The 56,295-nt window shown below is 51.1% G+C and carries 55 protein-coding genes (2 of these 55 running past the window's edge); 19 read left to right on the forward strand and 36 right to left on the reverse strand.

Translation table 11 applies throughout. The features are described 5' to 3' along the window. From CFERDRAFT_RS02830 to CFERDRAFT_RS02870, 7 genes are all read right to left on the reverse strand, one after another. Nucleotides 1-361, reverse strand: partial view of a hypothetical protein gene (locus tag CFERDRAFT_RS02830; RefSeq protein WP_006365695.1) — the 5' portion only. The gene continues 290 nt to the left of window position 1, outside the view; only the first 361 of its 651 coding nucleotides appear in the window; the start codon lies at nt 359-361; its stop codon lies beyond the left edge, outside the window. Nucleotides 362-388: 27 nt separating this feature from the next. Continuing rightward, complete coding sequence (locus CFERDRAFT_RS02835) at nt 389-1,057, reverse strand: hypothetical protein (protein WP_006365696.1); 669 nt, start codon at nt 1,055-1,057, stop codon at nt 389-391. A gap of 989 nt (nt 1,058-2,046) precedes the next feature. Further along, the gene (locus CFERDRAFT_RS02850) at nt 2,047-2,844 is read right to left on the reverse strand and encodes a cytochrome c biogenesis protein (RefSeq protein WP_006365697.1); all 798 of its coding nucleotides are present in this window, start codon (nt 2,842-2,844) and stop codon (nt 2,047-2,049) included. Next, entirely contained in the window at nt 2,844-4,079 is a 1,236-nt protein-coding gene (locus tag CFERDRAFT_RS02855; RefSeq protein WP_006365698.1) for a cytochrome c biogenesis protein ResB, read from the reverse strand. The genes CFERDRAFT_RS02850 and CFERDRAFT_RS02855 overlap by 1 nt, the downstream gene beginning before the upstream one ends. A 309-nt stretch (nt 4,080-4,388) precedes the next feature. Next, a complete protein-coding gene (locus tag CFERDRAFT_RS02860) occupies nt 4,389-5,027 on the reverse strand; it encodes an alpha/beta hydrolase (protein ID WP_006365699.1) in 639 nt (212 codons plus the stop codon). Nucleotides 5,028-5,102: 75 nt separating this feature from the next. Further along, entirely contained in the window at nt 5,103-8,405 is a 3,303-nt protein-coding gene (gene treS, locus CFERDRAFT_RS02865) for a maltose alpha-D-glucosyltransferase (protein ID WP_006365700.1), read from the reverse strand. Nucleotides 8,406-8,467: 62 nt separating this feature from the next. Next, the gene (locus tag CFERDRAFT_RS02870) at nt 8,468-10,480 is read right to left on the reverse strand and encodes an alpha-1,4-glucan--maltose-1-phosphate maltosyltransferase (protein WP_006365701.1); all 2,013 of its coding nucleotides are present in this window, start codon (nt 10,478-10,480) and stop codon (nt 8,468-8,470) included. Between the two features lie 384 nt (nt 10,481-10,864). Between CFERDRAFT_RS02870 and prfB the strand changes: the two genes are divergently transcribed. From prfB to CFERDRAFT_RS02885, 3 genes are all read left to right on the forward strand, one after another. Then, a protein-coding gene (gene prfB, locus CFERDRAFT_RS02875) for a peptide chain release factor 2 (protein WP_198002385.1) occupies nt 10,865-11,960 on the forward strand; the annotation gives its coding sequence in 2 pieces (ribosomal slippage) (nt 10,865-10,933 and nt 10,935-11,960; 1,095 coding nt in all). Nucleotides 11,961-11,994: 34 nt separating this feature from the next. Next, complete coding sequence (locus CFERDRAFT_RS02880; protein ID WP_006365703.1) at nt 11,995-12,837, forward strand: metallophosphoesterase; 843 nt, start codon at nt 11,995-11,997, stop codon at nt 12,835-12,837. Nucleotides 12,838-12,860: 23 nt separating this feature from the next. Beyond that, entirely contained in the window at nt 12,861-13,706 is an 846-nt protein-coding gene (locus CFERDRAFT_RS02885; protein WP_006365704.1) for a M23 family metallopeptidase, read from the forward strand. A 32-nt stretch (nt 13,707-13,738) separates the two neighbouring features. Here CFERDRAFT_RS02885 and CFERDRAFT_RS02890 read toward each other — a convergent pair whose 3' ends face one another. The 8 genes from CFERDRAFT_RS02890 to CFERDRAFT_RS02925 form a co-directional block, all read right to left on the reverse strand. Next, nucleotides 13,739-14,563: an FkbM family methyltransferase gene (locus CFERDRAFT_RS02890; protein ID WP_040432984.1), complete on the reverse strand. Its 825-nt coding sequence runs from the start codon at nt 14,561-14,563 to the stop codon at nt 13,739-13,741. 90 nt (nt 14,564-14,653) lie between these two features. Continuing rightward, nucleotides 14,654-14,941, reverse strand: coding sequence for a hypothetical protein (locus CFERDRAFT_RS02895; RefSeq protein ID WP_006365790.1), 288 nt, complete (start codon nt 14,939-14,941; stop codon nt 14,654-14,656). A gap of 25 nt (nt 14,942-14,966) precedes the next feature. After that, a complete protein-coding gene (locus tag CFERDRAFT_RS02900) occupies nt 14,967-15,650 on the reverse strand; it encodes a YkgJ family cysteine cluster protein (RefSeq protein ID WP_006365706.1) in 684 nt (227 codons plus the stop codon). 333 nt (nt 15,651-15,983) lie between these two features. Next, entirely contained in the window at nt 15,984-16,442 is a 459-nt protein-coding gene (locus CFERDRAFT_RS02905; protein ID WP_040432987.1) for a DUF7689 domain-containing protein, read from the reverse strand. Further along, nucleotides 16,423-16,959, reverse strand: coding sequence for a hypothetical protein (locus tag CFERDRAFT_RS02910; protein ID WP_156777979.1), 537 nt, complete (start codon nt 16,957-16,959; stop codon nt 16,423-16,425). The genes CFERDRAFT_RS02905 and CFERDRAFT_RS02910 overlap by 20 nt, the downstream gene beginning before the upstream one ends. Nucleotides 16,960-17,024: 65 nt before the next feature. Further along, on the reverse strand, nt 17,025-17,717 hold the full coding sequence (locus CFERDRAFT_RS02915; protein ID WP_040432991.1) for a hypothetical protein: 693 nt from the start codon (nt 17,715-17,717) through the stop codon (nt 17,025-17,027). Nucleotides 17,718-18,149: 432 nt separating this feature from the next. Beyond that, nucleotides 18,150-21,788 (reverse strand): ATP-binding protein, encoded by a 3,639-nt coding sequence (locus CFERDRAFT_RS02920; protein ID WP_006365791.1) that lies wholly within the window; start codon nt 21,786-21,788, stop codon nt 18,150-18,152. A 446-nt stretch (nt 21,789-22,234) separates the two neighbouring features. After that, a complete protein-coding gene (locus CFERDRAFT_RS02925) occupies nt 22,235-23,344 on the reverse strand; it encodes a UDP-N-acetyl glucosamine 2-epimerase (protein WP_006365707.1) in 1,110 nt (369 codons plus the stop codon). A gap of 59 nt (nt 23,345-23,403) precedes the next feature. On the opposite strand from CFERDRAFT_RS02925, the gene CFERDRAFT_RS02930 reads away from it, so the two are divergent. Beyond that, nucleotides 23,404-24,357 (forward strand): OstA-like protein, encoded by a 954-nt coding sequence (locus tag CFERDRAFT_RS02930; protein WP_006365708.1) that lies wholly within the window; start codon nt 23,404-23,406, stop codon nt 24,355-24,357. A gap of 33 nt (nt 24,358-24,390) precedes the next feature. Here the strand turns inward: CFERDRAFT_RS02930 and CFERDRAFT_RS02935 are convergent, their stop codons facing one another. Then, nucleotides 24,391-24,648 (reverse strand): FmdB family zinc ribbon protein, encoded by a 258-nt coding sequence (locus CFERDRAFT_RS02935; protein WP_006365709.1) that lies wholly within the window; start codon nt 24,646-24,648, stop codon nt 24,391-24,393. Nucleotides 24,649-24,807: 159 nt separating this feature from the next. Here CFERDRAFT_RS02935 and recO point away from each other — a divergent pair, with 159 nt between their 5' ends. Continuing rightward, complete coding sequence (recO, locus tag CFERDRAFT_RS02940) at nt 24,808-25,593, forward strand: DNA repair protein RecO (protein ID WP_040433015.1); 786 nt, start codon at nt 24,808-24,810, stop codon at nt 25,591-25,593. Between the two features lie 119 nt (nt 25,594-25,712). Next, nucleotides 25,713-27,008 carry a glutamate-1-semialdehyde 2,1-aminomutase gene (hemL, locus tag CFERDRAFT_RS02945; RefSeq protein WP_006365711.1) on the forward strand — a complete coding sequence of 432 codons (1,296 nt, stop codon included), beginning with the start codon at nt 25,713-25,715 and terminating at the stop codon, nt 27,006-27,008. Between the two features lie 99 nt (nt 27,009-27,107). Here hemL and CFERDRAFT_RS02950 read toward each other — a convergent pair whose 3' ends face one another. The 4 genes from CFERDRAFT_RS02950 to CFERDRAFT_RS02965 form a co-directional block, all read right to left on the reverse strand. Continuing rightward, entirely contained in the window at nt 27,108-27,443 is a 336-nt protein-coding gene (locus tag CFERDRAFT_RS02950; protein ID WP_006365712.1) for a DUF190 domain-containing protein, read from the reverse strand. An 11-nt stretch (nt 27,444-27,454) separates the two neighbouring features. Then, nucleotides 27,455-27,838: a fluoride efflux transporter CrcB gene (crcB, locus tag CFERDRAFT_RS02955; protein ID WP_006365713.1), complete on the reverse strand. Its 384-nt coding sequence runs from the start codon at nt 27,836-27,838 to the stop codon at nt 27,455-27,457. A gap of 78 nt (nt 27,839-27,916) precedes the next feature. Then, entirely contained in the window at nt 27,917-28,144 is a 228-nt protein-coding gene (locus tag CFERDRAFT_RS02960) for a hypothetical protein (protein ID WP_006365714.1), read from the reverse strand. 83 nt (nt 28,145-28,227) lie between these two features. Continuing rightward, complete coding sequence (locus CFERDRAFT_RS02965; protein WP_006365715.1) at nt 28,228-28,848, reverse strand: SOUL family heme-binding protein; 621 nt, start codon at nt 28,846-28,848, stop codon at nt 28,228-28,230. A gap of 188 nt (nt 28,849-29,036) precedes the next feature. Here CFERDRAFT_RS02965 and ruvX point away from each other — a divergent pair, with 188 nt between their 5' ends. From ruvX to CFERDRAFT_RS02990, 5 genes are all read left to right on the forward strand, one after another. Continuing rightward, nucleotides 29,037-29,468, forward strand: a complete 432-nt coding sequence (ruvX, locus tag CFERDRAFT_RS02970) for a Holliday junction resolvase RuvX (RefSeq protein WP_006365716.1) — start codon at nt 29,037-29,039, stop codon at nt 29,466-29,468. 124 nt (nt 29,469-29,592) lie between these two features. Beyond that, on the forward strand, nt 29,593-30,174 hold the full coding sequence (gene pyrE, locus CFERDRAFT_RS02975; protein WP_006365717.1) for an orotate phosphoribosyltransferase: 582 nt from the start codon (nt 29,593-29,595) through the stop codon (nt 30,172-30,174). A 4-nt stretch (nt 30,175-30,178) separates the two neighbouring features. Further along, on the forward strand, nt 30,179-31,048 hold the full coding sequence (locus CFERDRAFT_RS02980; protein ID WP_040432994.1) for a prephenate dehydrogenase: 870 nt from the start codon (nt 30,179-30,181) through the stop codon (nt 31,046-31,048). Then, entirely contained in the window at nt 31,045-31,902 is an 858-nt protein-coding gene (locus CFERDRAFT_RS02985) for an NAD(+)/NADH kinase (protein WP_006365720.1), read from the forward strand. Before CFERDRAFT_RS02980 ends, CFERDRAFT_RS02985 begins: the two co-directional genes overlap by 4 nt. Before the next feature lie 44 nt (nt 31,903-31,946). Then, nucleotides 31,947-33,404, forward strand: coding sequence for a hypothetical protein (locus CFERDRAFT_RS02990; protein ID WP_006365722.1), 1,458 nt, complete (start codon nt 31,947-31,949; stop codon nt 33,402-33,404). A 154-nt stretch (nt 33,405-33,558) separates the two neighbouring features. Here CFERDRAFT_RS02990 and CFERDRAFT_RS02995 read toward each other — a convergent pair whose 3' ends face one another. After that, nucleotides 33,559-34,122: a KdsC family phosphatase gene (locus tag CFERDRAFT_RS02995; RefSeq protein WP_006365724.1), complete on the reverse strand. Its 564-nt coding sequence runs from the start codon at nt 34,120-34,122 to the stop codon at nt 33,559-33,561. Between the two features lie 36 nt (nt 34,123-34,158). Beyond that, nucleotides 34,159-34,989: a 3-deoxy-8-phosphooctulonate synthase gene (kdsA, locus tag CFERDRAFT_RS03000; protein WP_006365725.1), complete on the reverse strand. Its 831-nt coding sequence runs from the start codon at nt 34,987-34,989 to the stop codon at nt 34,159-34,161. 121 nt (nt 34,990-35,110) lie between these two features. On the opposite strand from kdsA, the gene CFERDRAFT_RS03005 reads away from it, so the two are divergent. The 3 genes from CFERDRAFT_RS03005 to CFERDRAFT_RS03015 are packed head-to-tail and all read left to right on the forward strand — an operon-like array spanning nt 35,111 to nt 38,155. After that, complete coding sequence (locus CFERDRAFT_RS03005) at nt 35,111-36,436, forward strand: AAA family ATPase (protein WP_006365726.1); 1,326 nt, start codon at nt 35,111-35,113, stop codon at nt 36,434-36,436. Between the two features lie 55 nt (nt 36,437-36,491). Then, nucleotides 36,492-37,661, forward strand: a complete 1,170-nt coding sequence (locus CFERDRAFT_RS03010; RefSeq protein WP_006365728.1) for a glycoside hydrolase family 3 N-terminal domain-containing protein — start codon at nt 36,492-36,494, stop codon at nt 37,659-37,661. Further along, a complete protein-coding gene (locus CFERDRAFT_RS03015) occupies nt 37,658-38,155 on the forward strand; it encodes a SixA phosphatase family protein (protein WP_006365730.1) in 498 nt (165 codons plus the stop codon). Before CFERDRAFT_RS03010 ends, CFERDRAFT_RS03015 begins: the two co-directional genes overlap by 4 nt. On the opposite strand, the gene CFERDRAFT_RS03020 is transcribed toward CFERDRAFT_RS03015, so the two are convergent. Genes CFERDRAFT_RS03020 through lysC form a run of 4 tightly spaced genes read right to left on the reverse strand, consistent with a single transcriptional unit; the run spans nt 38,152 to nt 42,376 of the window. Further along, nucleotides 38,152-39,153 carry an NAD(P)H-dependent glycerol-3-phosphate dehydrogenase gene (locus CFERDRAFT_RS03020; RefSeq protein ID WP_006365729.1) on the reverse strand — a complete coding sequence of 334 codons (1,002 nt, stop codon included), beginning with the start codon at nt 39,151-39,153 and terminating at the stop codon, nt 38,152-38,154. The two genes, CFERDRAFT_RS03015 and CFERDRAFT_RS03020, sit on opposite strands and share 4 nt — an antisense overlap. A 15-nt stretch (nt 39,154-39,168) precedes the next feature. After that, nucleotides 39,169-39,876: a glycerol-3-phosphate 1-O-acyltransferase PlsY gene (gene plsY / locus CFERDRAFT_RS03025; RefSeq protein ID WP_006365731.1), complete on the reverse strand. Its 708-nt coding sequence runs from the start codon at nt 39,874-39,876 to the stop codon at nt 39,169-39,171. A 51-nt stretch (nt 39,877-39,927) separates the two neighbouring features. Then, nucleotides 39,928-40,917 (reverse strand): phosphoribosylformylglycinamidine cyclo-ligase, encoded by a 990-nt coding sequence (purM, locus tag CFERDRAFT_RS03030; protein WP_006365732.1) that lies wholly within the window; start codon nt 40,915-40,917, stop codon nt 39,928-39,930. A gap of 43 nt (nt 40,918-40,960) precedes the next feature. Next, entirely contained in the window at nt 40,961-42,376 is a 1,416-nt protein-coding gene (gene lysC / locus CFERDRAFT_RS03035; RefSeq protein ID WP_006365733.1) for a lysine-sensitive aspartokinase 3, read from the reverse strand. A gap of 285 nt (nt 42,377-42,661) precedes the next feature. Here lysC and CFERDRAFT_RS03040 point away from each other — a divergent pair, with 285 nt between their 5' ends. From CFERDRAFT_RS03040 to CFERDRAFT_RS03050, 3 genes are all read left to right on the forward strand, one after another. Next, nucleotides 42,662-43,093, forward strand: a complete 432-nt coding sequence (locus CFERDRAFT_RS03040; protein ID WP_232209745.1) for a C40 family peptidase — start codon at nt 42,662-42,664, stop codon at nt 43,091-43,093. Nucleotides 43,094-43,192: 99 nt separating this feature from the next. After that, complete coding sequence (prmA, locus tag CFERDRAFT_RS03045) at nt 43,193-44,074, forward strand: 50S ribosomal protein L11 methyltransferase (RefSeq protein ID WP_006365735.1); 882 nt, start codon at nt 43,193-43,195, stop codon at nt 44,072-44,074. A 15-nt stretch (nt 44,075-44,089) separates the two neighbouring features. Beyond that, entirely contained in the window at nt 44,090-45,025 is a 936-nt protein-coding gene (locus CFERDRAFT_RS03050; RefSeq protein ID WP_006365737.1) for a Ppx/GppA phosphatase family protein, read from the forward strand. Here the strand turns inward: CFERDRAFT_RS03050 and CFERDRAFT_RS03055 are convergent. Both CFERDRAFT_RS03055 and CFERDRAFT_RS03060 read right to left on the reverse strand, forming a co-directional pair. Continuing rightward, complete coding sequence (locus CFERDRAFT_RS03055) at nt 44,958-46,214, reverse strand: class I SAM-dependent methyltransferase (RefSeq protein ID WP_006365736.1); 1,257 nt, start codon at nt 46,212-46,214, stop codon at nt 44,958-44,960. The genes CFERDRAFT_RS03050 and CFERDRAFT_RS03055 overlap by 68 nt on opposite strands. 157 nt (nt 46,215-46,371) lie before the next feature. Further along, entirely contained in the window at nt 46,372-46,950 is a 579-nt protein-coding gene (locus tag CFERDRAFT_RS03060; protein ID WP_006365738.1) for a four helix bundle suffix domain-containing protein, read from the reverse strand. Between the two features lie 283 nt (nt 46,951-47,233). Between CFERDRAFT_RS03060 and CFERDRAFT_RS03065 the strand changes: the two genes are divergently transcribed. Next, nucleotides 47,234-47,476: a ribbon-helix-helix domain-containing protein gene (locus CFERDRAFT_RS03065; RefSeq protein ID WP_006365739.1), complete on the forward strand. Its 243-nt coding sequence runs from the start codon at nt 47,234-47,236 to the stop codon at nt 47,474-47,476. Beyond that, nucleotides 47,461-47,799: a type II toxin-antitoxin system PemK/MazF family toxin gene (locus CFERDRAFT_RS03070; RefSeq protein WP_006365740.1), complete on the forward strand. Its 339-nt coding sequence runs from the start codon at nt 47,461-47,463 to the stop codon at nt 47,797-47,799. The genes CFERDRAFT_RS03065 and CFERDRAFT_RS03070 overlap by 16 nt, the downstream gene beginning before the upstream one ends. 124 nt (nt 47,800-47,923) lie before the next feature. Here CFERDRAFT_RS03070 and CFERDRAFT_RS03075 read toward each other — a convergent pair whose 3' ends face one another. From CFERDRAFT_RS03075 to CFERDRAFT_RS03110, 8 genes are all read right to left on the reverse strand, one after another. After that, on the reverse strand, nt 47,924-49,609 hold the full coding sequence (locus tag CFERDRAFT_RS03075; protein ID WP_006365741.1) for an AMP-binding protein: 1,686 nt from the start codon (nt 49,607-49,609) through the stop codon (nt 47,924-47,926). A gap of 75 nt (nt 49,610-49,684) precedes the next feature. After that, nucleotides 49,685-50,977 carry an adenosylmethionine--8-amino-7-oxononanoate transaminase gene (bioA, locus tag CFERDRAFT_RS03080; protein WP_006365742.1) on the reverse strand — a complete coding sequence of 431 codons (1,293 nt, stop codon included), beginning with the start codon at nt 50,975-50,977 and terminating at the stop codon, nt 49,685-49,687. 41 nt (nt 50,978-51,018) lie between these two features. Further along, entirely contained in the window at nt 51,019-51,693 is a 675-nt protein-coding gene (gene bioD / locus CFERDRAFT_RS03085; protein ID WP_040433019.1) for a dethiobiotin synthase, read from the reverse strand. Further along, nucleotides 51,690-52,472 carry a malonyl-ACP O-methyltransferase BioC gene (gene bioC, locus CFERDRAFT_RS03090; RefSeq protein WP_006365744.1) on the reverse strand — a complete coding sequence of 261 codons (783 nt, stop codon included), beginning with the start codon at nt 52,470-52,472 and terminating at the stop codon, nt 51,690-51,692. The genes bioD and bioC overlap by 4 nt, the downstream gene beginning before the upstream one ends. After that, nucleotides 52,457-53,161: a DUF452 family protein gene (locus CFERDRAFT_RS03095; RefSeq protein WP_006365745.1), complete on the reverse strand. Its 705-nt coding sequence runs from the start codon at nt 53,159-53,161 to the stop codon at nt 52,457-52,459. The genes bioC and CFERDRAFT_RS03095 overlap by 16 nt, the downstream gene beginning before the upstream one ends. After that, nucleotides 53,151-54,323: an aminotransferase class I/II-fold pyridoxal phosphate-dependent enzyme gene (locus CFERDRAFT_RS03100; RefSeq protein ID WP_006365746.1), complete on the reverse strand. Its 1,173-nt coding sequence runs from the start codon at nt 54,321-54,323 to the stop codon at nt 53,151-53,153. Before CFERDRAFT_RS03100 ends, CFERDRAFT_RS03095 begins: the two co-directional genes overlap by 11 nt. 11 nt (nt 54,324-54,334) lie before the next feature. Then, nucleotides 54,335-55,339, reverse strand: coding sequence for a biotin synthase BioB (bioB, locus tag CFERDRAFT_RS03105; RefSeq protein WP_006365747.1), 1,005 nt, complete (start codon nt 55,337-55,339; stop codon nt 54,335-54,337). A 20-nt stretch (nt 55,340-55,359) separates the two neighbouring features. Then, on the reverse strand, nt 55,360-56,295 hold the 3' portion of the coding sequence (locus CFERDRAFT_RS03110; RefSeq protein ID WP_006365748.1) for a biotin--[acetyl-CoA-carboxylase] ligase. Its footprint extends 48 nt past the window's final position; the window shows 936 of its 984 coding nt (coding positions 49-984); its start codon lies off the right edge, out of view — the gene reads right to left on this strand; the stop codon is at nt 55,360-55,362.

The raw sequence follows: 56,295 nt of genomic DNA on the forward strand, positions 1-56,295 counted from the left end.
GGGGATTAATGGTTCGAGTCTGGGGTTGCTGCGAAGCATAGGTGTTGCCGGCAGAGAGTGTCGATTCAGCCGCCGGGTTTATCCAGTCGAGCTGAACCTGTGCCGTGGCATAGGCGGTGGTATTGCCAAGTCCAAGCTCTGTCGCGGGTTTTATATTTGACAGAACAATCGGCGCCGATGTCATGGTAAAAACCGAAGTGCCGGAAACTATGCTGGCCGGGGCGGCAACTGCCGGGGTGGCAAGAACACTCTCCACCAGGAGAGGCATGATGATCAATGCCAGGGTTTTCAGCAGATGAAGAACTGCAATGCGCTCTTTTTTAAACCCCGGCGTTTCGTTTTTCTGCACTTTTGTAAGCATAACTGAACAGGGTTTACGACCTGACCGTTAAATGGTTTGTGCTGTAATCGTGAACGATCCTACATGGTCACCGGATTCCGTTGTATCCATAAAATTAAGATTCATCCGTACATCACCAACACTCGAAGTCTGGCCGGTAACTCCACGCAACTTCATGGTGATGGTGCTGCCTGAAACCGCTCCGCTCACACCATTGGTTGAAGAGAGTGTGTAGCCGGTAACACCGATTTTTGAGGTTGAGCCTGTTCTTGTTGCAGAAAAATCCGTTCCGGTAATCGAGACCGTCGCCGTTCCGCTTTTGGAGAGACCGGCAATTGCCCATGCGTTCTTCAGCGTGACATTAACCGATAACGGGCCAACCTCTGTTGCTGATGCGGCAAGTATCTGCGAGGTATCGCCGAGTGTTGTCCAGGTTGCCGATAACACTGACCCTGACTGAGACACGCCTGACGATGTAGCCGAGAGATTCAGGGCAACTGCGCTGTAGTAATGCAGAACCAGATACTCGGGCATCCCGACCGTAACGGTGGATCTTCCCGATCTGGAAATTGAATCCGAATGGTGGTCATCATCGGCTCGTGCTGACGAAGGCACTCCCCACACTCCGAAAAGTGCTGCTATGAGAGCCGTAATCCTGATTGCTTTAAGCTGTTTCATGATATCTATTCCTCTTCCCTTGTTTACAATATAGTCCATGATTCATGTTTATTCAGGGCTTTGCCCTTTTACTCATAATCATCAACTATCGGGCCAAAGAGATCAGAATTACTGTTTTCTCAACTCTTTTTTCAAAGAACAACAGAATAAAAGCCTACAATAAAAGGGTTTATGTTCATATCACGAATCCCGAATATTTTCTTGCCGTAGAAACGACAACAGAGCGCATGAGACAGTTCAGCGGTGACAATCCGTCTCATTTTCATGAAATCGTATCGTTTTATAAGACATATACTGAGTATAGATACATAAAATTTTCCGGTTTTATGGCCACTTTTTCCCCGAAAATCGTGATAATAATAGAGTGAAAACCGCTTTGCAAGCCAAAAACCTCCATCTATTACGAGACCCATTACGAGATGAAATATAACGCAATCCCGGCGCAGGCAATAGTTATGAAGTGTCTCAAAATGTGCTGTATCGGCAATCAAACGGCATGGGGAGTTATCCGAGAGGGCTGAAAAGTAATAGCGGGTGACTAAAGGAAAGCAGGAAAAGTTGCCAGTCTCCCGGACGGGGTAGCGGAGGAGTCCTGTACTGCGGGAAGAGGAGCGGTCATGTCAGGCGTTGCTTTAACTGACGCCATTCGCTGCTTTTTAAAATACTGAATCGCAGATTCCGAAATAGAGATCGTAACTTTTGTGCTTACTGCAACCTGTTGTTCGGCAAGCGCATTGCTGAACAGGGAGATGAAAAACAGGATAACAATCCCGCATTTTAGGGTAAACAGCATCGCGTTCTGATTTAGAGCAAACAAAGATCGCCTCTACGGGATTTTCTTCAGCAGTAGAAAATCATCAAAGCCGTACTCCTACGCAAAAACTATAATACACAATATCTATCAGCTTAAAAAAACCAAGGCAAACAAAGGGATAAAAAAAAGTGCTGATAGTGGCCGGTAAAAGCTTTGCCCAGCTCTTACCGGCACCGCGTTCTCTGAACACTAACAGTATTGGTAATCTACCTGATCAGCTTTGCGTATAGGTATGAACGCTGTTCTGTGCCGAAGGCAGATAGTTTACACCGAACCAGCAGACCAGAAGCACAATAAAAGAGAGTGCAAGGTACCACTGGAGTTTTCCTCGGTCAATCTTGTATCGGAATGCATGAAGATAACCCAGATAGGCGAGCCAGGAGAGAAACGCCCATGTCTCTTTCGGATCCCATGTCCAGTAGTGGCCCCATGCCTCCTTGGCCCAGAGCGCACCGAAAATGAGGCCGAAGGTCAGTAGCACAAAGCCGAGCAGAGCCAGATAGTGCGCAGCCGTTTCGCCGGCATCATTTTTTTTGGAGCGCAACTGAAGCGAGACATTGTGCAGTGCGGCCACCGAAGATGCGGCAAGCAGCACATAGCCGACAAGATAGACCACAACATGGGGAATAAACCAGGGGCTCTGGAGCGCCGGCATGAGTGTCTTGTCAAACACTTCGGGATGAAGCAGATTAATGACCAGAAAAAATCCCGCAAGCGCCATACAGTAGTACTTCAGCCAGGAAATTTTCCAGCGGTACTCAACCAGAAATCCTGCAAGAGGAATCAGGGCTGCATACCAGAGCCTGGTTTCACCAAGAGTTCTGAGGGGAGGGCGACCGAGAAAACTCCAGTAGATGGCAATGTATGCCACCATGACCATCGTCCCCCCGAATGCGATCAGAAAAGCCGGAAGCTTCAGGGCTGCGCTTTTGCGCGACAAGAGATCAAGCAGTGAACCGATTGTCCAGCAGACCATGGCCAGAATGGCCGCAGTATTAAAATCAATTACCATTATGCAACCTCTGAATGTTTAATGCCATTCCAGAAAAACAGAATATTTCCCGCCATGATCATAAATAAACCAAGATAAACCGCCGGAAGCCATGGATCACGGATGACTTCGATCAGACTGAGCTGGGACCACTTGCCCATTTTCTCATCATAGCCCATCTGATAGAGCTTCCAGCCACTAAACGATAACGGCTGGTTAACTCCGAGCGTTGCGGTTTTCTGCTCACCGTTTTCGCCCTGAATGGATACCGCAGAGTTGAAGGACTTCGGCGATCCGGGAACCATAATGAGCAGAATCCCGCCAAGATCAGCGGCCTCAGGCTTCAGCATCGGACTGCCGGTACTGATCCATGCCTCAAAAGGAGCCCCGCCGGAGCTGATCCTGACCTTGGCAAACGGCATGCCCGCCTTTCGGTCAGCAGCCTGAGGTTCGCCGTCACTGCCGCGAAGTGCATAGGACAGATAATCGACAACCTCAACCTCCACACCCTTCCATGATGCCGTTACACCCTTGCGAACCTGAATAATTGCCTGTGAGCGCTCAACGAGAAGTTTGTCGTTTTGCGGATCATAGAGCAGAAGCTGGGGAGGATACTCTTCAAGGGAGAAGTTCTGAAGAAAAATGGAAAAAGGTAGCTGCTGCGGGGTATCACTGTTCATGGAATAACCGAGGTTATTGGCCTTTCCTATCTCAATCGGTACAACAAAGCGCTGAAGATCGGTGCTGCCGAAAATACCGCAGGAGAGTGCCAGCCAGAAACCGGCATGAAAAAGAATAAACTGAAGATTCTTCATACTGAACGGAAAGAGCTTCCAGGAGAGACCGAGGCCGAGATTGGCAAGAAAAAAGAGCACCGTCAGAAAAAAAGGCCAGCTTGAAAAAATCTGGTTTATCCGCAGCATGGCTGAGAGTGAACCGGCAACAGCATCTCCCTGAGGCACAATACCTCCGATCAGGGAGAGCACGGCAATTGCAAAAATAAGAGCAAGCCCGAGGGGGATACCGCCCAGCCACTGGACAACAGCGCTGTTCCTGAACGCCAGGCCTGCACCGAGTACCATAAGAGCGAAAATCACAAGGGCTATGGCGTTAACCGGCAGATGGAGCAGAGGAATACCTCCCCCTGCGCCCAGATACTCAACAAAAAAACCCGCAACAATGACCATTGCGGTAACAAGAAATGCCTCCCTGAACTCCCAGGGGGCCTGAAACCAGCGACGCCGGACAACAACCATAAGGATACAGCTCTAGATCTTTTTAGGTAACTATCTTTTTTTTCTCAACACAGGAGGCAAAGAGTAAAAATATGCACGAATAAACCGGAACAACTCAACATATATCCAGACGCAACGCTGAAACCGTTCAGTGCAGCCGAGCTCTTTACCCCTCTCTTATCCGCCGTTACATGATCATTCAAGGGCAGGATGCAACCGGTTCCTTGCGGGAGTGTGGTGAATGCTGATTGATCGTACGCTAATATAGTATTGAAAACAGATGAGTTCAACAGTTCTCAGAATGGGTAACTGTTTTTTTCCCTCCGGCGTTCACTCCGCTGAAAGAAACTCCGATACCTCGGAAAAATACTCCCCCTCTGCTTTGTGGCCTCCGCTGAACAGCATTGCCGAAAAAGGGATCGAAGCATGCTGAAGTCTTGCCTTATCATGCTCAAACTGCTCCTGTGAGTAGATCCTGTCGCGGTTTCCTCTCGCCAGATGCACCCGCATCGTGCAGCCATGAAGGTCAAGCTCCGGGGGGATGTCGCCACCGAGCAGCATGAGAGCTGATGCCCGGTGCCTGCCAAGCAGCGCCGCACGCCAGGCCATGCCGACCCCCTGGGAAAAGCCGAGAAAAACGAGCCGGTTCTGCACAGCAATTTGCTCTTTTATACGGTCGATAACCCCGTCAACATAGCGAACATTCTCGGCAATACGCTCTTCACGGTTTCTGGCGGTCATCCAGCTTGCTCCCGCACTCCCGTCGGGAAGATAAAAGGAGTGAAGGGCTTCAACTGCGCAGCAGAGCCATCCGGAGGAACCGGGAATGGATGAGAGCAGGGCAAGTGCATTTTCAGCCCGTTCTCCGTAGCCGTGAAACCCCACAAGAAGTGGAACCGGGCCTGAGGCTGAGGGCGTTTGGAGAAGATATCTTGCGCTGATTGTTGTCTGAAAGGAGTACTCCTGCATAGCGCGCACCTGAAAAAAAAGTGAAACAGCCGGGAGAGCCGTTATGGCTCTCTCCCGGCCTTCATCGCAACGGGGTTAGAGCTCCAGAAGTTTCAAAATACCCTTGAGCGGGATAGCTGCCCATTCAGGGCGGTTGTTCAGCTCATAATTCAGCTCATAAACCGCCTTGTTCATCAGATAGGCTCGCATAAGATGCTCACGCTGTTTAGGCTCCTGCGGGACAATTTCGCTTCCTCTGGTTTTTTCGAAATAGGTGTCAATAAAGTGCTGCCCGACATAGAAACTCCAGCGGTCGGCCCAGGGCTCAAGAGCCTGACGGTCTTCGGAACGGATAGCCGACTGACTCTCCATCAGCACATTGCTTGCGGCATAATCGAAAGAGCGAAGCATGCCTGAAATATCGCGGAAAACCGAACGCTTGATTTTACGCTCAGAGACCGGACGGGCAGGCTCCCCTTCAAAGTCGATGATAACAAAGTCCTTGCCGGTAAAGAGCACCTGGCCGAGATGGTAGTCACCATGAATCCTGATTTTCAGGGTATCAATCTTCTCCAGGCGGACAGGATCAAACTGTCGGATAATCTCGTCCTGCTTCTGTACATAGAGTGCCGCCAGCTCCTGCTGTGGCTGAGGCAGGCGGTGTATAATCTCACGGATCAGAATCACGGAGCGTTTTACCTGCTCGCACATAGCCTGATAAATGGAACGCTGGTAGAGTGTGGTAAAGGCTTCGGGAGCAAATGCCGGATCACTCTCAAGCGATGCCAGTGAGAGGTGCATCTCTGCTGTCCGTTCAGCAAGCTTTTCAATCATGCGGAGATATGCCTCTCCAATCAGCTCGTGCATAAGCGGCGGAATCTTCACCGGTTCACCGCTCAGAGCCGGCAGTGGCGGCAGAGCAACACCGGAACTTCTTTTGGCAAGAACATCGTCATAATAGCGGTGGAGATGGGCGAGCGACAACTGCCATGCATCCCCTTCATTCTGGACAAAGCACTGCAGAATGCCCAGTGAGTAGCGGCGGCTGCGGCTCTGCTCATAGTTCAGCGAACCGAGATACTGAGGAAGGTTGGCAAAGGCTGTCCTGTCGCTGAGCGCACTGCACATTTCAACTTCCGGTGAGACCCCGTTTTCAATGCGGCGATAGAGTTTGAAGGAGAGCTCATTATGAAACCTGATCGAGGTGTTCGTCTGCTCGACACCCATCAGTGTCGGCTCCGGCTCCTGACCGGATATTTTATCGAAAAAGAGATCCGCTTTTACCGCTTTTGTTCCTGATACCCGGCCTGACTTTCCGGTCCAGCCCTCCCTGCCGGTCACCAGATGGAAAAGGCAGTTGAGGAAGCGGTTATCGAAAGTGGCATCACACAGGTAGCCCTCGGCATCACCGACCACAACTCGTGCAATAACCCTTCTGTGGAAGTTGTCGTCAGATTGATTGAGCGCAGAGAGCGGAGTAAAACAGACCGGAAGCTGATAGAGATCGTTCTCACCGCTGGAGTAGCGGACTTCTGTCATGAGCAGTTTGGCCTGCGCCATCCCTTCCACCGGAATGGTATCGACAATGCTGATGCGCATGACGTTGCGAGCCTTCCCTCCAAACCAGCGGCTCGCATTATAGAATTGCGGCAGCAGCTCGGTTTCAAGGAGTTCGCGGCTCTTTCCCGAAAAGAGAACCGGCCAGCGCGAAACGGAAGCAAAGGGTTTTTCAAGGAAAGGCCGCCCTGCAACTTTTTCGGTATCCTCAACAAGCTTCAGCCAGAAGTAGCCATAGGAGCCGAGTGCCACCATGTAAGGCGTCTTGCGGATTTTCGGAAAGCGGTTCAGGCTGAACACCTCTTCGGGAATGTAGCCCTCAAACCGGGAGAGGTCTATCATGACCGCCTGGGCGTTGCGCGAAAGGTTGATGACCGAAAGCATGGTCTCATCCTCAAAACGGCGGATAAAGATCAATACCTTGGGGTTGTTGACCTGCAGAAACTCGATGGTACCGCGGCTGAGCGACTTGTAGCGGCGGGCAGTGGCAATAGCGTGACGCATCCACCAGAGCAGGGAGTTGACATTGCTCTCCTGCACTTCAACGTTTACCGCTTCGTAATGGTATTCCGGATCAATAATGACCGGCAGGAGAAGCTGCTGGGGATTGGCTCGCGAGAATCCTGCATTCCGGTCGGAGTTCCACTGCATGGGGGTTCGTACACCGTCACGGTCGCCAAGATAGAAGTTGTCGCCCATACCGATTTCATCACCGTAGTAGAGCACAGGAGTACCGGGAAGAGAGAGGAGCATGATGTTCATCAGCTCGATCTTGCGGCGGTCGTTGGTCATCAGCGGGGCAAGACGGCGGCGGATGCCGAGATTGATGCGCGCCTTGGGATCATTGGCATAGACGCGGCGCATGTAGTCGCGCTCCTCGTCGGTCACCATCTCAAGGGTCAGTTCGTCATGGTTACGGAGGAAAGACGCCCACTGGCAGTTTTCCGGAATTTCCGGTGTCTGGTCGAGAATATCGATGATCGGGAAGCGATCCTCCGTAGCCAGAGACATATACATTCTCGGCATCAGGGGGAAGTGGAAGTTCATGTGACAGAGATCACCCTCGCCCAGATAGGCGGCGGAGTCCTCCGGCCACTGATTGGCTTCGGCAAGCAGCATGCGGTTCGGGTAGTGCTCATCAACATAGGCGCGAAGCTTGCGCAGGTAGTCGTAGGTGCGCGGAAGGTTTTCACAGTTGCTCCCCTCCTCTTCATAAAGATAGGGCACGGCATCGAGACGGAGTCCGTCAACACCCATACCGAGCCAGAAATCAAGCACATCATAGAGCGCCTGATGCACTGCGGGGTTCTCAAAGTTCAGGTCCGGCTGATGGTGGAAGAAGCGGTGCCAGAAATACTGGCCGGCAACAGGATCCCAGGTCCAGTTGGAAGCCTCGAAATCCTGAAAGATAATGCGGGTCCCGGAATACTTGTTCGGATCATCGCTCCAGACATAGTAATCTCTCTCCGGAGAGCCTGCCGGTGCTTTTCTTGCACGCTGGAACCACGCATGCTGATCGGAGGTGTGGTTCACCACCAGCTCGGTAATAACCTTCAGACCGCGGCTGTGCGCTTCATCAAGAAACTCCCTGAAATCCTCCATCGTACCGTAGTCGGGATTGACCGACATGTAATCAGCAATATCGTAGCCATCATCGCGAAGCGGAGAGGGGTAAAACGGAAGCAGCCAGATGGCGGTTACGCCAAGGCTTTCCAGATAACCGAGCTTCTGTCGCAATCCCTGAAAATCTCCAATGCCGTCATTGTTGCTGTCAAAAAAGGTTTTGACATGTGCCTCGTAAATAATTGCGTCCTTGTACCAAAGGAATTCGGGTTGATACATGATGATGGTGTGCTATACAGTGATAATTGATAAAAAAATGTTCTGCTCTAAAAAATACGGAATCAGCCGAGCGTTAACCTGAAAATATGCGCCGGCATGTTCCCGGGGTTCACCTCCACATAGTTCCACTCACCATTCCAGTCGTAGCTCATGCCGCTCAAGAGATCTTCGACCCTGAACGGGTGATCGTGCGAGAGCGCAAAGCGCTCAAGCGGAAAGCGCAGCCATCCGCCTCGGGTATTTGAGTGATCGAGATTGACCACAACAAGAATGATATTGCTGTTGTCTTCCGTCCGTTTGACATAACCCATGAGATAGTCATCCTCGCGCCCTGCCGAAGCCTCTATCTGCACAAAGGTAATATCAGCGGTCTGCTGCAGGGCTGCATTATCCTTCCGGATCCTGTTGACCCTGGTGATCTCCGCCCGGATATTGCCCGGACGGTCAAGATCCCACTGTTTGATCTCATACTTTTCCGAATCGAGATAATCCTCCTTGCCCTCGGCAACAGGCAGATACTCGCAAAGCTCATAGGCCGGCCCGTACATCCCGTAGTTGGAGGAGAGGGTTGCGGCAAGCACCATCCGGATAATAAATTTTATGCGATCTCCGCTCTGCAGCTCATCGGGCAGAATATCGGGCGTGTTCGGCCAGAAGTTCGGGCGCATGAAATGCTCCAGCCCGGAGGTTGTCAGCTCATTGAGATAACCCTGAAGATCATGCTTGGTATTGCGCCAGGTAAAGTAGCTGTAGGACTGGCTGTATCCGGCTTTGGCAAGACGGGCCATCAGTTTCGGTCGGGTGAATGCCTCGGCAAGAAATACCGTATCGGGATGCTCCTCCCTGATTGAGGCGATAGCCCACTCCCAGAACAGAAAAGCCTTGGTATGGGGATTATCGACACGGAAGATCTTTACACCCCGCTCTATCCAGAAGAGAAAGATGCTTTTCAGCTCAACCCAGAGGTTCTGCCAGTCAGCACTCTCAAAATCGATGGGGAGAATATCCTCATACTTTTTTGGGGGATTTTCGGCAAACTGCACCGTTCCGTCAGGACGCCAGCGGAACCAGGTCGGGTGCTCCTTCACCCATGGGTGATCGGGCGAGCACTGAAAGGCAATATCGAGAGCCACGGAAATACCGTGCGTTTCCGCTTCAGCTACAAACTCCGTAAACTCCTCAAGGGTGCCGAGCTCCGGATGAACAGCCTTGTGACCACCATCACTGTTGCCGATTGCCCAGCAGCTTCCCGGCTCTCCGGGAGCGGCAACAAGGGCATTGTTCCTGCCTTTGCGCTTGGCGTAGCCAATCGGATGAATCGGGGGGAGATAGAGTACATCAAACCCCATTCCGGCTATCATCGGCAGCATCCGGCTGCACTCCCTGAAGGTACCGTGCCGGCCCGGCTCTGAAGCCCATGATCGGGGGAAGAGTTCGTACCATGAGCTGAATCCTGCTTTTTTCTGCTCAACAGTGAGAAGGAGTACTTTTTCGTAAAGCGTAGCACAGCTCTTGTCGGGAGCGCGCGCCATAAGCTCTGCAAGCCGGGTGTCAAGCACCGCCTTGACGGACTCTGCGGGTTCACCGGAGCGAACGGCAGCTGCATAGCGCTTGAGCTCTTCTGCATCGGCAGCGGTCGATCTGGCGACCCCTGCATCAATCAGGAGTGCGCCGATCCGGAGGTCGAGAGATACCTCCTGATTGGCCTCTGTTTTTTTAATCAATCCTTTTTGCCACGTAAGGAAATGGTCAACCCACGCCTCAATGGTATACTCATAACTGCCGGGGCTGCCGACGTCAAGGCTCCCTGACCAGCGGTCATTGCCAATCGGGTGCATCGGTGATCGATGCCAGTCAGAGGTGCCGGATGGCCGCGCACAGAGCTCCGCAGAGATCGTATCGGCTCCATCGACAAAGATATCGGCCTCAACAACAATAAACCCTCCCTCAACAGCTTTTGCCGGGTATTTGCCCCCGTCAAGTTCGGGTGAGAGATTTTCTATGATCACCCTTTGGCGACCGTCAAACTCCAGCTTGACAGCGTTGAGTACAGTCCGGCGGAATGCTTTGCTCATCTTCAGAATTTCTGGTTGGAAACCGGGGGAATCCCGGACATAAAGCAGTTGTTCAGGAAACTTGACCTTCTGAAAAAAAGTACTAAGCGTTCCGATGCTGCCCCCTGTTATTCAACAGAATGGAAAATAGGAAAACTCCCTTACTTTTTTGCGCAGATACTCTGCTAATTTCAAAGAGTATGGTAAATGATCAACCTTGGGGCTGCCTTGATTTCTCAAAAAAAATGTTGTTCCTTTAGGGTAGCCGCAGGATCAACGGTCACAAAACCATCTTCATGATCGTTTTACCCCGAAGCTTACGGAACACTTCACAGCAACGGCCGGTAAGGTTTGACCGGTTTTCTGAGGGTGATTTATTATACAATCCAACATTACAGAGCCATCATGTTTGAACCACAAAAAGAACGACTGCAGGAGATACACCGCCGCCTGGAACAGTTACGGGGGTATCTTTGACGTCGATCAGCGCAAAGAGAAAGTAGAGGATCTTGAAAAAATAACCGCTGACCCGGCCTTCTGGAATGACCAGAAAGAGGCCCACAAGATATTGAAGGAGCTGAACGAGCATAAAACCTGGACCGAAGGGTACGAGAAGCTCGCAGCAAAAGAGAAGGTATGCCTCGATGAGCTGGAAATTGCATCCGAGCTTGAGGATGAATCATTCTCCGATGAGCTTTCGACCGCCATTGCTGAAATCGAGCAGGAGATTGCGGCCATTGAGTTTAAAAACATGCTTTCAGGCAAGGATGATGCGGGGAATGCGCTCATCACCATTCATGCCGGAGCCGGAGGCACCGAGGCCCAGGACTGGGCGGAAATGCTCTATCGGATGTATATGCGGTGGGCGGAACGCAAAGGGTTTAAAATCTATACCGACGACTATCAGGAGGGTGACGGAGCGGGCATCAAAACGGCTACGCTTGAAATCCAGGGCGCCTATGCCTACGGCTACCTGAAAGCCGAAAACGGTGTGCACCGGCTGGTTCGGGTTTCGCCCTACGACTCCAACGCCCGGCGGCACACCTCCTTTGCCAGTGTCTACACCTATCCTGAAGCACCTCCTGATGTTGAGATCGAGGTCCGCAAGGAGGATCTGGAGCTCTCGACCTTCCGCAGCGGCGGCAAGGGCGGCCAGAACGTCAACAAGGTTGAGACCGCTGTTCGCATCAAGCATCTTCCGACCGGAATTGTGGTCGGGTGCCAGGAGGAGCGTTCACAGTTCCAGAACAGGGAGCGCGCCATGAAAATGCTTATGGCACAGCTCTATCAGCGGCAGCGGGAGGAAGAGGATGCCAAAAAGCGGGAGATAGAGGGTAAAAAGAAAAAAATCGAGTGGGGAAGCCAGATCCGCAGCTATGTTCTTGACGACCGGCGCATCAAGGATCACCGCACCAACTACGAGCGCTTTGACGTTGAAACCGTGCTTGATGGTGATCTTGATGAGTTTATGGAGCACTACCTCTCTGAATTCAGCGACTGATGAGCATCGACAGTAATGCAAAAAGGAGGCTCTGATGCCCTCCTCCGGGAGTGAGCCGCTTGTCCGGTTTGGAGTTGTAACCGACATACACTACGCTGCCGGGAGCAATGCCGGAGAGGCCGAAGGGCTTCGAAAGTGGATCGAGAGCAGCAGAAATAATAATGTTGATTTTCTGCTGCAGCTCGGCGATAGCATAAGGGGAAGTGAAGAGCACTGTGAGGATGAGCTAAGTCAGGTTCTGGCCATCATGCAGGAGTTTCCGGGCACCATCCGCCATGTTATCGGCAACCACTGCCTTGCCATAGCCGAAAACAGGCTGCTCGCAGCACTCGGAATGAGCAGACCATACTACTCATTTACGGCAAAAGGGTTCCGGTTTATCGTGCTTCATGGCATGGAGGTTTCGGTCCTCAACACCCCTGAAACTCCGGAAGACCGGGAGAGTCTCGATTTTTACCGTGACCGCCTTGACGTTGACCCCTGGTTACACGACTACTGCGGCGCTATCGGCTTCCGGCAGAAAGCGTGGCTGAAAAACGAGCTTGCTACCGCTGAACTGGCCGGTGAGCAGGCCATCGCCCTCTGCCACTTTCCGCTCTTTCGGGAAACAACCGACAAGAAGCACGGACTCCTCTGGAACTACAGCGAAATTGCCGCTTTGCTTGCCGCCTCGCCCGCTATTAAAGCCTGCATCAGCGGACACTATCATTACGGTGGTTACCTGCAGAAGAACGGCAAACACTTTATTGTGCTTCCCGCCTTTGTAAACCGGAAGGAGCATCCCGAATTCAGCTTTGGTACCGTGGAGCTCTACCGCGAAAGGATGGTGATCTTTAATCAGCAAGGAAGAGCACGTTACGACCTTACCCTGCTCTAAACGCCGAGCTGAACCCGCATACCATGATGAAGCTTTTCACTCTCCTCATTCTCTTCGCAACCGTCACCATTCCTTCAACAGGAAACGGTGAAGAGCCATTTCAACTGGGTGTTGCGCAAAGCGAAAGAGCTCAGGGCCAGTTTTTTGTCGTCAAGGTAACAGGATCTCACACCGAACCTGAACTCCGCTTTATGGATCGCAGCTTCCGGATGTTCCACCAGCCGAACGGCTCCTGGAGAGCACTCCTTCCGGTCGAAAACCTCGCCCAGCCGGGCAGCTGGAAGCTTCTGGTGCGTCAGGGGGTGTATGAAAAGAGCCTGACGCTAAGGGTAATACCGAATAACCGACCGCTCCAGCAGATCACGCTTGACACCACAAAACGAGCACTCAAGGCAACGGAAACTGAATTAACAAAAGTCAAGGCTGCGCTGCATACCGAAACACCCGAACAGCTCTTTGCCGGAAGGTTCATGCGCCCCGCAGCAGGAGAGACAAGCAGCCTTTTCGGACTTAAACGCTCCTACAACGGCGGACCGGTCGAGAGCTACCACAAGGGTATTGATATTTCAGCACCAAAGGGAACACCGGTAATAAGCACCGCAAAAGGAAGAGTCGTGCTCACCGGACGGGTCGAAGAGGGATTTCAGGTGCACGGCAACACGGTCATCATCGACCATGGCCAGGGAGTTACCTCCATCTACATGCACCTCTCCGCCATTACCGTTTCCGAAGGGGAGCTTGTCGAAGCCGGAACCGTTATCGGCAAAGTCGGCCACACCGGCATCTCAACCGCACCGCACCTGCACTGGGGCACCTACCTCTACGGCACCAGCGTTGACCCGGAGCTTTTTGAAGGAAAATCCCTGTAGGCAACTTTACTGCACAAAATCAGGAGAGTTTGTCAATTACGGGAAAAAGGATGTTCGGCCGCATTGCTTATCGGCAAATCAGTTATCTGAATCCTTTGATTCCCGGGATGCATACAAAGCATGTTAACAGCAACCTGATCCGGATAGAGGTTCTCCTGTAACCCGAAATGATTGTCAGCATTGAAATAAGCCGCAATATGCCACCAGCATTGATAACCAAATGACCAGAGCAGTTCGACAAGATGCTGTGACTTTTCCGGGCGATCGTTCTCAACATAGAGAACCGGTTTTGCTGAATTGATCATCTCAGACATCCCTCGTAAAACCCCGGCCTCCATCCCCTCCACATCTATCTTCACAAAATCAGGCTTCGGAAGAAATCCAGAGAGATCATCCCCTCTTCGGCACTCAACACGTTCTCCGCCGCCGGAAGAATCCATCAGACTGATCCCGCCGAAATTCCCGGGACGGTCATAAAAGACCCTGGGCAGGGTTACTATTCCCGGCCTCTCCCCAAGAGCAAACGGAAGCGCACGAGCCCAACCCAGGCAATTGAGGGCAAAATTTGCGGCAAGATTATTGAACACTTCCGGCTGAGGCTCAAAAGCGACAAGGCAGCCGTTGTTGCCCACCATGCCGGCCAGCGGAACGGCAAGTGCTCCGATATTGGCTCCGATTTCCCATACGGTGTCACCCTTCTGTACGATTTTGCTGAATAACTGAACCTCATGCTCACAGTATTCACCATACAACTCCAGCGCACGACCGCAATAAAAGCAGTGGAGGTTATAGACAAACACCCCGTGTTTTCCGCTTACAAGGCGTTGATGTCCGGCCAACTGGGAGATGGTTTTCATAAAACGTAAAATTTTAGCTTCAAGAGGCACCCTGACATTCCTAACGGGAACCGGCTTCACTCCGGTTCCCGCTGCATCAGGGACTCTGACTTATTTTGGTTTTTCCCACTTGATCTGGTTGGATATTTTTCCTGCAGCAGGCGTTTTTTTCTGATTGGATGCTTTGCTCTGCGGCGAGAGTTCAATCTTGACAGACGGTTTGTCACCACCAACAGTCTGAGAGTTGTTTTCACCACTGCGACCATTCTGGATGATCAAACCGTTCGTCTCAACCTTGTCCTCAGCCGCCTGCGATACCTCAGTTGCAACCCCGAGCGAAGCACCAAGAGCGGTTACTGTTGCCGTGAGTGCAATAGCCTTTTTAGTTTTTTTGAGCATGTTCGTCCTCCATTGTTAAGAGTTATCAGAGTGAACCATGTATCCAGAGATGCAAAGCCTGATGATGAATACACATTTTTTCATCCACCGGATCGGGAATCGGGATCTCTCTCTCCCGGCAATACCTTTTGACCGACTTATCCATATCAAGCCATCCGCCACTTGCAAAAAAAGCCTCAGTATCCCGATTGTCACTCTCCGCTGATTCATCACTGTCATCATCGGGAGCACTGATGTCAAGAGCGTTCATCATCGTCCACAGTATGGCGAAATAGCTGTCCGCCGCCCTCATGTAATCCGCGGCGCCCTGATCTTCAAGATAGTCGGCAATAGCACTCCCGGTACCGAACGCTCCCCGGCATTCCGCTTCCGGTTCAAGCTCCGAAAACCACTCCTCACCTTGCTCATTCACATGCCTGCCGAGCGGGTAGAGCCGGCAGACCAGAGGTCGGTCAGCATGAACAGAGCACCCTTCAGGGCCAAGAAAAACACAGATGTTATTATCATCAAATCGCAGGCAGGAGCCGTTCTCAACCGTATAACGGGCAATAAACTCCGTCGTGGAAACTCCCAGATTCCTTGCAAGACGAGCTGTCTCATAAGGATTAACCTGTATTTTTTTCGCCCGGCAGCACTGCCCGCAGCACCTGCATGCAAAGCTGAAAGGGTGCTCACGATCAAGCGATGTCCGGCGTATTGGTATCGTCACGCAACAATCTGACCTGTTTTTATAATATCGGCAATCTCCTCGTAGAGTTTCGGAATTGGATTTTTTGGGCGAGAATCGAAACAGCGGAATTTATTAACAACAACGAGATATTTCTATATTTTCAAGTGAAATGACCAACAAAACCAAAAATACCGGAAGATACGTTTATTTCTATAAGTATTATTTTAACGATTGGAACAATACGTTTACAGCCATTTTCCACATCATTCATTCTATCAAAACAACTAAGAATAATCTGTAATTAGTTTTCACTACACTATTACCTTTGATCATCGCCGGATCAATCCTAATGACTTTGAATAACTTTTGCGATCAGCAAGACTTCCTTTTTAAAACCAAAACGACTTTACCATATTCTATCCCTTCTAAACCTGATAACGTATGCTCAATATCGTGATCCTTGCCTAGCTTACTAGTCCAATAGCCTGTTTTTTCTTGCCTTGCAACGTGAGTGTAATAGACATGGTCTATTGAATAGATGGCAACCTTTTCATAATCACATTCAAATAAGTCATTACGAGCTTCCTCAAAATAACCGAGATCATAAAATATTTTCCTTATAGTTTCAAGCCTATAATTTTTCTGAGCTGTCCTCGGCCAATAAACTATATTCTTGTGCAGAGAAACGTAATCCCAAATTTTATTATTAACACCAGCAGCCCAAGCAAGACAGTTGTATTTATAAGTAGGTGTACTAGTTATCTCATAGTGCGTGTCCTTCAAATTCGGGAATCTTATTTCGATATCGCAACTATTTAACACAGTACCCATACGCATCTCCCCATTCTATCCATATATCAGCCAATTGATCTATATCATCAACCTGGCGTCCTTTCGTCGGATCAGTAGCAGAAATATACTTAAGCGCATCAAACCAATAATTCCGGTTACGCTGTAATCGCTGAAGAATCATAGGTATAACGCCCTTTCCAAGCATCTTTATCTTTACATATGAGGGGTTATTTATTATATCTCTCATTTTCGAAGAATACCTTGTTTCTTCCTCCCATTGATCAGCTAATTCCGCGAATCTTTTTTCCAGCTTATCTTTATCGATCAACATCACAGAAACATTACTCCTAATAATTTTATCAATATTATCCACCCTTAAATTTGAGTCAATTTGCTCTCTAAGAAAAAGATTATCACGACCAACGGTTGCGATTGCCATCCTGCGATGAGCATCTTTAAATTCTTTGTGATATTGAGTAATAAAAACAGTACCCTCCGGAACTATAGGGGTTTTTATTTCAAGACAATACCATGAATTACGCCTTTTAACTGGCATCCTGTCGTATGGAGCATAACAGTCTTGATACATCTTTATTTTCTCGCTTTTAATTCAGTAAATGACTAAATACCACTATCTTCCCCACAAATAAAGCTTTTACTTATCTTATTGTTTTGCATAAACTTTTTAGCAGTCTTTGCCTTTTTTAATGCCCTCACACAGGTAGCTTTAAGACTTTTTATGTCATCAACATCCAATGCTATACTTATATTCTTACTCCCCTCAAGATTATCAAAGTACAATCTAAACGTAAATGAAATAACTGACCCTTGTATTTCCGTTGCCGAATCGTCAAATATTGGCCTTATATCTGTCAATATTTTCGCACTCTGATATAAGTTCGCATAATCGTATGAAAGATCTAAAGCTTTTACTATAGACTTTACGTTATTGATCGTAAACAGTCTCTCTATGTGTGGCTGCAAATCTTTCCAATCAGAAATCTGTTTTTCCGTCCAGCCTGATTCCGTTGATTCTATCCCAGATAGTAATCCCTCAAGAAGGATTTTTATTTCCAAGTTTCTTTGACGGCAAAGCGTATAAATAGAAATAAGTAAACGACTTATAGCCTTCGCCTCATACGTTTTCCTGTGAAACACCTTGAGAAGTAATTGATCTAACTGGATCGGCTTGATAAGAAGAACTTCAGGAGCAGATAATTTTTCAACCAATAGCAGGATTACACTTGGTCCGAGGTCTCTAAGTACAGCCAAATCACTTAGCTGCTCAACCCGAGGAACAATTTTTAGCGCCATTTAAGTATTTTTTTTACCTGACACTTTCGAAAGGACTTTCCCTTTATTCCCTGTTTAATGCGTATGAGCGGTATTAAGTTCACTTAGCTGTTTAAGCGGCGTTAAAAGTAGCTTACTTGTAATTTAAAACAAATCCTAAAAACCCAATAATCTAAACGCAAAAAATATCACGAAACAACTTACTCACACATAAGACGTAATCTATTGCTGTAAAATGCTCAACTAGAACCTCGTACTTAAAGAAAAAGATACTGAATCCCTTAAACTACTTTTTTGGAATCAGATAGCAAATAACAGTTCGCACATCACACAGTTACAGCAAGCAATCTAAAATAGAGTTTTTCGGCATTGATGACCTTGAAACAATCAAGGAATCATTGCCATGAAAAGGACAAAATTCCCCGATGGGTAGTTTGCTTTTGCTCATAGTCTTTAAGCATCAATTCGCTGAACACCCCATGCACGAGGACCATCATAACTAAAACCAAGAAAACAAGTTATTGGAACGTTTTCGTCTTTTCCAAATAGAACACCAGCACGAGCTGGAACAAAAAAAGCAAAAACACCACCGTCTAGCTCTATTAGGCCTTTCTGCGGACCGTCAATCGAAGCGATACGACCATTAATTCTATCTAACGAGTTAGTTAGTTCCCAAAAATCCCCATCCCATTCTCCGAGTTGACTTTGGTGAATCAATGTTGCTACCCCATCACCTCTACCCACCCATTCGAAGCTGCGCGTTCGATCTCTTCTGAATCGAGCAAGCATACGGCATTCTTCTAATGCACGCTCAGCATCAGCCGCACCCTGATTAGATCCTTTAAGTGCTCGCAATGTGTGCAAGACATATAAGTAATATGCTGCATCAAGAGCTCCAGTGTTAACCTTCCAGTAGCTAACCTTCTCAATAATTGAATCAAGTGAAGGGGGCGTATGTGATTGTCGAATAACACGTAACCACAATCGCAAACTAGTCGTATCGTAGACATCTTCCTCTAAATTATCCTCAAGCAGTGTTCGAATGCGATCAGTCTCCTTGTCAGTTAACTTTTCCCAAACACCATCACGTCTTCGAAGGATGGTCCAGACAAGCTGTCTCCTTACTGCCGACTTGGCAACTTCTGGTCGGGATAATAAACTATCCCATGCCTGAAGAGCAGTCTGGTAGTTACCATAAATACGTTGAAGTCTGGCACGACATTCAAGAACATACTTGCTAGGATCTTCACCTGCGAACAGATGCTGTACCTGATCTAGCAGATCCTCTGCTCGTTCCAATGCCTGTTTCAAAAAAGGATTAGTTTCAGGTCGAGCCAGCACTTCACGGATAACATCTTGTCTATGATTCCCTGCACGATCTACAAGATCAATCAACATCTGAACCTCGCTTATGTAGCCGTGTTCCATATCAGAACGCAAATTACGAGCAATCTCAAAACTCTCACTTGCATCTTTTGCTGTTTCAACAATCTGAGCGACAGTTGCTCCTGCATCCCAATCCGCTTTCAACTTCTGCCGTAGAACCATTCCTCGCATATGATGAAGTATGTGGTCGCTTGACTGCAATGAAATCGCAAAATCAATACACTTCAGCGCTTCGTCGTACTCCCCATTTAGTCCTAAAAATCGTCCGAGATGTGCATGAAAATGAGCTTCGAGCGGAAAACATGTGGTAAGATGACGAAGAAGATCAATCTTTCCATTGGATGAGGGAATATCTTCAACCAGCTGAGCAAATCTACGCTGAGCCGCCCTCTCAGTACCCAATACTTCAATATTATCGCGATAAACAAAAACTCTTCGAACTAACTCAAGCAACCGGTCGCTCGACGTACGTTCATCCCCCCGACAAAAGTCAGCAAAGTCCTTACCACGAGTCGAAAGTGCTTGTCGCCAGACGGCATCACGCTGTTGATTATCTATCGGCACCATTACCTGTTGCATTATCTCAAGAGCTATCAGGTGATGGGCTGTTCGCCACTCTCCCGGCTCCATTTCAACCAGAAGATCCAGTGCTGGTGATTTGTTGTCAGCAAACGCAGCATGGAAATCGATTGTCTTCGATTGAGGTAAGCCCAAAAGCCTCGCAAATGCTTGAACAGGCACCGACTGTTGCCCGTAATAATGAGCCATTGCAATATAAACAAGAATACGTTGTTGCTTTTCTGTGAGACTACCAATCCTTCTGTCCACGTACAGCTCAAGACCTCGAAAATCCTTTCCGAAAGCTGTGAGCCCAAAAAAGAATGCATTTCGTTGAGGGTTGTTGCGATGCCGAGCCAATTCATTGAGCTGTACCTTCTTAAATGGAACCTCTTTGCCATAAGCATCCCTGAAACGATCTGCCTCAGCATCAGTAAGTTGTGAATCGAGCCAAAACTGACGATTCCCTGGCTTTTGAGATTGGAAGCGGCGCAGGACTTGCAGCAAAACCACAGGAGTATGATTTGCCTTTAGAAATTCGTATAGATCATCTATTTCACGCTCTGAATGCTGACCACCATCGACAATGACTAAAATGCTACTCTCCGTTAGCGCAGCGATCTTACTAATCCTTTCGGCGGTATCTTGGGGTGAGCAACTTTTTAATATGCAGACAGGTATACTACCATGTAGATCCCAAGCAACTCTTCGGCCAACTGTTGATCCGCCACTACCTGGTAAATGGTAAAGATTGATCCGAATCGTCTGTCGTCTCTGTAGATCAGCTTCTATTTGACGACGCAACAACTGTGTACAGTCCCTGTCGCAGTCATGCCTCAGATGTAAGTTTCTCCATGAAACCTCTGCACCCCTTCGGAAATTGGCGGGATCATCATTACCTTTCAACCCTGAATTTCGATGTACAAGTTCTAGGTCCTCGCTCAACCACAAAAAATCGCTCGCATCAACCTCTATCGGAGCTCCAGACAAACTCGGGAGAACACAACGATCATCATTTGCATTCTGCTGATCTGCATAGTGGACTGCAATGCCATTGCAAAGGCAACGAAAACTCATCTTAACAAACGTTGCTCCGGCGTCCTCAGCAATTGACTCAAAAGATGGTGCATCTATAGAAACAACAACAACTTCCACAGTATCACCAAAAGCGCCATAGAGTTCCTCAATCAAAGTCCTTAGATGGTTACTCAAAGTGGGGTTCGACCAGAGTAACATCGCTACCACCGGCGAAGGACTGATGTCACGAGCAAGCCGATCTAATTGAATTGATATTTCTCGTTTGTAAGACTTCAGCCAATCTCTGTGATTACCAACTGCCAAAGTTTCACTACGTCCGTATAAACCACGAGCAAAAAACCAGTGTGTACCTGGTTCCGGTTGCACACGATATTCTCCGCGAACGACTCGATGAATAACTCGATGCCGACTAATAGAGCCACCTATACAACTCAGAAATCCAGATATGTCGCTTTTTGGGTCGAAGTCAATAACTGCTCGCCAAGGTGGAATACCCAACGCATGAACTGGTGCCGATGCAATTGACGAAACGTAATCTAAAGCCAATAAATATTTTGTCCCATATTCAAAATGATGTACTGCATCGAAAAACCGAAGCCAAGTGTCCTCACTCTGTCCCTCTGGTATTCCCACATCCCCATTCTGAAACCAAGTCCAAATCCGCCTAAGTTCCGAACCAACGGCTCTATCATTCTGAGTACCTCTGCGGTAATAAACCACTCCCGCTTGCAATCCATCGTAGTCTTTAACTGGAGTATACGGCCCATCCTTTTCAACCGGTATCTCAAGTATGCCAATCTGCTTCCCATCAAACTCAATAGGAGTGTAAACAAATCGCGGATTTGGTTGTACTCGACCATTACCAAACGCATCTTGCAGCTCAACATCATCAAGCTGACAACTCATTCCAACAACAGTAGATCCTGACTCTGGTGTCCAACGTACCCCAAAAACGATATAAGCAGTAACATCTCGAGGTGTATTCGCCATCGCCAGGACGTCTTTAACAAATGCATTACGAGAACCCTTAAGATCATACCCTTCTGCTTTAAAGTCCAATGACTCACTTTCAGCGCGGGAGATAATTTGTCTTAATTCAAATTCTTTCATCTAAGTTTATTTTTATCCTAAACATTAGCCGTATGCTAAGATGATTATACTCGATAGAAAAGCCATGATTAAATACGAGCTCATCTGAAAGGAATAAAGATCAGAATACTTTATCTCGAAATTTAACTATTAGATGTGACAAGATTAATGAATCCTATCTAGGGCTGAATGTGCAACGCCTAATGACATTCAATAAAAACTTATCGAGATGCCAGTGTAAAGCTCAATAAAAAAATATACTTCAAAAAGCCCTTATCAACACACGAAAAAATATGGATTTCACAAAAGTCATACGTCGAACCATCGATTAAAACTTAAGGCGATGTAATGCAAAAAGATGGAGTTCTCACCCGACAGGTCGGGTTCGAAATGACATGAAGTGGGAATAATTACGGTAGAAGCGATGAAGGTGCAGGCAAGTCCTGCACCAGCTCAATAAAAGCAGTTCAGAGCAGCCGGTCGAGGACGGCGACGATGCGGGGGGCGGAGGCACCATCCCATTTTTCGGGGATTTTGGAGCGGCTGGTGATGTGCTGGTGCGAGCCGGGATGGAGAATGTCGTGGATGCGGCTCTTGATATCCTCTTCGTCGAGGCCGACAAGCACGTTGGTACCGATTTCAATGGTGGATGGGCGCGCTGAAGTATCCATCATGGTAAGACAGGGCACATTCATCACCGTCGCTTCGGCCTGAAGCTCTTCAGTGTCGGTAAGCAGAAGCATCGAGTCGCGAAGCAGGGTAAGGAGCCCGGCATGAGAGGGGGGCTCAATCAGCTTCAGATTCTCTATAGCGATGAATTCCGCATCAAGCAGATTCTCTTTAAGCAGGGCGTCAAATCCGGCAATACGCGGCATGACCACTGTTATGTTGGTGGCAAGTTCCGTCAGCACCCGAAGCAGCATCCCGATATGCTCTTTACCAGCGGAGAAAACGCCCTGTCCGAGGAGCATCAGTGCATATTTCTTCGGTTTTATCCCTTTAACCGGAACAGCGCTCTCCTTGTTTGCCTGCTCCATAAGGCGGACAAGGGAGTCGATTGAAAGGTTGCCTGAATAGAAGACCTTTTCATCGGCAACGCCCTCATTGATGAGATTGTACTCACCGCTGTGTTCGCTGACAAAGTGGAACTCGGCCATGGCGTCAATAACAACCCGGTTGACCTCTTCGGCATCAGAGCGTTCATAGCTTCGCAGCCCCGCATCGACTGCGGCTACCTGCATGCCGAGCTTGGCTGCGGTCACCGCAGCACCAAGAGCAACATTATCGCTGCCGCAGACCAGCACGAGATCGGGTTTTTCACTGAGAAGAATGGCCTCCATTCCGGTCATAACGGAGGCAAGCTGATGAACCGCAGAACCTTCGGGAAGGTAAATGGTCCGGACGTCGTCACCGATCCCAAAACATGCCGCCAGGTCACTGCTGAGCGGCCTGGCACCTTTTGCAGAAACAAGAAGGGCTACCGGCTGGTAGGCTCCGTTTTTTTTCAGGGCATCATAGAGCGGTGCAAGCGAAAGTATGCCGGGCCTGCTTCCGGCGGCAAGGAGTAATTTTTTCACAGTAAAAACAAAGCTTTGTTACATTAGAGAGCAAGGCACAACATAACCATCAGATCTCCATGCGAAAATTTATTCCGGTCAGCATATTGTTCGCCTGCATCATGCTTGCGCAAACAGTAGTGCTTCCGGTTCTGCACCATAATACACTCAGGGCGGAAAAAAAGAAAATTATTCTCGAGCATGCCGATACCATTGAGGGCGGAGAGAGTGAAGTGGGCAGCTTCCGTTCGGTCATTGGCAATGTACGCTTCCTGCACGACAACATAACCCTCAAATGCGACCGGGCCACCAATTACGAAGCAGAAAACAGGATCGTTCTTACCGGCAACGTCTACATTACCGACAACGCTTACGAGATTTACAGCGACAGCGGTGTCTACTGGCCTGACAGAGAGACCGGCGAACTGAGCGGCAACGTCCGGAGCCGGATGCTCAACAGCTCACTTGCAGCCAAAGCCCGTAAAGCAGTGCTCAACAAAGGCACCAGCCAGATCTGGCTTTACGATGACGCCATAGCCTGGCATGATCGCAAGCAGATCAGTGGCGACATTATCCTATTGCATCTCAAGGAGGCAACGTCAAGTGCAAAGCGTCGTCATATTGATGAGATGCAGGTGCAGGGAAGTGCCTTTTTTGCATCCCTTGACACCCTCTCCCTTTCTCCACAGGTTTATGACCAGCTTGGAAGCAGAAAAATGGTTATCCGGCTGAACGACAACTCAAAAATAACCGGCATAACCGCCACCACCGAAGCCGAAAGTCTCTATCATCTCTATGACGAAACGCGCAAACCCTACGGAATCCACTACTCAAGCGGCAATGTGATACGGATGCTCTTCACTGACGGCATACTGAAGCAGGTCCGGGTAATCGGCAATGTTGAAGGGAAGCAATACCCCGAGCGGCTCCGGGGTGACAAAAGCATCAACCTCTCAAAGTTTGTCTGGCGGGAGAGTGAAAATCCGTTTACATCAGGAAAAGAGAAAAGCCTTCCGGGGAAGGCTTTTCAATAATCTGATCTTCAGGGAATAAGGCGGCCATGAATGCTATTTTGCCAATGGGCAGGAGCCGGATGAACAGGAGCCGGTCGAGCAGGGTGATGGAGCCGGAGCTGGCTTGCTGGCGTTATAGTCGGTTTTGTAAAAGCCGGAACCCTTGAGCACAAATCCGCCATCGGCGCTGATAACGCGCTCAAAGGTCTCCTTTTCGCATTTCGGGCAAATGGTCAGCGAGGCATCACTCATTTTCTGGACTATTTCAAGTTCATTGCCGCAGCTTGAACAGCGATATTGATAGGTTGGCATAAGATAATTTCACTCCTTGATTTATTCGTGTTCTGACTATTATGAGATAGGTAAGTCCCCGTTTTTTTCGGGGTAGATCCATGTAAAAAAGTGCTTCCGCCCTATTCAGGCAGGGCTAATGTATATACTGATAATTGCGAAAATAAAAAAGCTGAAGCCGTGATCGTCAAAACCAGAGCCGTGATTCTTCGGGAGGTCAAATACCGCGACCAGTCGAAGATCTGCGCCCTCTATACCCGCGAATTCGGTAAAATTTCCGTCATCATCAAAGGGGCACGCAATCCTAAAAACAAACTCTCGGGGCTCTTCAGTGCCGGAAATGTGGTTGACGTGGTACTCTATAAAAAACAGAGCCGGGATATTCAGCTTGTCAGTGATGGTAACCTTGTTTTAAGTCCGATGGTTCCCGATCCGGATATGGAGCGCTTTGCCGTGCTCTACCAGATTATTGATCTTATCCGCACAGGCACGGAGAGCGACGAGAAAAACCTCCCCCTCTTCACCCTGCTTGCCGGAACCCTCCAGCAGCTCTACCGAAGCGGTGTCAATTTCCGTCAGCTCCATGCATGGTTCCTGCTCCGGCTTGTCTCTCTGATGGGATTTCAGCCCTTGTTGAGTAACTGTGTCTTCAGCGGAGAGGATCTCACGACGGCAATCAGGGAGATGAAGCTGACGGAGCTCTATTTTGTCATGAACCCCGGCGGGCTTGCCCTGCCTGCAGCCGCCATCCAGAGCAGCATAAAAAAGCGGCTTATCCCGGTGCGCCTCGCCGAACAACTGGCGGCCCTTGCCTCCGCCCGCCATCCCGCAGGTGACACCTTCATCTCTTCACCGGAAGATATCGATACCCTCTGCTCGCTGCTGCAGGAGTATTGCGCGCTGCATATGGAGCACTCCCGGTCGCGCAAAAACATCTCAATCGTTGAACAAATCCTTGTTAAATAGTGCATCCCGAGCCGGTATCCGTGGTTTTGGGGTTTTATATCTGCCGGACTATTTCTATCTTAAGATTCATTTTATTACTCTCATAACCTCTTGTTCAATCCTAAACAGATCTGTCCAACATGCCTCAACTAACCAAATCAGCTGAACTCTTTGAAAAAGCAAAGAAGTTTATTCCCGGCGGCGTAAACTCTCCGGTACGGGCATTCAAATCCGTTGGCGGAACACCGATCTACATGGCTAAAGGCTCAGGCGCATACCTGACCGATGTTGACGGTAACACCTATCTTGACTATGTCGGATCGTGGGGCCCCTTCATTCTCGGCAGCATGCACCCGAGAATCACGGCCGCACTTGAATATACCCTGAAAAACATCGGCACCAGCTTCGGCACACCGATCGAGATGGAGATTGAAATTGCCGAGCTCCTCTGCAAAATTGTCCCGTCACTTGAAATGGTCCGTATGGTCAACAGCGGAACCGAAGCCACCATGTCCGCCGTACGCCTTGCAAGAGGCTACACCGGCCGCGATAAAATCATCAAATTTGAAGGGTGTTACCACGGTCACGGCGACAGCTTCCTCATCAAGGCAGGTTCAGGTGCCCTTACGCTCGGCGCGCCCGACAGCCCGGGTGTCACCAAAGGCACGGCACAGGATACCCTTAATGCAACCTACAACGATATCGAGTCGGTAAAACTGCTCGTTAACGAGAACAAGGGTAATATTGCCGCCATCATCATTGAGCCTGTGGCAGGCAACACCGGTGTTATTCCGGCAAAACCCGGCTTCCTTGCTGATCTTCGCACGCTCTGCGACCAGGAAGGGATCGTACTGATTTTCGACGAAGTGATGTGCGGTTTCCGCGTAGCACTCGGCGGTGCTCAAAGCCTCTACGGCGTTACCCCTGATCTCACCACCATGGGCAAGATCATCGGCGGAGGCCTTCCTGTCGGCGCATTCGGCGGCAAGCGCAAGCTTATGGAGCGTATTGCTCCCCTCGGCGACGTCTATCAGGCAGGTACCCTTTCAGGCAACCCGCTGGCACTGACTGCAGGTCTTGAAACCCTGAAAATCCTTATGGAAGAGAACCCCTATCCGGAACTCGAAAGAAAGGCGCAGATCATTGAAGCCGGCTTCAGCGACAACCTGAAGAAACTCGGTCTGAACTATGTGCAGAACCGTGTAGGCTCGATGTCCTGCCTCTTCTTTACCGAAACACCGGTAGTCAGCTATGCAAGTGCCATCACGGCCGACACCAAAAAGCACGGCAAGTACTTCCACTCCCTGCTTGATCAGGGCATCTACACCGCGCCTTCACAGTTTGAGGCGATGTTCATCAGCTCGGTTCACACCGATGCCGATCTGGAAAAGACCATCAAGGCAAACTACAATGCGCTTGTCGAGTCCCAGAAGTAACCCGTTCCGTCAACAGAAAGAACAAAAAAAGGGAGGCCTCACGGCTTCCCTTTTTTTGTTACAGACAATTCAGTCTCTCCCGGCAGTTACTGCACCTCGTTATTCAATAATCCCGGATTGCACCTGCTCGCGGGTAACCATGACCCTTCCTGAGGCATCGCGCACCATCTGTTCGACCTTCGGCAGAAAGCTCTCTATCTTTTCCGGAAAGTCAACAATTTCGATGACCATGGGCAGGTTGGTACCGAACTCCATGATTTTGGAGGTTTTAATCAGCATGTCGTGACCGTAGGAGAGCACTCCTTTCAACGCCGTTGCTCCGGCAAGACCATGCAGACGGGCTTCGCGCACAATCTCTTCATAGAGCGGATTGTGACCGAAACGAACCTGTTCACCGACAAAGATGCGCAGCAGTTCTGAACTGTGAAATTCCATAATTGACTCCTTTATGACCAGATTTTTGCAAAAAGCATTCCCGAGTAAAGTGCAATGAGACCTCCGGCGATACTGCCGAAAAGGTAGAGCCCGGCGTAGAAGAGCTGACCATCCTTCATCAGCGATGCATGCTCATACATATAGGCGGAAAAGGTGGTAAAGCCTCCGCAGAAGCCGGTCACCATAAAGAGCCGTGCTTCAGGAGAGACCAGGGTGGTCGAAACTGCAAGCTCGCTCAATAATCCGATAAGAAAACTGCCGAGCATGTTGACCGCAAAGGTTGAAAAGGGAAAGCCCGGAGCAAGCGGAAGAAAGAGCAGCGCCACCCCGTAGCGGGCCACAGAGCCGAGAAACCCGCCCGCACCAACCAGTGCAACTGCTCCAAGATGCTTCATCACGCTTCTATTCGATTCCGACCACCGCCCAACACAGCAATCAACGCTCGCAGCAGATTTTTAACGGGGTCCATAATGTTAGCGGTCATCGCCTGTCTGCCTCCCCTCAATCCTCTTGTGCGCACAGCACATCTCATCAAGAATGCCGAGCAGGGTGTTGAAAATACCGAGAGCGATGATCGTCGGTGCCCAGAGTCCGATAAATATAGCAATCAGCTCATGGTTAACCCCTGTGCCGAAAATAAAGATGTAGATCGAGAGCAGTATCGAAAGCGTTGCAGTCAGAAAATAGTAGAGCGGCTTCATACTGATGGTTTGATTAAGTGAGCGGTAGTTTATAAAAGGTAATAATAATCAGACGAGGAAAAAACCTCAAGGCGGCATCGGCCTTACTCAACATCAATCTGCACCTCGTTGCGGCGAAGGAACGGAATGGTCCATGGAGGATCGTAGCTTGCCGCCCTGGGAGCAGAAAGTGACCGGAACCCTCTCTTCCCGAGCCATACCGTCAGCTTTTCGGCATAACTCCGGAGATTGCTTTCGGAATGGAGTCCTGAATAACTGATGACCGCAACCTTTTTTGCTCCGACCTCACGAAAGGTTACGGACGGGTCAAGAGGCTCGGGAAGTGAAGCAAGGGTTGATCCTTCAGGCATCACGAACGACATCACCCAGGAGTTCCCCTGCTTCTGCTGCAGCACCGGAGCGGTCATGGAGAGTTTCTCCGAAGCAGGCTCCTGAAGCACGGGAGCAGTCATGGAAAACTTCTGTTTTGAGCGGTTCTTGCCGAAAATATAGCCCGCAAGCCGGCTGAAGGCCTGACCGCTTGACTGGCCGTACCCTCCATCAACAACCGTTTCAGCCAGAACCATCCCGCCATACTGCCTGATTTCGATCTCCCCCTCTTTCTCCAGCACCGTAAACGGTGGCTCGGCTGATTCCCGCTTGCCCAGTACCGAACAGCCTGCAAGCAGCAGACTGGTCATCAGCAATAGTGACCATGCACCCATAAGTGCCTCCCTTCTGTTGAATTGTTGAACAAAACGATCTTATGAATGGAACACCCGCAAGAGCAAAAAGGTTTAGCTGTCAGGAGTATGCCTGCTAATAACCGGGTACGCCCGCTATGAAAAAATAGCCGTCATAGTTATATCTTTGATTGATACATCACCATTATGCAATCCTTCTAACTCTGCTCATGAGCTTTACTCTTAAAAAAAGAGTGATCGCCATCGATTACGGTACCAAGCGAATCGGTGTGGCAAAAAGCGACCCGCTCCAGCTCTTCGCCCAGCCTGTCGGCACCGTCGATCGGGCCGGACTTTCCGGAATGCTTGAAGAGATGCTCCGCAGTGACGAGATCGGCAGGGTAATCATCGGTTACCCACTGGGCGGAAACGGCGAAACAAACGCCATGACCGGCGTTATTGACCGCTTTATAGAAGATCTGCTCGTGGAGTTCCCCCAACTGATGATTGAACGGGTCGATGAACACCACTCATCAAAAGATGCCCGCAAGATCCTTGCAGCTTCCGGTAAATCAAGAAAAGTGCGACAGGAAAAGGGGAGAATCGACAGTGCCGCCGCATGTGTACTGCTTACCGAGTATCTGGAGTCCCGCAACCGGTAGAGATTCTGCTCCAATCCTGACGAAAGGATCGGAAAAGCAGGAGTTTTTCATTTAGCTTTTCGGCACTGCTTCTTTATCTTTAGGGCATAGAACTCTTGTTGACACTCTTAGCCCATTACCATTCATGAGTACTTCTGCACTGCTTGACACCTTCAAATCTACCGGAGCTCTGCTTGACGGTCATTTCAGGCTCACTTCAGGACGGCACAGCAATACCTATTTTCAGTGCGCAAAGGTACTGCAGCATCCGGAACACCTCGAAGCGGTCTGCAGCCTTATCGCCGGGCATTTCAGCGGTAAGGGAGTCGAAACCGTCATATCCCCGGCTATTGGAGGAATCGTGGTCGGAACAGAGGTGGGACGCCAGCTCGGTGTAAAAACCATTTTCGCTGAACGCAAGGAGGGCGTGATGACCATTCGACGCGGGTTCACGCTTGAACCGGATGAACGGGTGGTGGTGATTGAGGATGTTATCACCACAGGGGGGTCGGTCGCCGAGGTTATTGCGCTTGTCAAGGCGGCCGGAGCAACACTGGTCGGAGTCGGATCGGTGGTTGACCGCAGCAATGGCCGCGTAAGGCTTGCTGACGACCAGTTTTCAGTGCTTTCGATGGAAGTGATCAGCTACACCCCTGAGGAGTGCCCTCTCTGCAGACAGAATGTGCCGATTGATGCCCCCGGAAGCCGGGCAAACAAGCAAAACTAACGGCATGACCGAGCAGCCACCTATCAGAAATATCTCGTTTATCGGTCTCGGGTTGATCGGCATGTCGCTCTTGCGGGCAATAAAGCTTTCGCCGCTTTCCCGTGAGAGTAAAATCTTTTTTCAGGGATTTGACCCATGCTTCACCGATAGTGACCGCACCACGGTTGAAGCACTCGGTCTTGACCGGTTTACCGCAGAGAAGTCTCTGCTCTACAGCGCCGACCTGATAATCCTTTCGGCTCCGGTCGAAATCAACATCGCCCTGCTTGAGGAGATCAAACAGTTTGCGCCTCCCTCAACACTGGTCAGCGATGTATCAAGCACAAAGTCGCTGATCGCCCGTAAAGCACGGGAGCTTGAGCTGAACTTTATAGGCATGCACCCGATGGCCGGCAAGGAGCAGCAGGGATATCGTGAAAGCCACGAGGAGTTGCTGCATGGCCGGCGCGTGATCCTTTGTGACGACAAGGGCGTGCTCGAAGAGCCGAAAGGGCGATTCCTCATTGCACTGCTTGAGTCGGCAGGATGCACAACACTCTCGATGAACGCCGAAGAACATGATCTCGTGGTTGCAAAAACAAGCCATCTGCCCCAACTGCTCTCGACCCTCCTGATGAATCACTGCGGCGATTCGATCAGCAAAACCGGACCGGGCTTTGCGACTCTGGCCCGGCTTGCAGGAAGCCCATGGCAGATCTGGCGGGACATTATTGCAACCAACAGTGACAACATTGCAGCGGAGCTTGACCGGTTTGCCGTCGAACTTACGGCCCTGTCAGAGGAAGTACGCTCTCTCAACCTTGAACAGCTTGAATCGCGCTTCGATGAAGCCAACCGGCTTTATCAAACCCTTAAAGAGATGAACCGCTCATGAAATTTGCGATTGTTGTCAATGTTTCAAGGGAGAACGCACTTGATCTCGCCAGGGAGCTTGCCCTCTGGCTCGATAAACGGGGTGTCGAGTATGTTTTCGAAACCCTTTCAGCCGAAAAGCTGCATATAGCACGATCAGCGCCGATTGAGGAGCTGAACCGGCAGTGCGATGCATTCATCTCGCTGGGAGGGGATGGCACGCTGCTCTTCGCATCCCACTACGCCATGACCAAACCGGTTATCGGCGTCAATGTCGGCTATCTCGGTTTTTTAACGGAGTTCACCCAGGCTGAAATGTTTTCGGCAATAGAAAAGGTTCTGAACAACACCTATACGATCCATAACCGCTCACAGCTTGAAGCCTCTCTTTCAATCGACGGGAATGTACAGCAGTTACGGGCTTTGAATGATGTGGTGATTGAAAAGGGGGCCTATCCCCGCATTCCGACCTTTGTCATAAAGCTGGACGGGGAGCTGCTCAGCTCCTACCGCGCCGATGGCATCATCATTGCTACCTCAACCGGCTCAACAGCTTACTCCATGTCTGCCGGCGGACCGATCATCGCCCCGAAATCGAGTGTCTTTGTCATCACACCGATCTGCCCGCACATGCTGACCGTCCGGCCGATTGTTATCAGTGACGAAAAGATAATCGAAGTCTCTGTTGATGCTCCTGACGGGGAGTTTCCGCTCAACTGCGACGGCCATCTGGTCAGAATGCTTGACCCCCGCAAAGTGGTCACGATAAGAAAATCACCGGAACCGGTCCATCTCGTCGCCAATGAAAAACGGGATTACTGCGAGATCCTGCGGACCAAACTGCTCTGGGGACGCGAGCATAATTTCGGCCTCTGAGCGGGCACTTCTCACCTTCAATCCATTCGGCGCAACCGATCTTTATGCGTAATACTATCAGTTCCGGCACTCTCCACCATCTCCTCGGCATTCCTGCTGAAACTCCGCTCAGCATTGAGGGGATGTGCCGCAAAATCAGGCCGGTCATCTACCCCGCACCTTTGCTCCCGGTTCGCCTTGAACAGTTCTGCCTTGCACTGGTTTCGGCGATGAAGTCACTGGAGATTACCGTACTCTCTGAAGAGGAGGCCTCGGGCAGTGACGGGCGGTTCCTCCCCGGTACGGTTGTCTTTGCTCCGGGCTCTTTTACCGACGATATGCTCGCCATCAACCGGGTTTCAACGCTCTACAACAATATCATTGTCGGCATCTACGACGAACCGCCGCCGCTTACCACCGAGGCCCTCCCGCAGGAGCGACTTGACGCAATAGTCGGCAGGCTTGCCCGCGACATGGTGCATATCCTGATCTTTGTCACCGACCGTTCATGGACCATCTGCACCATGAACGGGGGTGTCGTAACCTTCAACACGCCACTTCCTGCGGTGGAGGATGTCCGCTGCACGCTGGTGCCGAAACTTACGGCACAGGTTGTTCCTCCCAGACCTGAAGATCTTGATATGAAACCTGGTGCGCTTGAGACCGACACACCTCTGTTTCGGACTGTGGGCAATGATTTTGCACAATGCAGCCGACTGTGGCGCGATAACCACTGCCTGCTCACCCACACCTCCACCGCCGGGCTTGCATACCGAAGCGATTTTTACAAGCGGATCGTTGCCCGCTATCTCGACCAGCGCAGCGGTATGAGCTACGGATTCTTCGCCCGGCAGCTCCCGGTCGCGGTGCAGCCGGCAACCCTCTGCAGTGATGAAACAGGGAGTGAGGAGCGTGAAATTGAGAACGGAAGCACGGTGCGGATTCTGGCAGCAGGTAAAACCTTCCTTGTGCCGGTTCCGGAGGTGAGCGTTATCACAACCCGATCCGGATGCAGGAAGCATCATCTTGACCCTCAGCATGATCTGGTGGAAATCGGTATAAGCGGAGGCAGAGCATGGCTGAAGACCCCTGCTGGTGTTTCACCTTCGGGCGGCGCCAAGCCGTCGTTCGACACCCTGACTATTCTGGCCCACGCACTGGGAAATGCCATAACGGCGAGCATCCTCCTGAGACTCAGGCCGGATGCGCTCTTCCCGGTTCATCTTGGCCGCTACGGGGCATCCATGACCCACTGGCATGACTACCCGGATATGGAGATGCTTCCGGAAGGGTACTATCTGCATGGAGCGGAGAATCCTCCTGTCTCCTGCTCTACGCCGCAATCAGCAGCCTACAGCCTGCTGGGGAAGATAGAGGCCCTTGAGCAGGCACTTGAAAACGGAGCAGAGTACCGGGGAGATGTGCACATTGAACCAAATCACGGCACCAATATTGTCGGCCTGCTCACTCTGGCGGAAACCGCAGTTATCCTCAATCCTGAAGCCGTAGCCGAAATCCGGTAAGATCGCTCCCGCCAACCCGTTGTCATTTCGACCATTCCACATTTTTATCTCACCCTCCCCATGTCATCCCGACTGAAAGGAGAGATCTCTTCTTCCGTATCTGTTCCAATCAGATTCCTCTCTTCGTTCGGAATGACAACCGCCAACCAGCCACTCAGCTCTCCGTTTCACTCTCCTCCTGAGGCTGCTCGGTGTAGATCCACTTTCCCTGCTGGGCGAGAATCAGTTCGATAATCTCCCGCAAACACCCATTACCGCCTTCATAACCGGCAATGTAGCCGACACGGTTTCTGAGATAATCAGCCCCATCAATCGGGGTAACGGGCAGGCCGGCTTTTGCAAGTACGGCAATATCGCCGATATCGTCACCGATGTATGCACACTCCTCGTCCGTGAGCCCGTGAGCATCACGGAAACTCTCGTAGGCCTTCAGAAGATCCCCTGAATTGAGCGAGAGATCGCTTACACCAAGATTTTCGAGCAGTGGCCGATAGGCTTCGGCATCCCGCCCGGAGATGACGGCAATCATCAACCCCTGTTTCAATCCCTCCCTGATAGCCACGGCATCTCTTACCGAAATTGAGCAGAGCTCGCCTCCCCGGCTGTCAAAGGTGATCCTTCCGCCGTTGAGGACTCCGTCAACCGGAAAAACAACTGCCCGGACAATTTTGAGTGCCTGCTCTATGCGTGTTGATGGATCGGCCTGTGAAGGCTGCATCCCGAAATATTGAAAACCGGCCACAGGTATAGTGGTTTAGAGTGAATGAAGCGACTGCACACACCGGTAAAGATGGAGCAGTTGTTTGACAATAGTTCCGAATTCATCAAGAGCAACCTGTGTGGCTGCATCCGACAGTGCATTCGATGGATCGGGATGAACCTCGAAGAAGAGACCGTTCACCCCCGCTGCGACCGCCGCCCGTGCAAGAGGCATCATATACTGGCGCTCTCCGCCCGAAACACCATTGCCCGCGCCTGGAAGCTGAAGGCTGTGCGTTGCGTCATAGATGACCGGGTATCCTGATTCAGCCATTTTGGCCAGACCACGGAAATCAACTACAAGATTGTGATAGCCGAAACTTGATCCCCGTTCGGTCAGCATGACCCTCTGGTTACCCGTCCCGGCCACCTTGGCAGCGGCAAGCGCCATATCTTCCGGGGCCATAAACTGCCCCTTCTTGATGTTGACGGCAAGCCCGCTCTCTCCGGCAGCAACAAGCAGTTCGGTCTGGCGGCAGAGAAAGGCCGGTATTTGCAGTACATCAACATAGCGGGAGGCAAGCGCAACATCCCTGGTTTCATGCACATCGGTCACTACCGGCATCCGGTAGGTAGTGCGGATTTCGTCAAGTATTTCAAGCGCCTCAACATCACCGATACCGGAGAAAGAGGAGCCGGAAGTGCGGTTTGCCTTGCGGTAGGAGCCCTTGAAAATAAAACCTACCCCTTCGGCTCTGCTGATACGCTGAAGCTCTTCGGCTGTTTTTACCGCCATTGCCCTGTTTTCGATCAGACAGGGTCCGGCAATAATGAGCGGAGCTGAGGAATCCGGAATGGAGAGTGAACCGATCGAGAACTTTTGCACGTTGTTACCCGTTATACTTTTATGGCTTAAAGCTCTATGCCTCTTGTGACTTTGATAATTTAAGCCTTAAATTTACAACAATATTTCTTATTCACAGTCCGTAATCAAATACCGGAAAACTATGGGCATCGCTGATACGAAACAACGGCTGGAGGAGATTGAAAAACAGCTTGCAAATCTTATCGAGGAGCAGACTGTCATCAAGGCCCGGTGGGATAGCGAAAAAGAGCTGATACAGTCCTCCCGCACCCTTAAATCGCAGATAGAAGAGCTCCGGGTTCAGGCCGAGGAGTTTGAGCGTCAGGGCGATTATGGCAAGGTTGCAGAGATACGCTATGGAAAAATCGCACAGATTGAACATGATCTTGAAGAGAACCGCCTGAAAATTGAAGAGAAGAAGGCCGGAGGCGACCTGATCATGAAAGAGGAGATTGATGCGGAGGATATAGCCGATATTGTCTCCAAATGGACAGGAATACCGGTCAGCAAGATGCTGCAGGGTGAGCGCCAGAAGCTGCTCCTGATTGAACAGGAGCTGCATAAACGGGTGATCGGGCAGGAGGATGCTGTCACTGCGGTCAGTGAGGCGGTAAAACGCTCCAGGGCGGGGATGGGGGACGAGAAGCGCCCTATCGGCTCCTTTATCTTTCTCGGGCCGACCGGTGTCGGCAAAACCGAGCTTGCCCGTGCTCTTGCCGACTATCTCTTTGATGATGAGGACTCCATGATACGCATCGACATGAGCGAATATATGGAGTCCCACACCGTAAGCCGGCTGGTCGGAGCACCTCCCGGCTATGTGGGTTATGAGGAGGGCGGGCAGCTTACCGAAGCAGTACGGCGCAAACCATTTTCCGTTGTGCTGCTTGACGAGATAGAGAAAGCGCACCCGGACGTCTTCAACATCCTCCTGCAGATACTTGACGATGGACGCCTGACCGACAGCAAGGGACATACGGTGAACTTCAAGAACACCATCATCATCATGACCAGTAATATCGGCGCACAGATGATCCAGGCCGAGATGGGAAAACTCGATGGTGTAAACCGTGACGCTCTGCTTTCGGGCCTCCAGGAGAAGCTCTTCCAGCTGCTGAAACAGCAGGTGAAACCGGAGTTTCTCAACCGTATTGACGAGATCATCCTCTTCACGCCGCTCACACGCGAAGAGCTGAAAAAAATTGTGATCATACAGTTCGACCGTATCAAAGAGACCGCAATGCGCCAGCGCATCAAACTGACCATTACCGATGGTGCCCTTGAATGGGTTGCCAATGCGGGGTTTGACCCGGCATTCGGCGCCCGGCCTCTCAAACGGGTTATGCAGCGCAAGATCACCAACAGGGTTTCGGAACTTATCCTCTCCGGAGCGGTAGAGGAGGGGGATGAGGTTGCCGTTGATCTCTCCGGAGGAGAGCTGACCATCACTGGTAATAAGGCCGGATAAAAAGATACATTCAGTAGCCGGGGCCTGACTTGCATGGTGAAGCAGGCCCCGTAAGATGAACAAAAAACCCGTTAACTCCCTTGCTGCAACACCGACATTCATGAAAAAAAGCTTTCTGACGGTTGCAGCGCTCTTCCTGCTGCTTACCTGCTCCCTTCCGGCGTTCGCTTCCGAGAGAACGGACAGCCTTGCCATAAAAATCGGCCAGATGGTGATGATCGGCTTCAGGGGACTCTCGGTGGCAGAATCTCCCGGCATTGCTGAAGATATCCTTGAACGTCGGATCGGCGGCGTTGTGCTCTTTGACTATGACGTTCCACTGCACGCACCATCCAGAAACATCAGCAGCCCTGAACAGCTCTCGCTCCTGACGCTTGAACTGCAAAAGCTCTCGGCCATCCCCCTCCTGATCGGTATTGACCAGGAGGGAGGAAAGGTCAACCGCCTCAAGCCGAAGTTCGGATTTCCCCCGAGCGTTTCGGCTGAGCATCTCGGAACCCTCAACAATCCCGACAGCACAACCACCGCTGCCGCCCTGACGGCCCGGACATTGCAGGCAATGCATATCGGGCTGAATTTTGCCCCGGTAGCTGATCTGAATGTCAATCCGGACAATCCGGTTATCGGAAAGCTCGGGCGAAGCTTTTCGGGTGATCCTGAGATTGCCGTCCCGAATATCCGGCTGACGGTCAAAACCTTCAACCGCGAGGGTATCATTGCCACTCTGAAGCATTTTCCGGGGCACGGCAGTTCAACGACCGATACGCACAAGGATTTTACCGATATAACGAACAGCTGGTCCGAGAAAGAGCTTGAGCCCTACCGCGCCATGATTGCGTCCGGTTACCGCGACGCGATCATGACCGCGCATGTCTTCAACGCAAAACTTGATCCGATCTATCCGGCAACGCTTTCAAAATCAACCATCACCGCTCTTCTCCGCAAAAAGCTCGGATTCAGGGGTGTGGTTATCAGCGACGATATGCAGATGAAGGCCATCGCAGACCGTTACGGGCTTGAAGAGGCCATCCGGCTGGCCATTGATGCCGGTGTGGACCTTCTGCTCTTCGGCAACAACACCTCATGGGACCCGGAAATTGCCACGAAGGCAACGGAAATTATCCGATCCCTTGTTGAGAAAAGAGTGGTAACACCCCGACGTATCGACCTGTCTTACCGGAGAGTCATGGAGCTTAAAAAACAGTACCTCAAACCCCGCACATGAAAACCATCTGCCTTGTCCGTCATGCAAAATCAAACTGGGCGGATGCTCAGACAGGCGATTTTGACCGGTCTCTGAACAGTCGGGGAGAGCACACCGCTTCACTCATGGCCGCAATGCTGAAGGCAATGGGAGTAGCCGCCGATCTTGTCATCTCCAGTCCGGCAAACAGGGCTATCTCTACAGCAGAGCTCTTCTGTGAAATCCTTGATTACCCGAAGGAGAAGATCGTCAGGCGAATGGAGATCTACGAGGGAAGGGCTGACCAGATTCTTGCCATCATACAGGAGATGGCCGAAAGTGTCGAAACAGCCGTGATCTTCGGGCACAATCCGACCATTACGGAGTTTGCAAACCTGCTTTCAGCTGCTCACATGGAGAGTATGGAGACCTGCGGCATGGTAAGGATCGATCTGGAGATCGCGATGTGGAAGGATGCGGCTTACGGCAAGGGGAAAAAGGTCTGGTATGAGTACCCGAAGCGTAAAACCGATTAATCCCGTTCCGATTTGGGATCACGGGTCATGAGCTCAAAAATAGCCTGCCGGGCAGGCTTGCGTTCAAAGAGCATCTCATAGACCGCCTGGGTAATAGGCATTTCAACTCCGAGTCTGCTGCTGAGATCATAAACCGCTTTTGAGCTGAGCACACCCTCTGCAACCATATTCATCTGGCTGATGATATCATCAAGTGTGCGGCCCCGGCCTATCTCTTCGCCGACATAACGGTTTCTGCTGTGGCGTGAGAGGCAGGTAACAACCAGATCGCCGATCCCCGAAAGTCCGGAGAGGGTGACAGGATCCCCTCCAAGCCGTATGCAGAGCCTTGAGATTTCGGCAAGTCCTCTCGTGATAATTGCCGCCTTGGCGTTATCTCCATACCCTATGCCATCGGAGATACCGGCAGCAATCGCAATGATGTTCTTGACCGAACCGGCGGTTTCAACCCCGATGATATCGTTATTGACATAGACACGGAACATGTTGGTACGAAAGAGCTCCTGCACAATCTCAGCCGTCCGTAGCGACGGTGAGGAGGCAACCACGGTCGTGGGCTGCTCTTTTGCTACCTCTTCGGCATGGCTCGGTCCATAGAGCGCTGCAACCTGTGCGGGCTTCAGAGAGGGGAGCACTTCAAGCAGAACTTCCGACATCCGCTTACCCGTTCCAACCTCGATACCCTTGGCAACATTGACCAGAATTTTACCGTCGAGTGACGTCGTACAAAAACCGGTAACCGTCTCCCGCAACGCCTGGGATGGCACGGCCGTAACGATCACTTCGGCCCAGGAGATCAGTTCAGGAAGGAGATCGGCAACATCAAGTGAGTCCGGAAAAGCCACGCCCTTCAGATAGCGTTGATTTTCACGCTCCGCCCTGAGCTTTGCCGAGAATTCCGGGCGGTGCGCCCAGAGGCGGACAGGATAACCTTTCGAAGCAAGAAGTACGGCAAGTGTGGTGCCCCAGCTTCCGGCACCAAGTACAGCAATATTCATCGGATAATCAGGCCGTTATGCACGCCTGCCGAATGTCAGACGGTTCTCCGTACCGGAAAGCAGCCTTCTGATATTGGCCCTGTGCGTGTAAAGAATGGCAAGCGCGACAATAAGCCCGAAAATCATAAGGTGATAGTCGAGGCTGTCATGGAAGGAGAGTGGGGATCCGAAAAGCCTGATATAGTAGTCAAGGCCGCCGCCAAGCTCAAAAATATACTTGCGGATGGCAATGATAAGCGGAAAGGCAAGTGCCGCAAGAATGGAGGCTACCGAGACATACCTTGAAACGTAGACGGTCAGCAGAAAAATAGCGACAACGATCAGCATGCTTACCGGTGCAATGCCGATCAGCATCCCGGCGGCAGTGCTGACACCCTTGCCACCCTTGAAACCGGCAAAGACTGTAAAGACATGGCCGATTACCGCACACATCCCGGCCAGAAGCCTGAGAGCAACCTCATTCATATCGGGAAAATTACCGATCGGGTGCTCCCGGAAAAAAGCGACAACAGAAACCGCGGCAATAACGCCCTTGACAATATCAATAAGCGTAACCGTCAGACCGGCCTTCCAGCCGAGTACACGAAAGGCATTGGTACCTCCGGCATTTCCGCTGCCGAAGTCCCTGACATCAATACCCTTGAGCATCTTTCCCGCCATAATGCTGGTAGGGATGGATCCGATGAGATAGCTCACCGCTAAAATGGCAAGTAAAGTCACCATAAACGTTACTGATTATTGCTGTGTGACAAAAAAATAACGCAAAAAATGCCCTCAGGTTCTGGAGACCTGCCCTATAATGTACGAATTTTCCCCCTGAGATTGCAAGACGGCCCGTACATCATCAACCGCATTTTTTTCAACAATCATGACCAGTCCGGCTCCGAGATTGAAGGTTCTGCGCATATCCTCCTCGGGAACACTCCCCTCTTTACGGATAATATCAAAAATCGCCGGTTCCGGCCATGCACTCCATTCCACATCAAGTTTCAGACCGTCAGGCACAATACGCATGGTATTACCCAGAAGACCTCCACCGGTAATATGTGACAGACCCTTGAGTGCGGGTGAACCGAAAAACGGCTCAATCGCCCGGAGATAGGAGCGGTGACCTTTCAGCAGCTCCTCTCCCGCAGAACCTTCAAGACCTGAAAATGTCTGGTGCATCCTTCCGTCAAGCACTTTGCGGGCAAGTGAATAGCCGTTGGTGTGCAGCCCGGTGGATGGAAGGGCAAGCAGCACATCACCGGCAGTGATTGATGCGCCGTTGATGATTTTTTCATGATCAACAACTCCGACAATAGAGCCTGCGAGGTCAAAATCCTCCTCACTATAGACGCCCGGCATCTCGGCGGTTTCGCCGCCGATAAGTGCGCATCCATTCTCCCGGCAGGCCTTGACCATACCGGTAACAACGGCAGCGGCAAGCTCAGGCGTCAGCTTTCCGCAGGCATAGTAATCGAGAAAAAAGAGCGGTTTTGCTCCACAGACCAGAATATCATTGACACAGTGATTGACAAGGCATGAGCCGACCGTGTCATAGATACCGAGCTCAATGGCAATTTTCAGTTTTGTACCGACCCCGTCAATGCTGCTGACCAGCACCGGTTTTTTATACAGGGAGAAATCGGGCTGAAAAAAACCTCCGAACGCGCCGATATCGGTAATAACTCCGGGAGTAAATGTCTGGCGTACCTGGGGTTTGATCAAACGGACGAACTCTTCACCCGCACTGATATCGACTCCGGCTTTTTTATAATCCATCTGCTACCTCTTTAAATTTAATACATTTAATATCGAGAACGCTTTACGGAGTTCCTGCCGGGGTTTCAAAAATACCGGCATCCTCAGGGCCGGAGAAAAACTCCCTGTGGAGGTTTCTGACCGCCGTAACCACCTCGGACTCCTGAACAACAAACCCGACATTTATCTCTGATGCGCCCTGGGAGATCATCCTGAGATTGACATCTTTCAGCGCATTGAATATCCTGCCGGCGACGCCGCGGGAGAGGCGAAGATTATCACCAACCACACTGACCGTGGCCACATTGTGCTCGATATCAACTTCCCCGAAGCTGTTCAGATGCTGGATAAGCTCCTCACTGAAACTTTTTTCATCAACGGTCAGCGATACCGAAACCTCACTGGTGGAGATCATCTCCACCGATACGCCGAAACGGGCGAAAGCACCGAACAACTCATTCATAAAGCCGTGACGACCGAACATCCGGTTTGAGCGCATGTTGATGATGCACTGTCCCTTTTTAACCGCAATGGATTTGACAAGACCATCGTAGCTTTTGCCTGAAAGCCGTTCAGGATCATTGGTAATAAGCGTTCCCTTGGCATCCGGATGCCAGGAGTTGAGCACATAGACCGGAATATTTTTCTGCACAGCGGGCGCGATGGTATCGGGATGCAGCACCTTGGCTCCGAGATAGGCAAGCTCCGCGGCTTCGGAAAAGGTCATGACCCGGATGCTCCGTGCTTCGGGCACAAGGCGCGGATCGCAGGTCATGACACCGTCAACATCGGTCCATATCTGAATGGCGTTGTCATTGAGCCAGGATCCGAGCAGGGCAGCTGAAAAGTCGGAACCGCCCCTGCCGAGTGTCGTTGTCCTGCCGTCTTTTGTCGATCCAATATAGCCCTGGGTAATGACCGTGGTGCCCTTTTCAAGGAGCGGTGCGATCATGAGCATGGCATTTGCTTCGCAGAGATCATTGAGCGGGCGGGCAAAACCAAAATTATCATCGGTAATCATCACCTTGCGGACATCGACCCATTCAGCGTTTAATCCCTGATCCTTCATTGCGGCGGCAAACACCGTGGTCGAAAAGAGTTCACCGAAAGAGCAGAACATGTCCCTGGAGCGCTCGGTCAGTTCACCGACTATATCTACACCCTTGACCAGCATTTCAAGGCGGGCGGAAAACTGTTCAACAGTGTCGGCAAGCTCTTTTTTCAACTCATCACTCTTGATCAGCTCGTCAATCAGATTGAGGTGAAAGCTGCGAACCTCTCCGGCAAGTCGCATTGCCTCTTCGAGATCGCTTCGTCCGGCAGCATCGGCAATCTGCACCAGTTTATTGGTTATACCGCTGCATGCACTGAGCACAACAAGAGGCGCCGCCTTCCCTGCTTCCCTGGAAACCAGTGAAATTGCCTGCTGCATCGCACCGGCAGTTCCAACCGAGGTCCCTCCGAATTTCATCACCGCCATAACAATTCAAACAAATAGGTTAATCGTGAAAATTTCACTTACATTTCCTCTATGCTTCACGGGGAAGCATCCGCTGTTCCCGAAAAAGAACAACCTTGATAAACTCGACCGGTTACAATGGATTCACGCTCCACATGGCTCAAGTCGTGCCAAAGGCTGCTGCTCCTGGGAACCTTGTCCAGCCTGCTCTTCAGTGCTGTCGGTTGCCAGATCCTGCTGAGAGGGTCAGGAGAGAGTCGGGAGAGCAAATATAGTTTAAAAAAGAGAAAATCGTATATCTCGTGTATGGCGGAAGGAAGAGGCTCAGCCGAGATCTGCCGCCTGCCGTTAAAGGTGCCGGAACGATCCATCGACCGGCTCTTTTCATCCCTTGACGACGCCATGGGCACAGCTTATCGTTCAGGGGGATCGACTCCGGACGGATTCGACTGTTCCGGCCTGGTGAGCTATCTCTACAAACAGAACTTCAGGATGCTGCTCCCCAGAACTGCCGGAGAGCAGGCCTTGCTCGGCCCCCTGGTGGAGAAAAAAGAGCTTCGTCCGGGTGATCTTCTGTTTTTCAGCATCGGCGGAGGGCGCATCGACCATGTAGGGATCAGTATAGGCAAAAACAGCTTTGCGCATGCGGCAAGGCGTGGTGTCATGATCAGCAGCCTCACCGAAAGCTACTACCTTCGTCACTACGTCTGTGCAGCCCGGATTATAATGCCGGACTGAGTCGCCTCCACACCTTCACGCGAAACCCTCTTTGCATGGTGAAAATCTCTTATATTGCTCCTCATCATTTCACTCTTTCAAACCACTCCGGCTCTCTTTATGCCAAACACAGGAATACAGAACTATATCGAACTGGCTTTTATAGTAAACCCCTCCCTGCATGAACTCTATATCGGCCTGCTGGCCGCTGAAGGTATAGCGTATTTTCAGGAGGAGGACGAACGGCTTCTGGCCTATCTGCCGGAAGAGGAGTGGACCGATGAGAAAGAGCAGACAATGATTGCTTTTCTGCAAGAGCGTCTGGGAACTGCTCCTGCCTATACTGCCACCTTTATGGCTGACCGGAACTGGAATGCCGAGTGGGAAGCCAACCTGCAACCTATCGAAATATCCGACCGCTTTCTGATTGTCCAGAAAAACAAGGATATCAACCCTAAACCCGGTCAGATTGTCATTGAGATCAATCCGAAAATGTCATTCGGAACCGGTTACCATGCCACAACCCGCCTGATGCTTCGCCAGATGGAGCAACTGGAGCTGAAAGACAAAAAAATGATGGATATCGGTACCGGCACCGGAGTACTTGCCATTGCAGCCCGCAAGCTCGGCAACAACCTGCCGATCCTTGCGTTCGACAACAGTGCATGGGCGGCGGAAAACGCGATAGAGAATATTGAACAGAATGCTGCACCGGATATAAAAATAGAGCTTCTTGATGCAGAAGAGGATCTTATTGTGAACCTTCGTGAGGGCTATGACCTGATTCTGGCAAATATCAACAAAAACGTAATTGACCGGATTCTGCCCGCCATAAGAAAGTACTCACCGGAAGCCACGGTCCTGCTCTCCGGTATTCTGGTCTATGATGAACCGTGGCTGAAAAAGCTGCTGAAACGGCTCGGCTATGAGATTGTGCAAACCATCTATGAAGATGAATGGCTCTCAAGCCTTGTCCGCCCACTCTCCCGTTCAACGCTTTAAACTCCCCGGCAGACCATGAAACGGGTTTCATGCATTGATATCGGCACCAATACAGCACTCTTGCTCGTTGCCGACCTCGTACCGGAAAGCGGCAGCATCATTCCGGTCTGCCACCGACAAACAATTGTTCGGCTTGGCAAAAATGTTGACGCAGAAAAAGTCATTGACCGGGAGGCTCAAGAGCGTTTGATCACCTGCATGAAGGAGTACGCTGAACTAAGCCGTGAACACGGAAGTGAATGCGTCATTGCAGCAGGAACAAGCGCCCTGAGAGATGCCGCCAACCGGACGGAGGTGATCCGAGCGGTTAAAGAAGAGACCGGAATTGCAATCAGATGCATCTCCGGTGAGGAGGAGGCAAAACTCACCTTTTTCGGTGCAGTAGCCGTTATGAGCCGGATTCCGGAACCCTTCTCGGTGATCGACATCGGAGGCGGCAGCACGGAGATTTCCATGGGCTCACTTGAGGGTATAACGGAAAGCGTGAGCCTCGACATCGGATCGGTCAGGCTCACCGAGCGGTTTTTCACCATGCTCCCCCCTCCGGAAAGCGAGTTTGAGCAGGCAGAAGCAGAGATCAGCAACATGCTCACAAAGCGTATCCTCCCCTTTTTTGCGTCACGCGAAAATGTGTTCGGAGTAGCCGGAACCGTGACCACCATTGCCCAGGTCTCTCAGGGAATGAACCACTTTGATGCGCTGAAGGTACACAACTACCCGCTCAGCTACTTCGAGGTTCATGAACTGCTCCAACAACTCAGGAAAAAAACCAATGAAGAGATCATTGCGCTTGGCATCCCCGAAGGACGCTCTGACGTCATTACCATGGGCACCCTTATTCTGCATCAGTTCATGCGCCTGCTCGGCATCGGTGAAATTCGGGTCAGCATCCAGGGGCTGCGTTTCGGCCTTGCGCAGGAGGAGCTGATCCGGCTTCAGCAAACACTCTGAGGGCGTAGATGACAACCGGCTCACGCTCTGCGTTCCGGGTAAAAAAGAGGAATACCCGCTCGCTCTCCCTGATACCGAACCGCGTTCGCAGCTTTTCCACAGAGAGGGGAAAATCACGCCGCTGAATACTTGCTCCCGTTATATGGTGCCGAGCCAGAAATGCCCTGAAGGTTTTCGGTTTCCAGGGGACAGCGTCCAGAACCCGGAAGAGCCTGCCGGGAAAATCCGCAATCAGTTGTTCCCCTGTCAGATAATCGACCGATCCATTCAGAAACTCAAGACCGCAATTCCGGGCAAGCACCGCTGAAAGTCGCGCCTTGATGATTGCCGGGTCCGGCTCGTAGAGAAACTGCTTCAGCGAAGAGGCAACTGCCCGGTCGGCATCCGGATCTCCGCAAACCTCAACGACAGCATCCGACCCGGTTGAAAGAGCAACCGCCCTGATCGTCACAGGGCGATCTCTTGCCCCCCGGTCAAGCAGCAACAGCGACTCCTTGCATTCACGGTCAACCGAAACCACCACGATTTCCGAGAGTGCCGGCAAAATCGCTTTCAGGGTGCTCAGCTCAAGCGCCGGAGAGGCCTTGATGCAGACCTTTGCCGCCTTCCGGAGAAGCAGGTCATGGTTGAGAACAACATCGGGACTAGCCGACTCAAGAGTGACAGAGCGCTGCCCCTCCTCTCGGCGAGCAGGATCAACATAGATCCACTCAAAGCTGTCATCCGGATATCCGGCAAGCAGGGTGAGACTGTCAGCATGCTGCACCTGAACATTGCCGATTCCGCACTGCTTCAGATTATGCTCCATCAGGGTGGAGAGCAACGGGTCACGCTCACAATAAAGAACATCATCAAATGTTCGGGAGAGAAAGATCGAGTCAATACCAAGGCCGCCAGAGAGGTCGATCAACCGCTTTCCTGAAAGCATTGAGGCCTTGAACGCAGCCGCCCGCTCTCCCGAAGCCTGCTCCAGCGAGAGCGGAGTGTAAAGCAGATTATAGGTTGAAAGGGAGGGTAACTTTTTGGCCGCTTTCCGGCGGCAACCAATCTGTTCCGCCATTGCCCTGACCGGCAAATCCTTGCGGCCATGAAACTGCATGGCAAACTGAGCCGGATCATCGCCGCTGTGCAGCGCAATCAGCGCCTGAACATCAGGCTCACACAGGCGATAGAGCTCTTCTAAGGTCATGGGAAGGATTTTCTTGAAAGGACCAAAAAGACTTCAGCGACAACAAGTACCAATAAAAAAAGAAATCCAGTTCCAGCAAACCGTGATTTACTCTTCATCTCTTCGTCGTTGAAGTCCCTGCTGTCCTTTAAGTCCTTAAAGCTTTAAGTCCTTTTTTTTATTTCTTCGAGCTGCTTCTCTGCTTCAGGCGAGCTTTGGTCATACGTTCACGAAGTCCACCCTCAGAAACAAACTCCTGCTCAAGATAACGAATCTGCCGCGCCAGAAGATAACTGCATACCCTGATGAGACCGATAATCACGTTGGCAGAAATTTCAGCCTCCTTATGCTCAATACCTTTCTTAAACGTAGAGTACTCCGCATCAGGCAGACGGTTCAGCTCTCGAAGACGAAAAGCATAGGGATGTTCGGGGCTCCACTCGGCGAAACCGTTGATTCTCAGAAAATCGCGATAATCCTCAAGCAACTCTTCAAGACTCGCACGGGCAACATTGGTCAGCTTGATCTCAGTCTCCTTTGAGGTTCCTGAGGCCATACTCCCTTCAATAATGTTCTGCTTGCCGGAACGTGCAGCCTGAACCATCTGATCAATAGTACGGTCACTTTGTTTGTAAATTCTCCGGGTAAAATAGCAGGTGGCATCATAGATAATTTCAGCCTTCCTGTATGAGAGCAGATTTCTGTAACCACCATGAACAGGAATAAAGCCGTCAGCCATAAATTCCCTCCGAAGCATTTTTGAGAAAAAAACCGGTGAAGGAGTAAAAAGATAGGCACTACATTAAAATTACTGCTATCCAATCAAATAACCTTAGAAAACCTTATTTTTCTTGAAACGACTTAAAGGACATCAACGACAGCAAGGACTAATATTCTCCCTCTTCGTCCCTGAAGTCCCTGCTGTCCTTTAAGTCCTTTTTTCTGTCATAATCAAGCTCCTTCATAAAAACCGATTGTTGTTTTTATCAAGCGAAACAGGTATGATAGAAAGTATGATAACTATTCAGTGAGGAGAGAAGATGGGAAAAACAAAAGTTGCGGTAACCATTGATGCACAGGCCATCATAAAAATTGACCGGCTTGTCGAAAGGAAGGTTTTTGCCAATCGCAGCCAGGCAATAGAGGAGGCGCTTAATGAAAAAATTGAGCGTATTGAACACCGCAGACTGGCTGAAGAGTGCGCAAAACTTGATCCTGTTGAAGAGCGCCAACTGGCAGATGAGGGTATAACCGGGGAGATTGAGACATGGCCGGAATACTGAGGGGTGAGATCCGGTGGGCTGACCTGAACCCGACTCGGGGTAATGAGCAATCCGGTCTTCGGCCTGTGCTGGTGTTGAGCCATGATGTTTTTAATGACCGATCGGGGACGGTTATTGCCGTTGCGCTGACAAGCCAGCCACAAAAAGCAGGTTTTCCGCTTACTTTACCAATTGAATCAGCCGCTCTTCCAAAAAAATCATGGATTAAAATCAGCCAGATCAGAACGTTGTCAGAAGAAAGGATCGGAAGCAAAATCGGAACGATTTCTGCCGAGGAGATGCTGCGGGTTGTCGAGGGAGTTAATGAGATTATAGGCAGATAACCCTGTGCTATTCTGGTGCGCACCACAGTGCGGGAAGTAAACCTGGCTTATTCTTGATTTACATTCTTCCTCTTCGTCGTTGAAGTCCCTGCTCTCCTTTACCTCCTTGAATGCAATCCCTCGGTTACAATATCTCTTTGTGTAATTCCACAAGCTTGCGACGAAGAACCTTGCCGACCGTGGATTTCGGGAGTGCTGCGATGAATTCGATATGCTTGGGGATTTTGTATGCGGCAAGCTCTTTGCGGCAGTGGTCGCGGAGCTCCTCGACTGAAAGCTTGGTGCCGTTGCGCAGTACAACCCAGGCCTTGACCGCCTCTCCCTGGTAGGGGTCAGGTACTCCTGCAACGCCGACTTCAAGCACCGCCGGGTGGACGGCAATGACCTCTTCAACATCGCGCGGCCAGACCTGGAACCCTCCGGGTTTGATGACATCTTTTTTGCGGTCGACAATGAAGAGGTAACCATCTTCATCGAGATAGCCGATATCACCGGTAAAAAGCCAGCCGTCACGCAGAACAAGATCGGTTTCCAGCGGGTTCTGCCAGTACTCTTTCATGAGCTGTGGAGCACGCATGATAATTTCACCGATTTCATTCTCGCCAAGCACTTCATTACCATGATCCTGCTCAACAATCCGCACGTCAACATCCGTGACAGGAATACCTACCGAGCCCTGCTTGTAGGTGCCGAGAATCGGGGTAAAAACCGATGCAAGGGCCGATTCAGTAAGACTGTAGGCATCAATAATCCGTCCGCCGGTCAGCTCTTCAAACCGTTTTTTGGTTTCGAGCAGAAGCGGTGCGGCTCCTGATACACTGAGCTTGACTGATTTCAGAATCGAATTGTCACTCTTGACCCGGGGATGGTTGATCAGTGCGGTAAAAAGGGTTGGCACTCCGGGCAATACGGCCGGCTTGAGCCTCTTGATGGTATGCAGCAGATCATCAAGATCCCTTGGATTCGGCACGAGGGCGAGCGGGTAGCGGGCAACCAGAGCGGCCCCCATGATACCGACCTGGGCATAGACGTGAAAGAGAGGCATGTTCAGCAGAATGACATCCTTCCCGTGTTCAAGAATAACACTGAACCATGCGGCAATCTGCATGCCGGTCATCACCAGCCCCTGGTGGGTTATGACAACACATTTCGGATTACCGGTCGTACCACCGGAAAAAAGAAAAATCGCGGGGTCATCATATCGTACCGGCGGCAGGACGGTTTTAAGACCGGCCTGAGCAGCAATCAGCTCCTGCAACGAGTGGTCTCCACGGCGGAGCTGAACCCTGTGACCATCTTTTTTCTCTTTCAGAAGCGTAAAGAGAACCTTGTTGAGCGGTGAGAGATACTCCTTGATATTGGTGACAATAACCCTTTTCAGGCGTGAAGAGGGCTGCACCTCCTTGATTTTCTCATAAAAAGGGGAGAGGACAATAGCGGTCTCTGCACCGCACTCGTTAAGGGTGTGCTCAAACTCATGAACAGTATAGAGCGGATTCATGGGCACTGCAACCGCACCCGCTTTCCATATTCCGAGTTCGGAGATCACCATCTGCGGGGAGTTGGGCATGATCAGGGCCACCCGCTCCCCTTTTGCAATACCAAGCGCTCCCAGCGCTCCGGCGAGCATATTGCTCTGACGCTCCAGCTCGATGTAGGAGAGCGCTCGGCCCTTGAAATGCAGCGCGGGATGATCCGGAGACTCCTCAGCCGTCCTCCGGACGACATCAATCATGCTCTCTTCCGGGTAAGGATGAAGCGTACGGGGAACTCCCTTGTCGTAATGCCGGAGCCAGGGTTTGGAACTCATGGTATATAGAGTGTTGAACTTACAGATAACGGAAAAAACAGACCGTCTATCGATGAGAAAATGCAAAGCAACAATTTACGCAATAGCTTCCACAACATCACAAACTGCGCGGCAAAGAAGTGCCAGCTCCTCCTCTTGCATGATGAAGGGCGGCATAAGGTAGATCAGTCGGCCGAATGGACGAACCCAGACCCCCCGGTCGACAAGCTGCTGCTGGACAACCCTCATCTCTACCGGGCGATGCAGCTCAACAACTCCAATGGCGCCGAGCACACGCACCTCTGCAACACTCCTGAAGGTGCGGCAGGGTTCGAGCCCTTTTCGCAGCCCGGACTCAATAGCGGTTACGGCAATCTGCCAGTCATAACTGCCGAGCAGACGGATACTTGCTGAAGCGACCGCACAGGCAAGAGGATTTGCCATAAAGGTCGGACCGTGCATGAAAAGCCCCGGAGAGCCTGAGCATATTGCCTCCGAAACCCGGGCGGTTGTCACGGTTGCCGCCAGTGTCATGTAGCCGCCCGTCAGCGCCTTGCCCACACAGATGATATCAGGCACAACTCCTGCATGTTCAAGCGCAAAAAGCTTTCCCGTACGTCCGAATCCTGTAGCTATTTCGTCGAAAATCAAAAGTACGTCATAACGGTCGCACAACTCCCTGAGTCGCACGAGATAGTGGGGTGAATAAAATCGCATGCCTCCCGCACCCTGAACAACCGGTTCTAAAATTACTGCGGCAATCTCCCTGTGATGGCCTTCAAGCAGGTTTGCCAATGAGGCAATATCCTCTTCGCTGCATGACTCATGAAACCGGCATGGCGGCGCATCAGCAAAGAACTGCTGCATGATGACCCCCTGAAAGAGGGTGTGCATGCCGGTGTCCGGATCCGAGACCGACATGGCTGTAAAGGTGTCACCGTGATAGCCGCTTCGGACTGTCAGCAAACGGTTTTTCCCGCTTTGCCCCAGTGCTGTCCAGTACTGAATGGCCATCTTGATGGCAACTTCAACGGCAACCGATCCCGAATCACTGAAAAAGAGTTTCTGCAGGGGTGAAGGGAGCAGAGCGATCAGCTCCCTGGCCAGGGTCACGGCAGGTTCATGGGTGAGGCCGCCGAACATGACATGGCTCATCTGCTGCAGTTGAGCGGTAACCGCCTCATTGAGCACCGGATGATTATAGCCATGGATTGCCGACCACCAGGAGGACATGCCGTCAATGAGTCGGCGGCCGTCTTCAAGCTCCAAAAAGACCTCATAGGCACCTCTTACCGGATAGACCGGGAGGGGATCGGTTACCGAAGCATAGGGATGCCAGATATGACGGCGATCGAAATCAAGATCAAGAGAACTCAGGTGTCGAGTCATACCGGTGCATGTCTTGTTACAGATTGAAATAGCATGGTTTGCTATAAACCAAGTTGAGTAACCCCGTCGGGATCAAGCGCTCCGTCAAAAATGTTGATGAGCGGAGCCAAAAAGCCCTCTTTATGCAGCCAGTGGCGGATAAGTTCACGGGTATCGTCAATGATAAGCTGCTCACTCTCCTGAAAACAGTTGTAGATAACCCCCCTGATGACAATACCCCGTTTCACACATGCCTCGATGGAAAGAATGGTGTGGTTGATGCTTCCCAGACGGGGTGAGGTAACGAGAATGAGCGGATAGCCTGCGTCCCTGATATAGTCGGCAAAAAGCAGATCGCGCGAAAGAGGAACAAGCAGCCCTCCGACCCCTTCAAGGAGTACCGGATCGTAACGCTTCTGCAAGGCAAATGTTGCCCTGCGGATCTGCAAAACATCAATTTCCCGCGATGCAAGCCGGGCCGAGAGATGCGGAGAGGCCGGATAAGGGAAAACATAGGGCGCGGTCAGGCCCTCATTATCTGCATCCTGCAGCCCGATACCCATGATACGGCGGTGCTCCAGAATATCTTCGGCTACGCCATCACATCCGGTCTGGACTATTTTCTGGGTAATGACCTCCCGTCCCTGCTGCTGAAGGGCTCTGGCGAGAAGTCCGGTGACATAGGTTTTCCCGATCCCGGTGTCAATGCCGGATATGGCAACAACAGCTCCCTTCATGAGCATCTCTTTTTTAAACAGCAGTAAACCGGATGATAGGTCAGATAGACACCGTTTTCGCTGGAAAAGGAGTGCCGGTAACGGTCAAGAAAATGCTGGTATCTGCTTTTTGTCCATGAACGGCGAAGAAGCCCGTTGACCCCTGTATGGCGCATATGGCTGAGTACCGCTTCAGGAGAGCAGAACTCCATGCGCACCTCCTCCTCCCTTGCGGTAATCACATCAAAATACCGGCCGGCAATCAGTTCGAGCTCCCCGAGAGAGTAATAGCCCAGCCCGCCCCCCTCAATCGTCGATATTTCCCGCATATTCCGGGTACTGAAGGTCGTAAAGGCAAGCATCCCCCCCGGAAGGAGATGAGCTGCGATTCTGCTGAAAAAGAGGTCGAGATCGACAAGCCACTGCAGTGTGGCATTGGAAACCACAAGATCCAGCTCCATCGGCAGAGCGTCAAAACGCTCTATATCGCCCGCCAGAAAATGAAACGCTTCAACCGGAAAAGCGTCAAGCACACCGGCTACACAACCACGGCTCTCTTCAACGAGATCATTGGCGTAGTACTCCCTGATGGTGGTCCGGCTGAGCAGTTCAGCGGTGAATGACCCGGAACCGGACCCAACTTCAAGTACACGGTTGAAGGCGCATGAGTGGCTCTCCCGACAGACCATCTCCGCCAGCTCCCGAGCCATACGGTTCTGAACAACAGCATGGTTGGCATAACTGGAAAGGCTCCTCTGGAACCTGTCGCCTACAAGCTGTTTATCTATTTTCTGAAGCATGCGAGCAGCTCCTGCAGGGTACTGAAATGGAAAAAAGGAAAATGTGCCATATCTCCGATAATGGTTTGAGGAACACCTCTCCATGCAGCGTACTGCTGCTCTGCCGGAAAAACAAGATCCCTGCCGCCTATGATGGCATGCGAGTATTGCCACTCCGGAGTGGAAGGCTGACTCCTCGACTGAAAGTGACCGTTCAGTCGTTCAAGCTCTTCCTTCTGCTCAGCAGTATCGCGAGCGGATGCCATGGCTGAAAAGCATACGAACGCTTCACTGCTGCCGCACATCCTGCGGTTGAAACGGTTCCGGTTCTCTTCAGAGTAGGATGCGAGTGTTGCCTGAAAAACACCTGGAGGGATACCCTTCCTCTCATCTACCGGATAAAGCGTACCGTTAAGAGCAAGGGCACGCTTTATCGGAGGGAGCATAATCTGCTGCGCCGCCCAGACGCCGAAAGACCAGGCTATAACGGTTATCTCGGTATAGCGGCTTACATCGTCCATAAATCCCACCTCCGGCTCCAGATTCCGATAATCGTAACAGACAAGCATATCCGCATTAAAATCCTCGTCAACCCCCTCTCTAAGCGACACATCCAGCAGGTGGCGGGCAATCCGGCCATCCATACCCCATCCGTTAAAAAAAAGCAGCAGTTCATCGGAGCCCTCTTTTCTGAGCCATTCAGTTTTCATGGAGAGCTGCACCTATAAGTTCAGGAAGCCGGGAAAGATCCCCCCACTCAAGAGTAGAACGGAGAGATATACGAATACGGGCGCTCTTTTCCGGAACGGTAGGCGGCCGGACCGGCAGCGCGAGGAACCCGGCATCCCTCAGCTTTGAAGCCAGAGCAATGGCCAGACTATTGCCTCCGGTAACAACCGGAACAATATGACTCTCACCGGGCACATCAAGACCGCGCCCGATCAGCTCCCGGCGAAGCTTTGCCGCAAGGTTGAACAGCGCACGGCGCTCCGAAGCCATGGCGGACTGCCGTTCAAGCGTGAGCAGGCTCCAGCCGAGAACAACCGGAGGAAGCGCCGTGGTAAAAATAAACGAGCGCATGGTGTTGATGAGATACTCCCGGACAAGTGAACTCGTCACCGCATAGGCTCCCGTCGAGGCCAGAGCCTTGCCGAAGGTACCGGTAATGATATCAATATCCTCCACCACTCCGGCAGTTTCACACAGACCAAGACCCCGCTCTCCGAAGACGCCTACACCGTGAGCCTCATCAATCACAAGCAGGGCTCCGTACCTCTTTTTGAGTTCAACAAGCCGCGAAAGATCGGCAAGATCCCCGTCCATGCTGAAAACCGATTCGGAGACTATGACTATCTGACGGTACCGGCCTTCTGCTCCTGCAAGCAGCTCCTCAAGATGATCGTAATCCCTGTGACGGTAGCGCTGGTATGGCGCTTCGGAAATCTTCAGTCCGTCAATGATACTCGCATGGTTGAGCCGGTCGCTCAACACAAGATCATGGCGGTTGGTGAGTGCAGGAATAATGCCGATGTTGGCATGGTAGCCGCTGTTGAAGACAAGTGCCGCTTCTCGCCGGTAAAGTGCTGCCAGAGCCCTATCAAGGTGGTCATAGAGCGTATGGTTGCCCGTCAGGAGACGGGAGGATGAGCTGGTCATGGCATAGCCGTTTTCTGCAAGAGTATCCATGTAACCGGCCAGCAGCATCGGATCATCGCCAAGACCGAGGTAGTCGTTTGAGGAGAGGTTCAAAAGGGTGCTGCCGTGCAAGGTAATCTCTTTGCCGCTGCGTGCCGTGACAGGAGGAAGCTCCCTGTATCGATCCTGCCGTCGGAGCTCATCGAGTTCGCGCCGGATCCGTTCCTGAAACTGCATGTTCAGATACCTCAGTTAAAACTTTCGATCTGGCCTGCAAATCTCTGGTCTTCAGCCGTATCGCGCCCCCTGGTTGTAAGATAACCACCGGTCAGAAAACCGTTTGCACCTGAAAGCATAAGAAGACCCTGAAAATCCTTCATAACCGTCTCCCTGCCGGCAGCAAACTTGATAATTTTATCCGGATGCGCCAGGCGGCAGATAGCAAAGGTTTTCACGATATCGGCCACAGAGAGCGGCTCTTTTCCCTCAAGCGGAGTACCATCAATCGGCACCAGTACATTGAGCGGTATGACCGATACATCAAGCTCCTGAAGTGCAAAAATCATGGCAATGCGCTCCTGCATGCTCTCTCCGACACCCATAATGCCACCGCAGCAGACCGAAATATTGTTCTTTCGCAGCCGTTTGATCGTCTCGATACGCTCTTCAACCGAGTGCGTATCGGCAATCAGATCATGATAGCGGTCGGGTGCAACCTGGATATTGATATTGTAGTGGGAGATGCCATGGGCGGCAAGGGCGGCGGCAGGCTCTTCACCGAGAATTCCAAGGGATGCACAGATGTTCAGGGAGGGAAGTTCGGCATGCAGCCGGTCGATCATATCAAGCACCCGCTGAAACTCGCCGTTTATCTTTTTATACCCGTAGCCGCTGGTGACAATACCGAAATGGGAAACACCCGAGGAGTAACAGTTGTGCGCTTCAAGCAGCACCGACTCTTCATCAACCAGATCATAAACCTCAATATCGGCCCGGTTGTGCCGCGACTGGGCGCAGAACTTGCAGTTTTCACCACACACTCCCGATTTGGCATTCATGATAGAGCAGGAATAAAGAGACTCCTCCTTTGAGGCATAGCGGTTTTTCACCTTGTTTGCCAGCGAGGCGAGATCAAGGGAGAGTTCTCCCGGTACCGACGCAAGCCGGAGCGCATCAGCTTGTGAAATCGGCTCTCCGGTTTCAAGCACACGGTAAGCTGCAATAATATGAGGATGAAGTGCCTTCTGGTCCATAACGGTATTCTTTTTATAAGTTAATGGCGTTTTGAAAGATGGGCTTCGCCTGATGACACCAGAACCGTGCCTCCATCATCACCCTCAAGCATCAGCTCGCCCCCCTTTGCGATACCCGAAACGGTTCCGCTTATTGTCCGGTTAAACTGCTCAACCATGACAACTCTTGACTGGAGCAGTGAATGTCCTTCGATGTAGGAGAGCACAAAACCAAGATCCTCTTCAATCAGCCAGCGATCATAAAGTGGCTCAAACTGGTTCAGAAAAGCGGCAAGCAGCTCCGGTTTTGAAAAGGATCGACCGCACTCCAGAAAGAGCGATGTCGCACGCCCCTCAAGTTCAGCCGGAAACTCTGACTGATTGACATTGATACCGAGCCCGACAACAACGAAGTGTGTACAATCAGGTTCCGACTGCATTTCACACAGCACGCCGCAAATCTTCTTTTCATTGACGAGAATGTCGTTCGGCCACTTGATCTTCGGCTGAAGGTCGGGAACAAAGCGGACCAGTGCCCGGTGAAGAGCAACAGCGACAAGCAATGTAAGCTGGGGAACACGCAGGGATGGTACTTCCGGACGCAGAATCAGGGTGAAGTAGAGATTTTTTCCCGCAGGAGAGTTCCAGCTCCTGCCCATTCTTCCCCTTCCCCCTGTCTGGGAATCGGCAGCAACAACGGTGCCTTCCACAGAACCCCTGACGGCGAGCGCTTTAGCCTGGAGATTGGTGGAATCGGTAGTTTCGTGATAGAAGAGGTTCCTCCCGAAACATCGTGTCGAAAGAAACGGTTCCACTTCAGCCGAAACCGCTCTGCCGGTCAGAGCGGTCAGCCGGTATCCCCGGCCTGTTACGGCATCAAGCTGATACCCTTCGCTGCGAAGCAGTCGAATGTGCTTCCATACGGCACTTCTGGTTACCCCGAATTCCCGGCAAAGCTCTTCACCCGATAAAAAATC

This window comes from Chlorobium ferrooxidans DSM 13031 (assembly GCF_000168715.1).
GTDB lineage: Bacteria > Bacteroidota > Chlorobiia > Chlorobiales > Chlorobiaceae > Chlorobium > Chlorobium ferrooxidans.

Excerpts from the sequence above, each read along its gene's own strand:
- CFERDRAFT_RS02835 (WP_006365696.1), bottom strand. The coding sequence starts at position 1,057 with ATGGACTATATTGTAAACAAGGGAAGAGGAATAGATATCATGAAACAG.
- CFERDRAFT_RS02850 (WP_006365697.1), bottom strand. The coding sequence starts at position 2,844 with ATGGTAATTGATTTTAATACTGCGGCCATTCTGGCCATGGTCTGCTGG.
- CFERDRAFT_RS02855 (WP_006365698.1), bottom strand. The coding sequence starts at position 4,079 with ATGGTTGTTGTCCGGCGTCGCTGGTTTCAGGCCCCCTGGGAGTTCAGG.
- CFERDRAFT_RS02860 (WP_006365699.1), bottom strand. The coding sequence starts at position 5,027 with ATGCAGGAGTACTCCTTTCAGACAACAATCAGCGCAAGATATCTTCTC.
- treS (WP_006365700.1), bottom strand. The coding sequence starts at position 8,405 with ATGTATCAACCCGAATTCCTTTGGTACAAGGACGCAATTATTTACGAG.
- CFERDRAFT_RS02870 (WP_006365701.1), bottom strand. The coding sequence starts at position 10,480 with ATGAGCAAAGCATTCCGCCGGACTGTACTCAACGCTGTCAAGCTGGAG.
- CFERDRAFT_RS02880 (WP_006365703.1), top strand. The coding sequence starts at position 11,995 with ATGCCCTCCTCCGGGAGTGAGCCGCTTGTCCGGTTTGGAGTTGTAACC.
- CFERDRAFT_RS02885 (WP_006365704.1), top strand. The coding sequence starts at position 12,861 with ATGATGAAGCTTTTCACTCTCCTCATTCTCTTCGCAACCGTCACCATT.
- CFERDRAFT_RS02890 (WP_040432984.1), bottom strand. The coding sequence starts at position 14,563 with ATGAAAACCATCTCCCAGTTGGCCGGACATCAACGCCTTGTAAGCGGA.
- CFERDRAFT_RS02895 (WP_006365790.1), bottom strand. The coding sequence starts at position 14,941 with ATGCTCAAAAAAACTAAAAAGGCTATTGCACTCACGGCAACAGTAACC.
- CFERDRAFT_RS02905 (WP_040432987.1), bottom strand. The coding sequence starts at position 16,442 with ATGGGTACTGTGTTAAATAGTTGCGATATCGAAATAAGATTCCCGAAT.
- CFERDRAFT_RS02910 (WP_156777979.1), bottom strand. The coding sequence starts at position 16,959 with ATGCCAGTTAAAAGGCGTAATTCATGGTATTGTCTTGAAATAAAAACC.
- CFERDRAFT_RS02915 (WP_040432991.1), bottom strand. The coding sequence starts at position 17,717 with ATGGCGCTAAAAATTGTTCCTCGGGTTGAGCAGCTAAGTGATTTGGCT.
- CFERDRAFT_RS02920 (WP_006365791.1), bottom strand. The coding sequence starts at position 21,788 with ATGAAAGAATTTGAATTAAGACAAATTATCTCCCGCGCTGAAAGTGAG.
- CFERDRAFT_RS02930 (WP_006365708.1), top strand. The coding sequence starts at position 23,404 with ATGCGAAAATTTATTCCGGTCAGCATATTGTTCGCCTGCATCATGCTT.
- CFERDRAFT_RS02935 (WP_006365709.1), bottom strand. The coding sequence starts at position 24,648 with ATGCCAACCTATCAATATCGCTGTTCAAGCTGCGGCAATGAACTTGAA.
- hemL (WP_006365711.1), top strand. The coding sequence starts at position 25,713 with ATGCCTCAACTAACCAAATCAGCTGAACTCTTTGAAAAAGCAAAGAAG.
- CFERDRAFT_RS02950 (WP_006365712.1), bottom strand. The coding sequence starts at position 27,443 with ATGGAATTTCACAGTTCAGAACTGCTGCGCATCTTTGTCGGTGAACAG.
- crcB (WP_006365713.1), bottom strand. The coding sequence starts at position 27,838 with ATGAAGCATCTTGGAGCAGTTGCACTGGTTGGTGCGGGCGGGTTTCTC.
- CFERDRAFT_RS02960 (WP_006365714.1), bottom strand. The coding sequence starts at position 28,144 with ATGAAGCCGCTCTACTATTTTCTGACTGCAACGCTTTCGATACTGCTC.
- CFERDRAFT_RS02965 (WP_006365715.1), bottom strand. The coding sequence starts at position 28,848 with ATGGGTGCATGGTCACTATTGCTGATGACCAGTCTGCTGCTTGCAGGC.
- ruvX (WP_006365716.1), top strand. The coding sequence starts at position 29,037 with ATGAGCTTTACTCTTAAAAAAAGAGTGATCGCCATCGATTACGGTACC.
- pyrE (WP_006365717.1), top strand. The coding sequence starts at position 29,593 with ATGAGTACTTCTGCACTGCTTGACACCTTCAAATCTACCGGAGCTCTG.
- CFERDRAFT_RS02980 (WP_040432994.1), top strand. The coding sequence starts at position 30,179 with ATGACCGAGCAGCCACCTATCAGAAATATCTCGTTTATCGGTCTCGGG.
- CFERDRAFT_RS02985 (WP_006365720.1), top strand. The coding sequence starts at position 31,045 with ATGAAATTTGCGATTGTTGTCAATGTTTCAAGGGAGAACGCACTTGAT.
- CFERDRAFT_RS02990 (WP_006365722.1), top strand. The coding sequence starts at position 31,947 with ATGCGTAATACTATCAGTTCCGGCACTCTCCACCATCTCCTCGGCATT.
- CFERDRAFT_RS02995 (WP_006365724.1), bottom strand. The coding sequence starts at position 34,122 with ATGCAGCCTTCACAGGCCGATCCATCAACACGCATAGAGCAGGCACTC.
- CFERDRAFT_RS03005 (WP_006365726.1), top strand. The coding sequence starts at position 35,111 with ATGGGCATCGCTGATACGAAACAACGGCTGGAGGAGATTGAAAAACAG.
- CFERDRAFT_RS03010 (WP_006365728.1), top strand. The coding sequence starts at position 36,492 with ATGAACAAAAAACCCGTTAACTCCCTTGCTGCAACACCGACATTCATG.
- CFERDRAFT_RS03015 (WP_006365730.1), top strand. The coding sequence starts at position 37,658 with ATGAAAACCATCTGCCTTGTCCGTCATGCAAAATCAAACTGGGCGGAT.
- CFERDRAFT_RS03020 (WP_006365729.1), bottom strand. The coding sequence starts at position 39,153 with ATGAATATTGCTGTACTTGGTGCCGGAAGCTGGGGCACCACACTTGCC.
- plsY (WP_006365731.1), bottom strand. The coding sequence starts at position 39,876 with ATGGTGACTTTACTTGCCATTTTAGCGGTGAGCTATCTCATCGGATCC.
- purM (WP_006365732.1), bottom strand. The coding sequence starts at position 40,917 with ATGGATTATAAAAAAGCCGGAGTCGATATCAGTGCGGGTGAAGAGTTC.
- lysC (WP_006365733.1), bottom strand. The coding sequence starts at position 42,376 with ATGGCGGTGATGAAATTCGGAGGGACCTCGGTTGGAACTGCCGGTGCG.
- CFERDRAFT_RS03040 (WP_232209745.1), top strand. The coding sequence starts at position 42,662 with ATGGCGGAAGGAAGAGGCTCAGCCGAGATCTGCCGCCTGCCGTTAAAG.
- prmA (WP_006365735.1), top strand. The coding sequence starts at position 43,193 with ATGCCAAACACAGGAATACAGAACTATATCGAACTGGCTTTTATAGTA.
- CFERDRAFT_RS03050 (WP_006365737.1), top strand. The coding sequence starts at position 44,090 with ATGAAACGGGTTTCATGCATTGATATCGGCACCAATACAGCACTCTTG.
- CFERDRAFT_RS03055 (WP_006365736.1), bottom strand. The coding sequence starts at position 46,214 with ATGACCTTAGAAGAGCTCTATCGCCTGTGTGAGCCTGATGTTCAGGCG.
- CFERDRAFT_RS03060 (WP_006365738.1), bottom strand. The coding sequence starts at position 46,950 with ATGCTTCGGAGGGAATTTATGGCTGACGGCTTTATTCCTGTTCATGGT.
- CFERDRAFT_RS03065 (WP_006365739.1), top strand. The coding sequence starts at position 47,234 with ATGGGAAAAACAAAAGTTGCGGTAACCATTGATGCACAGGCCATCATA.
- CFERDRAFT_RS03070 (WP_006365740.1), top strand. The coding sequence starts at position 47,461 with ATGGCCGGAATACTGAGGGGTGAGATCCGGTGGGCTGACCTGAACCCG.
- CFERDRAFT_RS03075 (WP_006365741.1), bottom strand. The coding sequence starts at position 49,609 with ATGAGTTCCAAACCCTGGCTCCGGCATTACGACAAGGGAGTTCCCCGT.
- bioA (WP_006365742.1), bottom strand. The coding sequence starts at position 50,977 with ATGACTCGACACCTGAGTTCTCTTGATCTTGATTTCGATCGCCGTCAT.
- bioD (WP_040433019.1), bottom strand. The coding sequence starts at position 51,693 with ATGAAGGGAGCTGTTGTTGCCATATCCGGCATTGACACCGGGATCGGG.
- bioC (WP_006365744.1), bottom strand. The coding sequence starts at position 52,472 with ATGCTTCAGAAAATAGATAAACAGCTTGTAGGCGACAGGTTCCAGAGG.
- CFERDRAFT_RS03095 (WP_006365745.1), bottom strand. The coding sequence starts at position 53,161 with ATGAAAACTGAATGGCTCAGAAAAGAGGGCTCCGATGAACTGCTGCTT.
- CFERDRAFT_RS03100 (WP_006365746.1), bottom strand. The coding sequence starts at position 54,323 with ATGCAGTTTCAGGAACGGATCCGGCGCGAACTCGATGAGCTCCGACGG.
- bioB (WP_006365747.1), bottom strand. The coding sequence starts at position 55,339 with ATGGACCAGAAGGCACTTCATCCTCATATTATTGCAGCTTACCGTGTG.